Raw genomic sequence first — 56,470 nt, forward strand, 5'->3', positions numbered from 1 at the left:
CCTCGGCCAGCAGGGCCGGCGCGCCCTCCCCGCGCCCCTTCACCAGCCGTTCGAGCACCGGAAACACCTGGTGCTCCTCCATCAGCCGGCGGCGGTTTTCGCGCATCGCCGCTTGCACCTCGGGCCGCGACACCGGATCGTCTTCCACGACGGCGAGCAGCGTCTTCAGCGCCGTTTCCGGCCGGGTGATGTCCAGCGCGGTGAAACCGAGCGGATCGAAATAGCGCTCCAGCCCCGGCCCGCCGGCAACGATGGGATAGGCCCCGGCCAGCAGCGGATCGGCGAGTTTTTCCGTCCAGCAATGCGGATCGAGGTTGTTCTCCAGCACCAGGTGGTAGCGGTAGCCGTCGAGCCCTTCGGCCTTGTCGGCGACCTCGCGAAAACCGCGCCCGTAGATGTCGAGCCGCTCGCCCAGCGCCGCCTTGGCACGGCGCAGGAAACGGAGCCGGCGCACCTGGTTGCGGTTCAGCGCCTTGGTCGAGCAGACGGCCGAAATCAGTCCGCGCACCGGCTCGCAAGGAACAGGCCGCGCTGCAAGCTCGGCAAAGCCGAGCCGCGGCGGACCGCCGGCGGAGGCGCCGAGCCCCGTCCCGTAGAACCACGGCGAGGACGGCTGCATGTGCAAGGCCTCGCCGTCGAAACCGGGCAGCGGCGACGAGGTGACGGCAATCCCGAACTGCGAGATGAAGGCCGGATCGTAATGCTTGATCGACACCGGCTCGGGCAGGAAGACGATGCGGCGCTCACGCGGCAGAAGCGTCAGCAGCCCGCGCGGCGGCTGGTCGTAGACCACCAGCCAGTCCGCTCCCTCGCCCGTGCCGTTGCCGGGCACAAGGTGGATGTCGCCCCATCGCCCGTCGCCTTCCCGGCTTTGGCGCAGCAGAAAGTCGAAGGATTGGGCGGTGGCGAGCTGGATGACGGTCATGCCTGGAAGGCCCTGCGTTTGCTGTGTCCTGCCGGAAAGATCCGGCTTCCCGCAGCGATAGCGCATGGCGGCATCCCGGCAAAGACCGGAACGCAAAAAGGCCGCCGCCGAGAAGAACCCGGCGGCGGCCATGGATCATCGCACGATGTATCCGCCCTTAGCGGATATAGGGCGAGATGCAGAGGCGACGCGGCCCGTTATAGGGCTGGAAGCTGTTGTCGGACGCCCGGTAGGACCGGTAGCGCTGGTTGCACCAGGCATAGTGGGCCCGGGGCAGGCCGCGCGCACGCGGCGGGACACGGTAGCGCGGACGCGGCGCATAGACGGGCGGACCCCAGCGATAACGCGGGCGCCAGCGGTGGCGCGGACGCACCCGGTGCGGCCGGCCGCGATGCCAGGTCTTCTCGACCAGGCCGCCCTGACGGGCGTCGGGCGCCACATCGATGATCGGGGCAAGTGCCCTCGCCGCATTGCCGGCTGTTGCAGCCTCGGCCGGCGCGCCGGCTCCGAAGCCGATCATTGAGGCAACGGCAATCGCCGCCGCCGCGCAAGTGTGTCTGAAACGCATGGTCCTGTCTCCTCTCGGCCTTGCGGTCCGAACCGCCTGTCCGGCAGCACGCGCTGCCGGCGGGGGAAAGGCGGGGCGGACATTCTCGCGGCGCCTTGCAAGGGTCTTCCGCGATACGACCCGACGCCCTGGCGCCGCACACCATCGCGATCAGCGATCATGATGGAGAAAGCTTAGTCCTGTGAGCGGGGCAGGACTGTGACGCAGATCATCACGGCGACGTTCACACCCGAAAACGCGGCAGCGGGACGCGAAGTTCCCCTTATCTTGTCAATTGGCATAAAATTCATATATCATGACAAATGACAGGAGGTACACCATGCCCGCAATTCGTCCCGTATCGCCTGTAACGCCCGAACCGGTGCCGCAGTTCTCCGGAGCGGAAATCCGCGCCATGCAGCGCGCGGTGGTGAACCTCTTCGCGCGCTGGGGGCTTACCGACGAGCAGGCGAGCCGCCTCCTGGGAGATATCTCGGTGCGCACCTACCAGCGCTGGAAAGCGGGTTCGCCCGGCCGTGCCGGCATCGACCTTGCCGAGCGCATGTCCAACCTCCTGGGCATCCACAAGGCGCTGCGCCTGCTGTTTCGCGATGCAGAGCGCGGCTATGGCTGGGTAACGCGCGCCAATGCCGATTTCGCCGGCCGCTCGGCCCTCGAGGTGATGCTGGATGGGCGCATCACCGATCTCATGCGCGTGCGGCGCTATCTCGACGCCCGCCGCGGCCAGTGGTGACCATGTCCGCGTCCCGGACGGCCGGCCTTGCCACCACGCGGATCGCCTGGCCACGCTATCACCGCCTGATCAGCTCCGCCTATCCGCCCATCGACCTGTTCGAGGACATTGCCGACCCGGCCGACTGGGAGCTGCTTGCCGCCGCCGAGGCCAAGAGCAACCCGCGCGTTGCCGAGACGGTCGGCTCGCTGGATCTCGTGCCGGCGGGGCGCAGGGTCAGCGGCCCCGGAGCATCCTATGTGATGGCGCCGTTCACCCATGTCTCGCCGGAGCGCAAGGGCCGCTTCCACGACGGCAGCTTCGGCGCCTTCTATGCGGCACGGGTTTTCGATACGGCCCTGTTCGAGGTCGCCCATCACCAGGCGCGGTTCTTTGCGGCAACGGGCGAGGCGCCCGGCTGGATCGCCGACATGCGCGAATTGGTCGGGGACATCGACGCGGAGCTGATCGACCTGACCACCGGTGACCCGGCGCTCGCGGACCTGCTGAACCCGGACGACTACGGCCCCTCCCAGGCCTTTGCGGCCGAGATCCGGGCCGCGGGGCACAACGGCATTGCCTATCCCAGCGTTCGCCACGCCGGCGGCGCGTGTTTCGCAGCCTTCCATCCGGACGTGATGTCCGTGCCGGTACAGGCGAGCCACCTCACCTGCCACTGGGACGGCACCCGCATCGACATGGTCAAGATCCATGAGGCAACGGGCGAAGACCGGCGCGGCAGGATCTTCCGGATCGAGGCCTGACCCGCACCGCCGTTCCGGGTGCAGCGCCTTATGCGGTCGCGCCGCCGCCCGTCTCCACCCTGTTGCGACCCTTTTCCTTCGCCGCATACAGCAGCTTGTCGGCCTCGGGCAGAAGCTCGTCGATGCTGCGCCCATCTCCCGGCCGAATGGTGAGGAGACCGATGCTCGCCGTCACCACCAGCGAGGCGCCGTTCTCCATCGGGATCGGAGCGCTGATCACCGCGCGAAGCCGCTCTGCCAGGCCCGCCGCACCCTGCTGGTCGCAGCCGGGCACCAGAATGGCGAATTCCTCTCCCCCCATACGGCCCAGAATGTCGCCGGGCCGCAGACAACCCCTCGCATGCTCGCCGAACCAGGCCAGAGCCCTGTCACCTGCCGCATGGCCGAAGCGGTCGTTCACCGCCTTGAAGTGGTCGAGATCGACCATCATCAGGGCAAAGGTCCCGTCCCGATCCTTGTCGAGGGCGAGTTGGGCGGCCGCCCGGAAGGAATCGCGGTTGCGCGCGCCTGTCAGCGGATCGTGCATGGCCATGTAATGGAGACGGGCCAGCAACTCGTTGCGGCTTTGCATGACGCAGGCGAGCATGATCGGCGCGAGCGCGACCAGCGAAATCCCCAGCCGGATCGAGACCAGATCCACTTCGTTGTCCGGGACGAACTGGCTGCCGACCAAGCCCGTGGAAACGGCAGCGAGCGTCCACACACCGGAAATCAAGGTGAGAGCCGCTGTCGGGAAGATGGGGTAGACGATCGCGCACCAAAGCAGGGCGGGAACCGGAAAGGCGACGGAGCCGGCCCCTCCGATCAACGACGCAGCGCCTCCGGCTGCGATCACCGCCAGAACGGGCAAGATATCGGGGCCCCGGATGGAAAGCCGCGAGGTCTTCCAGCGTTCTGCAAGCGTTGCCAGAGGCGGGGCCGAGAGCAGGACGGGCAAGATGGTGACGTAGTTGACGAACTCCGTGGCGAACCAGAACGACCAGCCGGTCGCGATGCTGCGCTGAAACAGCAGCGGGTTCGCCAGCATGCCGAACAGACCGGCAGAGGCCGCCGCAGCCGCGGCAATGAAGGCCAGCCAGAGCACGGATACAGGTTCCTTGAGCGCGCGTATCCTGTCCGGGTGCCACAAATGCACGGCATACCCCACACCTACGCCGAAGAGGTTCGCGGCGGTGAGAACCAGGGTCATCACAGGCGAGGAGCCGGTCATCAGGTCGGCGGCCATGAAGCCGATCGCCGCGAAGACCCAGCCCGCAGGCCGCGCTGCTCCAGGAATGCGGATGAACATCGCGAGGAGGATCGCGTTGGCCGGCCAGAGTGTCGCAAGAAAATCGGCAGGCCGCGTATAGATGCCGAACAGGCAGGCAATCAGCACCACCGACCCGATCAACAAGGGAATGCCAATCGCAAACGTGCCCTGACGTCCGGCGGCCGTCCCTTCGGGCGAGGTATCAACACTCACGGACACGGAGCCCCTTACAGCACATTTTGCAACCCGCCTTCCCCTTGCGGCAATCCGCAAGAGGCTTATGCGATAATTTAAATCAAATCAACGACGACTTGCAGACCGCAAATTTCGAGAGACATAAAACAAGAACACAAAGCAAAAATTGAAAATCGGAAGAAAATCACCAGTTCAAAATCCTTATATCCATCATCTTTATTGAAAGGCGCCGCGATCACTCCTGCGCCATGTGCGGATCGGCAAGCGCGGCGCTGGGGCGGCTGACCGGGACAGAGGTCTTCGACGTGCGCCGGGACAGGGCTTCCTCGCCGTCGCGCTGCAGCAACTGGCGGAAGGCCGGATGCATGCCCCCGTCCGAATAGGACGGCGCGCTGAGGGCAAGGCCGCTGGAGATCAACGACTCCATGGCCACGCGGTCCGCTTCCGCCTTGCTCGCCACCGCTTCCGGCACCTTGCTGACCGCCGGCGGGCACGCGGCAAGAGGATTCTTCGGCTCGCCGCCGACGAACTCCTTGTCGAACACGTAGCGCCCGCCGCACATGGAGACCTTCGGCGGCTGGCGGGTCACCTCGAAAATGTCGTAGCCGGTCTTGAGATTGCTCCAGAACGCAAAATTCCCGTCATGCCGGTGCCTTGCCATGTTCTCCGGCGTCATGCGGAACGGGAAGACCTGGACCTGGAAGGCGGACTGCCCGCCCTTCAGCGCCTCGCGCACCACCGGGTAGATTTCCTCCACCCCCTCGTCGGTCAGCGCATAGCAGCCCGACGAGGAACAGGCGCCGTGCACCATCAGGGCGCTGCCCGAATAGCCGAGCGCGCGCTCCAGCTTGTTGGGAAAGCCGAGGTTGAAGGCGAGATGGTATTGCGAGCGCGGGTTCAGCAGGCCGGCATTGACGTGATAGAAGCCTTCCGGCGCCTGGCGGTCGCCCTGCTTGCGCTTCGGCCCCAGCTTTCCGGACCAGCGGCAGATCGGGTAGGTCTTGAGCAGGGCAAACCGGCCCGACCGGTCCTTCTTCCAGACCTCGAGCTCGCTCTCCTGCTTGAAGATGCGCACCACGACGGGCGCCGACGGCGACATCGACTTCTCCGACATCATCGACAGAAGTCTTGAGGGGATCGGCTTCGATCCCCGGCCGTCATCGGCATATTCGTTCGTGGCGCAACCGCTCAACAGGGCTGCGAGAACCAGGAAGGTCGCCGCTTTTGCTGCTTTAAACATCATTCGCTTGCCAGGATCTCGTGCGTGCCGCCCCGCCCGCCGACAGATGTCCAGTCTCGCCGGACACGGTTAATGCCAAGTTGCTCGCGCCGCAATTCGCGATTGCGTGAACTTGACGTCGCAGCGGGTACGGGCCCATATCTCCAGAAACTGGAGGTTTGCGATGTACTCTATCGGCGATCTTTCGCGGCAGACCGGCGTCAAGGTGCCGACGATCCGCTACTACGAGCAGATGGGCCTGCTGGAGGCGGCCGGCCGCACCGAAGGCAACCAGCGGCGCTACGACGCGGCGCACCGGGACCGTCTGGCCTTCATCAAGCATGCCCGCGACCTCGGCTTCACGCTCGAAGCCGTGCGCGAGCTTCTCGATCTCAGCGGCCATCCGGAGCGTCCCTGCACCCATGCCGACGAGATCGCCGCGCGCCAGCTCGACATCGTCCGCGACAAGATCACGCGGCTGCAGCGGTTGGAAAACGAACTGTCCCGTATGGTCGGCACCTGTCACGGCGATCATGTGAGGGATTGCTACGTCATCCGCTCGCTGGCGAACCACGAGATGTGCAGCACCGACCATTGACGCCCCCCCCCCCCTGCCCGTCGACGCAGGCCGGAAAAAAGAGCGACGCGCCCTCTTGATCCTCTAGTCGCTAGAGGTCCTATTGTCCTGCTCCTGAACAACAGGAGTTGACGATATGAGCGCATCGCAGCGCCTTACCCGCTTCCGGGTGGAAGGCATGGACTGTGCAAGTTGCGCGGCAAAGATCGACCGCGCGGTCCGCCGCCTGCCCGAGATCTCCGATGTCCGCGTCTCGGTCGTGGCCGGCACGATGACCGTAGCCCATGGCGAGGGCACCGATCTTGCCGACGTCGCCCGCAAGGTCGACAGCCTCGGCTACCGCACCTCGCTGCTCGCCCGCGAGCCTGCCTCCGGCAGGGATGGCGAAAGTACCAGCGATGGCGCGGCCTGCTGCAGCGGGCACGATCACGATCATGGCGGCCATGACCACGACCATGGGGACGATCATGGCCACCAGCACCATCACGCCCGGATCGACGGCCCGTGGTGGCGCAGTTCCAAGGCACGGCTGACGATCCTGTGCACCCTGGCTCTCGCCGCGGCCTTCGCCGTCGCTCACATTTTCCCGCAGACCGCGTTCTGGAGCTTCACCCTCGCCATGGCGGTGGGGCTCGTGCCGATCGCCCGCCGCGCACTTGCCGGCGCGATGAACGGCAGCCCCTTCTCAATCGAGACCTTGATGACGGTGGCCGCAGCCGGTGCCGTCGTCATCGACGCTGCCGAGGAAGCGGCCGTGGTCGTCGTGCTGTTCCTGATCGGCGAGCTGCTCGAGGGCATCGCCACCGGCCGTGCCCGCGCCTCGATCCGCGCCCTTGCCGAGCTGATGCCGAAAACCGCCCTGCTGGAGCGCGACGGCACGACCGAGACGGTTCCGGCCGACAGCCTCAAGGTCGGCGCTGTGGTGCTGGTGCGTCCCGGCGACCGGGTCCCGGCCGACGGCACCGTCCTGTCGGGCGAAAGCGCGGTCGACGAGGCCCCTGTGACCGGCGAATCCGTGCCCAAGCGCAAGGAGCCGGGCGACACGGTCTTTGCCGGAACGGTGAACCAGGAGGGCGTGCTGCGCGTCGAAGTCACTGCCACTGCGGCCGACAACACCATCTCCCGCGTCATCGCCCTCGTCGAGGAGGCGCAGGAGTCCAAGGCTCCGACCGAGCGCTTCATCGACCGCTTCTCGCGCTACTACACGCCCGCCGTCATGGTCGTCGCCGCGCTGATCGCCGTGCTGCCGCCGCTCCTCGGCGGGGCGGACTGGGCCACCTGGATCTATCGCGGCCTTGCCGTCCTGTTGATCGGCTGCCCCTGCGCCCTCGTCATCTCGACCCCGGCCGCCATCGCCGCCGCGCTTTCGGCCGGCGCCCGCCGCGGCCTCCTGATGAAGGGCGGCGCCGTACTCGAAGGGCTCGGCCGCATCGACCATGTCGCCTTCGACAAGACCGGCACGCTCACAGAAGGCAAGCCGCAGGTCACGGATATCGCCGGCATCGACATGGACGAACGCGAGGTGCTCCGCCTTGCCGCCGCCCTGGAGGCCGGATCCAGCCATCCGCTGGCCCGCGCGATCCTCGCCCGGGCGCAAGCCGACGGCATCGCCGTGACGCCCGCCTCCGATGCGGCCGCCCTTGGCGGCAAGGGCGTCACCGGCATGCTGGAGGGGCGCCGGCTGCTCCTCGCCTCCCCGCGTGCCGCCGCCGAGACCGTGCCGCTGGGCGGCGCGCTGGCGGCGCGCGTCGCCGCGCTCAACGACGACGGCAAGACGGTTTCCCTGCTTCTGGTCGACGGCAGGATCGCCGGCCTCGTCGCCCTGCGCGACGAGCCGCGCGAGGACGCCGTCGGGGGCCTCGCGGCCCTGCGAGGGCTGGGGGCAGAGGCCGTGATGCTGACCGGCGACAACGCCCGCACGGCGAGCGCCATTGCGGCTGCGCTCGGCATCGAGGCCCGGGCGGAACTGCTGCCGCAGGACAAGCAGCGGATCGTCATGGAGATGCGAGGCAAGGGTTACCGGGTCGCCAAGGTCGGCGACGGCATCAACGATGCCCCCGCGCTTGCCGCTGCCGATATCGGCATCGCCATGGGCGGCGGTACCGATGTCGCGCTGGAGACCGCGGATGCGGCGATCCTGCACGGCCGCGTCACCGATGTCGCCGACATGATCGTCCTGTCCCGTGCGACCATGCGCAACATCTGGCAGAACATCACCATCGCGCTCGGCCTGAAGGCCGTGTTCCTGGTGACCACCGTGCTCGGCATCACCGGCCTGTGGCCGGCCATCCTTGCCGACACCGGCGCCACCGTGCTGGTGACCGCCAACGCCATGCGCCTGCTCGCCTGGCGCGGAACGAAGTGAAGAGGTGCTCCCCGGGGCCTGGCGACAGGCCCCGGGGAGCGCGATGATCCCTCAGGCCGTGCGTTCAGCCTCCGGCGCGGCAGCGGCTGCCGCCTCCTTCCTCCGCGTCCACCAGTCGCCGAGCAGAAGCAGGATCGGCGCCGCTATGAAGATCGACGAGCTCGTCGCGATCACCACGCCGAACAGCATCGGCAGGGCGAAGTTCTCCACCGCATTGCCGCCCCATATCGCCATCGGCAACATGGCCAGGAACGTGGTGGCCGACGTGAAGAGACAGCGCGCCAGCACCTGGTTGATGCTGAGGTCGATGATCGACCTCAAGTCCCGCTTCTTCGACATGCGGATGTTCTCGCGCATGCGGTCGTAGACCACCACCTTGTCGTTCACCGAATAGCCGATGATGGTCAGCAGCGCGGCAATCGCCGTGAGGTTGAAGTCCAGCCCGAACAGAGCGAAGAAGCCGACCGTCTTTGTCGTGTCCAGCACCAGCGTCGCGATGGCGCCGATGGCGAAGTTCCATTCGAACCGCCACCAGATGTAGGCGAGCATGGCAAGGCTGGCGAGCACCACGGCGATGACGCCGTTGCGCGCCAGCTCGCCGCTGACCTTCGGCCCGACGACCTCCGTCCTCTCGATGCCGATGCCCGGATCGATCCGCTGCAGCGTGTTACGAACCTCGCTTACCGCGCGGGTCTGGGCGGTCTCTCCGCCCTCCTGCCGCTGGATGCGGATCAGCACGTTCTCGCCGATCTGCTGCAGCGACACCTCGCCGAGATCGAGCCGGCCGAGTTCGTCGCGCAGGCTCGCGAGGCTGACGCCGTCAGGCGTCGATGCCTCCACCTGGATGCCGCCCTTGAAGTCGATGCCGTAGTTGAGGCCCGGCTTGATGAACAGGCCGATGGAGGCGAGCGACAGCACGATGGAAAGCCCGATGCCGAAGAAGCGCGCCTTCATGAACGAGATCGAGGTCCCGTCCGGCACGATGCGGATCAGCGGCTCGACCGAGATCGTCTTGAGCTTGCGCCGGCGCACCCACTCGGTCATCAGGATGCGCACCACCGCAACGGCGGTGAACATCGACACGCAGATGCCGATCATCATGGTGATCGCGAAGCCGCGCACCGGCCCCGAGCCGAACAGGAACAACAGACCCGTTGCGATCAGCGAGGTCACATTCGCATCGACGATGGTGGAATAGGCCCGGCTGAAGCCACGGTCGAGGGCGGCGAAGGCGCTGGCACCGGCCCTCGCCTCCTCGCGTATGCGCTCGTTGATCAGGATGTTGGCATCCACGGCAAGGCCGATGCCGAGAATGATGCCGGCAATGCCCGGCAGGGTCAGCGTCGCCCCCAGGAGGCTGAGCAGGCCGACAGTCAGCGCCACGTTGAGGAACAGCGCGAAATTGGCGAAGAGGCCCCAGCCGCCGTAGAGCGCGACCATGAAGACCACCACCGCCGCAAAACCGGCAAGGCCGGTAACGATACCCATCTCGATGACGTCGCCGCCGAGATCCGGGCCGACCGTGCGCTCCTCGATGACGACCAGAGGCACCGGCAGCGCACCGGCACGCAGCAGCGCCGACAGGACCACCGTATCCTCGACGGTGAAGGAGCCGCTGATCTGGCCGGTGCCGCCGGTGATCGGTTCGCGGATCACCGGGGCACTCAGCACCTTGCCGTCGAGCACGATGGCGAAGGGCTTGCCGACATTCTGGCTGGTGATGCGGGCGAACTGCCGCGCACCGGAACTGTCGAAGCGGAAGCTGACGATGGGCTCGTTGGTGCGCTGGTCGAAGCCGGCGCGGGCATCGGTCAGATGATCGCCGCCGAGCGCGACCCGATCCTCGACCGCAACGCGCCGTCCGGTCTTTTCCTCCGGCAACAGGCTGACGCCCGCCGGCAGGCGGGCCCCGGGAACGGTGTCCGCCACCATGTGAAAGGACATCTGGGCGGTGGAGCCGAGCAGCTCGCGCAGCCGGGTCGGGTCGTTGAGGCCCGGCAGCTGGACGAGGATGCGGTCGGCGCCGACCCGCTGGATCGTCGGCTCGGCAACACCCACCTGGTCGACGCGCTGGCGGACGATCTCCAGGCTCTGGTCGATCGCCTGGTTCAGCCGGTCGCGAAAGCCCGCCTCGCTGAAGCCGAGCCGGATACGCTCGCCTTCGGTACTCATCTCGATGTCCGAGACGGCGGGGCCGAAGCCGCCATTGGCAACGGGCGTCGCCAGATCGCGCAGCTGCTTGACGATGCCGGCGCGGGCCGCCTCGTCGGGAACAGAGACCGCGACGCCGTCGCCGACCCGGCGCACGGTGCCTTCTACCTGCTCCTTGCGCAGCAGCGCCCGCGCCTCGGCAACGAGGCTCTTGAGCCGGTCGGCCTTGAGCGCATCCGCATCGACCTCGAGGACGAGATGCGACCCGCCGCGCAGGTCGAGGCCGAGCGTGACCTGCTGTTTGGGGAACCAGCCCGGCAGCCGTTCCAGCTGGGCAGGCGTGAACACGTTGGGCAATGCGGCGAGCAGCCCGAAGAGAATGATGAGAGTGTAGGTCACGAGGACCCATCGGGACGTTTTCATTGTCTGATCCGAAGCAAAGGATATCGGGCGGGCGCCCACGGGACGCCCGGCAAAACCGGCTCGGAAAGCCGGACGATCAGACAGGAAGAGGCGGTCCCCGCGCGCGGGCGCAGTGCGGGCCGGAAGCGCCCGCGGCATCTCGCCTCGACGCACCGACGGCGGCGATCCAGGTTGCGGGCAGCTCGACGGGATCTGCGGCCAGTTGGTCGCGCGGATCGGGACCGGTCGACGTGTTCAGGCCCTGGCGTCGGAGGCTCGTCTGGAGCTGGTGGCGTGCCCGGTCGCGGTCGATGACCGCGCGGGGCGTCGTCGCACCGCCGCCGAGGCGGCTTTCACCGCTGGCCTGCGAGGGTGCTGCCGGAGCGCCTCCAGGCATAGCTCCGCCACCTGCCGCCGCCAGCAGGAGCAGCAGCGCAGGCAGCAGGAGCCAAGGCAGGAAGCCACGGTCGGCGGCGCGGCTACGCCGCCCGACGACAGTCCGCAAGCGGTTCATGTGATGACGGCAGGTCTCGTGCGGGCCTCAGCCCGCGGCGGCCGGCAACACGACTTCGGCAACCCCGGAGACCGTCAGGATCACCCCGCCCATGAGGAGCGCGGTGATCGCCAGCGCCATGACCGAGGCCATGCCCGGCTGGGCGGCAAGAACGGCGAACATGCCCTTCTCGCGGGGGGTGCTGTAGACGATGGAAAAGATTGCGGCCAAGAAAATGGCCAGCCCTACGGTGATCTGCATGGGATGTCTCCGCGCCGGCACGCCCGCATCCTCTTGCGGCACGCGCCCTGAAATCGCTCGCCGCTCGAAGGCGGCATCGGCAGGTTTCAGGCGGAAACGGGAGGCGCGCGCGGCGCATGCGCGGCTCCGGCACGCCCCGGAACAGCCGCGCAGCAGGCAATCAGCCCAAGGTCGCCGCCCGCCACGATTTCGGCGGGCATGAGCGGAACCAGGGCCACCGCGTCGTCGTGGTCGCTGCCCGAGGGCGGCGACACAGGAAGGGACCGCTGGCGGATGTCGTGGTCCAGCTTCGGCAGCACGGCCGAGGCGGCGGAGCCGATGTCGTTGGCGACAACGGTCTGGACGAGCTTCGGCGTCGGATAGCGCGCGCCGTAGGGAACGGCGGCGGAAAACGCAAAGAGCACCGCCAGGAATGCGATGATCCATCGCTCCGGGCGGAGCGGGCGTCTGGCATCCGTTCCGTTCGTCGTCATCCCGCCAACCTACACCATCGGCCGGCGAAAAACGACGGGAATAGCGTGCAGGCAGCGCTCGGCCCCGCCGCGCCCTCCCCGCCACACCTTCCCCAGGGCGTCGTCCTATCGCTCGACGATCACGGCAATACCCTGCCCGCCGCCGATGCACATGGTGACGAGGCCGTAGCGCCCGCCGATCCGCTTCAGCTCGTGCACCAGCTTGACCATCAGGATGGCACCCGACGCGCCGATCGGATGGCCGAGCGCCACGGCCCCGCCATTCGGATTGGTCCTGTCCTCGGGCAGGCCGAGCTCGCGTGCAACCGCCAACGCCTGCACCGCGAAGGCCTCGTTGGATTCGATCACATCCATGTCGGAGACCTGGAGCCCCGCCCGCATCAACGCCTGGCGCACCGCGGGCACCGGTCCCATGCCCATGAGGCCGGGCGCAACGCCGCCGAGCCCGTAGGCAACGATCCGGCCCAGGCTTTCCAGCCCGCGCTCGGCGGCGCGGTCCGCCTCCATCAGCACCAGCGCCGCGGCCCCGTCGTTGATGCCGGAGGCGTTGCCGGCGGTCACCGAGCCGTCCCGGTCGAAGGCGGGGCGCAGCTTCGACAGGTCCTGCGGCGCAACATCGGTGCGCACATGCTCGTCCGTGTCGAACACGGCGTCCGCCCGTCCCTTGCGCACGGTCATCGGCAGGATCTGCTCGCGGAACCGTCCTTCCGCGATGGCCTGCGCCGCCCTGCGGTGGGACTTGAGAGCGAACGCATCCTGCGCCTCCCGGTCGATCCCCTTCTGCCGGGCGATGTTCTCGGCCGTATTGCCCATGTGACCGTTGCCGAACGGATCGGTCAGCGCGCCGACCATCATGTCGGTCGCGGAAACGTCGCCCATCTTCTGGCCGAAGCGGGCCTGGCTCATCAGGTGGCCGGCGCGGCTCATGGACTCCGCCCCTCCAGCCAGCGCCGTATCGGCATTGCCCAGCATGATCGCCTCTGCCGCCGTCACGATGGCCTGCAGGCCGGAGCCGCACAGCCGGTTCAAGGTGAGCGCCGGCGACATCTGCGGCACCCCCGCGCGCAAGGCGACGACGCGCGACAGATACATGTCCTCCGGCGCCGTGTGGATGACGTTGCCGAACACCGCCTGGCCGATCTCGTCCGCCGGCACGCCCGCCCGGGCGATGGCCTCGCGCGCAACGGCCGCCCCCAGCTCGCACGGGGCAAGCCCGGAGAGTGCGCCCGCGAAATCTCCGATGGCGGTGCGGACGGCGGAGGTGATGACGACGTTTCTGGTCATGGTGATGTCTTTCGAAAAGGAAGTGGGCGCGGCAAGCCGGGAGGTGATCCGCCACGCGGGAGGAACCGGACGCGAAAGCCCGGCCGACAGGTCAGGCGATGGCGAAGCCGCCATCGACCCTCAAGGTCACGCCGTTGATGTAGCTGGCGGCCGGCGACACCAGGAAGCCGACGGCCTCGGCCACTTCCGACGGTTCTCCCCAGCGAGCCATGGGAATGCGCGCGAGGATCGGTCCGGCCCGTTCCGGCGTGTTCATCGCGTTGATCGACATGCGCGTCTTCACCCAGCCGGGCGCCACCGCATTGGTGCGTACGCCGTCGGCAGACCAGGCGGCGGCAAGCGCACGGGTGAAGGAATCCACTGCCCCCTTGCTCGCCGAATAGGCCGGATTGCGCGAGGAGCCGAAGGTCGACCACATGGAGGCGAAGTTGACGATGGCCCCGCGCCGCGCCTTCAGCGCCCCTTCCAGCGCGAAGCAGATTTCCTGGGTACCGCGCAGGTTCACCTCCATCACCCGGGCAAAGCCCTCGTTGGTGAACTCCTGCCCCTCGTGGACGATGATGCCGGCCGCCGTGACCAGCGCATCGACCGCATCGAACTCGCGGGCGAGCGCCGCGATGGCCGCGCTGTCGGTGACATCGAACCTTCGTTCCTCGTGCAAGGGATGGTCGATCTTTTCCTCGACATCGAGGCCGAGCGACACCACCCGGTAGCCGTCATCCAGCAGCTTGCGCACGCAAGCCTGCCCCAGTCCCGTGCCGCCACCGGTCACGAGCGCGATCTTTCCTGGCTGTTCCATCGCCGTCAAAGTCCCAGATAGGTTGAACGTAGATGCGGATCGGCAAGCAGTTCCTGCCCTCCGCCCTGCTTGGCGATCTCGCCGTTCTCGAGCACGTAGGCGTGGTCCGCCATCTTCAGCACCTGGAAGATGTTCTGCTCGATGATCAGGATCGAAAGGTCGCGATGGCGGATCTGCTCGATGGATTCCATCAGCCGCGACACCATGATCGGGGCAAGGCCGAGCGAGGGCTCGTCCAGCGCCAGCACCTTCGGCAGCGCCATCAGCGCCCGGCCGACCGCGATCATCTGCTGCTGCCCGCCCGACATGGTGCCGGCCCGCTGCCGCGCCCGCTCGCGCAAGATCGGGAACAGCTCGAAGACCTCTTCCATGGTCTCCTCGCGCCGTGCACGTGCGCGTTTCGAATGCGCACCGACCATCAGGTTCTCGGCGATGGTCATCTCCGGGAACAGCTGCTTGCCCTCTGGCGACTGCACGAAGCCGGCCTCGACCACCTTGTGCGGCGCCAGGCCGCCGATCGGCTCTCCGTTGATGCGGACCTCGCCGCCCCTCAGGGGAAGAAGGCCGGAGATGGTCTTCAGCAGCGTCGTCTTTCCAGCCCCGTTGGCACCGATCAGCGCAACGACGGACTTCGGCGGCAGGGCGATGTCGATCCCGCGCAGGACCTCGACATCGCCATAGCCGGCCCTGATACCAACGCCCTCAAGCACCGGGGATGTCATGGTTCTCTCCGAAATAGGCTTTCAGGACTTCCGGCTTGGAAACGACGGCGGCCGGCTCGCCTTCCGCGATCAGCTCGCCGTGGTCGAACACGATCACCCGGTCGCTCAGCGACATGATCACCTTCATCACGTGCTCGACGATCAGGATCGAGACACCCCGGTCGCGAACCTTGCGGACCAGCTTGACCATCTCTTCGGCTTCCGAGGGCGTTGCCCCGGCCACCACCTCGTCCATCAGCAGAAGCTCGGGCTCGGTGCACAGCGCCCTGGCCAGTTCCAGGCGGCGCCGGTCGAAGGCGGTGAGGTTCTGCGCCTCCGTCTCAACCAGCGGCCCGAGCCCCAGGAAGTCGGCAACCTCGAGCGCCCTTTCCCGGTTGCGCGAACGGTCGGTGTGCCGGGCGAAGCCGCCCACCATCAGGTTGTCGATGACGGTCATGTCGCCGAAGGGCTTGGACAGCTGGAACGTGCGCGCCACGCCCGCCTTGCAGACATCCCAGGGCTTGCTCCCCGTCATGTCGCGTCCGTCGAAATGGACGCTGCCCGCGCTCGGCTTCAGGAAGCCGGCGATCATATTGAACGCCGTCGTCTTGCCGGCGCCGTTCGGTCCGATCAGGCCGAGGATCTCGCCCCGGCGCATCGAGAAGCTGACGTCCTTGACCGCCTGCAGGCCGCCGAACCACTTGCTCAGCCCTTCGACGCGAAGGATTTGCTCGCTCATTTCGCGCCTCCCGCGACAATCCTGCGGAAGAGCTTGCGGACGGGATCGATGGCGCCCTTGGGGAAGTAGAGCACGCAAGCCATCAACGCGAAGCCGTAGACGACCAGATGCAGGCCGAGCAGTCCGCCGCCGAAGGCGCCCCGTGCCAGCTCCGAAATGGGCGTCAGGATCGCCGCCCCCAGGAGCGGGCCGAGCACGGTGCCCTGGCCGCCGATGATCGCCATCACCGCCATGTCGATGGACAGTTCCAGCCCCATGCTCCGCTCCGGATTGATGTAGCGGAAGAACTGGGCATAGAAGCTGCCGCCGATCGCCGTCATGAAGGCGCTGAGCGCAAAGGCGATCGAGGTGTAGCGGGTCGGGTTGACGCCGAGCGCCTCGGCCGCATCCCGGTCGCCGCGGATCGCCTTCAGGCAGAAGCCGAGCTTGGAGCGCTCCATCCAGGCCGTGGCGGCGAGCGCCAGCGCCAGGAAGGTGAGGATGATGTAGTAGTAGGGCACCTTGCCGGAGAACTGGAACGCCCAGAAATCGTCGCCCCGGTTCGGGACGATCAGTCCTTCCGCGCCCTTCAGCGGAATGCCGGCGAAGTCGTTGGTGTTCTCCACCCAGATGCGGACGATCTCGGCGAAGGCGATCATCGTCAGCGTGAAATACGGCCCCTTCAGACGGAAGGTCGGCAGCCCGATCAGCACGGCGAGCACCATCGCCAGCACGCCGCCGAACAACATGCCGAGCCAGGGGCTGAGGCCGAGCTGGGTGAACATCAGCACGCTGACATAGCCGCCGACGCCGTTGAACATGGCGTGGCCGAGCGACAGCTGGCCGACATAGCCGCAGACCAGGTTCCAGGACGTCGCCATGTAGGCGAAGAACAGGATCATGATGATCGAGTGCAGCGTGAAGCTGTCGGTGACCACCAGCGGCACGAAGGCCAGCCCGGCCACGATCACGAGGAGCACATGCGTCTGCGTCAGGCGCAGGCCGCGTGCCTGTGGTGTCTTGTCGAGTGCAGCGAACCGGGTCATGCGCGCCCCATGATGCCCTGCGGGCGAAAAACCAGGATGAGGATGAACAGCACCAGCGAGCCGATGGACGCGGAGGTGGCCGTGACGAACTGCGAGGCGACGGCCTCGAACACGCCGATGACGATGCCGCCGACGATCGCGCCCGAGATGCTGCCGAGCCCGCCGAGCACCACCACCACGAAGGACTTGATGCCAAAGGCGAGGCCGATGGACGGGGAAATCGGCAGGAACGGCGAGATCAGGGCCCCGAACAGGCCCAGGATCGAGCAGCCGATGCCGAAGGTGACCGCGTAGACCGCCGGCACGTTGATGCCCGACATCGACGCCGCGTCGCGGTTCTGCGCGGTCGCGCGGATCGCCCGGCCCATGTCCGAATGGCGCAGCCAGTAGGAGATGCCGAGCGCCACGACGAAGGCCGCGAGCGCGCCGATCAGCCGCTGACCCGAGATCGGGATGCCGCCGATGAAGATCGTGGGAATGTAATAGGCGCCTTGCAGCGCCCTGACGTCCGGCCCGAAGGCCATCAGCGCCATGTTGTCCATGACGAGGAAGACGCCGGCCGTCAGCAGCAGGGCACTGAGCGGCTCCACCACCATCGCGCTCTCGCGCCGGATCAGCGGGGCGATGACCACAGACTGGACCATGTAGCCGAGGGCGAACATCACCGGCACGGTGATCAGCGCCGACAGGTAGGGGTCCATCCCGAGCAGGCTCCAGCACCAGAACGAGATGTAGAGCGAGAGCATCAGGAACGAGCCGTGCGCGAAGTTGACCACGCGCAGGACGCCGAAGATCAGGCTCAGTCCAAGGGCAACTCCACCGTATATGGCCCCCTGCAGGAGGCCGTTGACCACGGCGTAGGATAGAATGAAGGCGTCCATTTCGTTCGTCTTCCCGAGAATGCAGGCGCAAGGCGCGAAAGGCGGGACCGGAGGACGCGCCGACAGCAACGGCCGGCGCGCCCATCGGCGAGGGTCAGCGCTCGGACCAGCCCGGAACCGGCCACACGGGGGTCGTGCCGCCAGCGCGATTGGCCTTCGGCCAGATGGTCTGGCGCTCGCCATCGAGGTTCTGGGAGATCACGCCATGGGCGAAGGTGTTCTGCCCCTGCTCGTCGAACTTGATCCGCTGATAGCCGGTGATCAGCGCCGGCCCTTCCTGGATGTCCGTCCCGACAAGCGCCTCGCGCAGCTTCTCGCGGTCGGCAGACCCGGCCCGCTCCAGCGCATCCGCGATCACGTAGATCGCCGAAAAGCCCTGGGCGGAATAGGCCGACAGGCCATAGCCGAGCGCCTCGACAGAGGCCTCGTTCGCCGCCTGGATCACCGGATCGTCGGTCACCTTGAGCTTGTCGATCTGCCAGTCTTCCTGGACGAAGGCGTAGGAAACAGCTTCAGCCGGCAGCGCCTTGTAGAAGGAGGGATCCTCCATGCCGCCGCCGACCGAATGCACGCCGAACGGCAGGTCGAGGCGCTGCTCCATCATCTGGCGGGTGAACAGCAGATGGTCGGGCGTGTAGAGCGCGACGATCACCGCATCGGGCCGTGCCGCGCGGATCTTCAGCAGCTGGTTGCCGAAGTCGGTCTGGTTCGGCGGGGCCGCCTCGTCGAGGACGATCTCGTAGCCGCGCTCGGCGGCGATCTTCTTGACGTTGGCCGCATGCGAACGACCCCAGTCGGAGCCCTCGTAGAGCATGGCGATGGTCTTCGGGCCCGTGCCGGTCTCCTCCTTCAGCAGGTCGATGGCGTCGATCTGCTCGCGGGCGTCGTAGGTCGCCTTGTTGTTGATGCGGAAGACATACTTGAAGTCGCGCTCGGTGATCTCGTCCTTGACCGAACCGACCACCACCCAGGGCGTCTTCATCCGCTCGGCGACCTCGGTCGCCGGGAAGGTCACCGCGCTGTTGAACGCGCCGCACAGGACCGAGACATTCTCACGCGAGATGACGCGCTCGGTCTCGGTCACGCCGACATCCGGCTTGGACTGGGAATCGGCGAACACCACCTCCAGCGGCGCACCGTCGAGCGCCTTGATGCCGCCGGCCTCGTTGATCAGGCGGGTGGCGATCTCGGCGCCCACCCGCGTCTGGTTGCCGACCGCCGCCGAGCCGCCGGACAGCGGCAGCACGCAGCCGACCTTCACCGGATCGGCAGCCTGCGCCACCGAGCCCAGCGCAGCGACAGCCGCGCCTGCCAAGAGAACGCGCTGCAGCGCCTTTCCCAGGTTTCCAGAAAGCATGTTCACTCCTCCCATTTGCCGCCCGGGCAGTTTCCCGGGACGTGGAAATTTCTTCCCGCGGCCAGTATTTCGGCCTTTGAAAACGGGGCAACGCAGTCACTGGCTTCCACCACGTACCAATTCGCCCGCCCGCTCGGCGCCGCCAGGAAAAATCCATCAGATTCAATGCATTGAAAGATCAGGAGAGATGGCTCCACTCGCCGCACGGCCGCTCGGGCGCACGTTCGCGGTCACCCGCTCCGGTGACGGAGCAGGTACGGGAACGGCAGTTGCCGGACGCGAAGGATCGGGCGCGCGGAACGGTGTTCCGAGCGGGTGCTTTGTCCGCTGGCGTGCGGGGCTCCCTGTCGCCTTCAGGGCCGCTTTCAGGCGGCCAGCGTCTCGATCCGGCGGATCGCGGCGGCCAGCATCTGCGGGGTCACCAGGCGGTCCAGATTGGCCAGATGCGGGGCGACCATCGTCCACTCCGCCATCTGGTCGATCTCGGCGCCGGACGGCGCCTTCATGCCCAACTCGGGCAGCGAGGCCGGCAGGCCGATCTGGCGATAGAACGCCATCAGGTCGAGGATCTCCTCGTCGCCCCGATCCTCCGCCGCCCACTGCACCAGGAGCGCCCAGGCGATCTGGTAGCCGTGGATCGCCTCCATCGCGTCGCGCGTCCTCACCAGCCCCCGCGTCAGCGAATGGGCAAGCGACAGCCCGCCATTCTCGAAGCCGAGACCGCTCATCAGGACGGTAGCCTCCACCACCGCCTCCAGATCCGCATCCGCCTCGCCCCGCCCGCAGGCAGCAACAGCCGCCGCGCCGTGCCGGCGGATGGTCGTGTAGCAGCGGTCGGCGATGGCGATGGCGGTCAGCAGCGGGCGCGTGCCGAACGGCGTCACGCCGGTTCCCGCCAGGCAGCCGTCGGCCTCGAACTTCTTGGAGATGGCATCGCCGATGCCGGCCAGCAGGAAGCGGACCGGTGCCTTGGCGATCAGGTCCGTATCGACCAGCACCAGGTCGGGGTTGCGCGCCATCCTGTCGACGGCGACCATCACGTGGTGCTCGTCGTAGATGGCGATGGAGGCGCTGGTTGGGGAATCGTTGGAGGCGATGGTCGGCACGGTGAAGACCGGCTTGCCGAGCAGTTGCGCAACGCCCTTGGCCGCGTCCAGCGACTTGCCGCCGCCCAGACCGATGACGAGGCTGACCTCCTCGCCCCGGACCTGATCGCCAAGCCCGGCGATGGCTGCGCGGGTGATCTCGCCCTCCAGCACCAGCAGCCGCGGCCGCAAGCCCGCGCCCATCATGGCGGAGGTCACGCGCTCGCCGAGCATCGCCACCACATGCGCATCGCCGATCAGCACCGGCACCGCGCCATAGGGCGCGGCATGTTCGGCCAATACGTCGATGGCACCCGGCCCCTGCAGATAGCGCGAGGGCGCGCCGAAGAGGCGCAAGGCGGAGGGCGCGGTCATCGCACCAGCCTCATGGCATGGTCGGCGCCCAGGCCGCAGCTCTCGTAGTGCCGGCGCGTCGCCTCCAGCTTGGTGAAGACGTCCTCGTAGCCCATCGCCCGCCCTTCCGGGTCGACATAGACGTAGCCACCGGTGACGTGGAACAGGGTGATCATCTCCTCCACATCGTCGGGCACGATCAGCGTATGGGTTTCGCCGGCCGGCTCGAACGCATAGCTCGACGGCACCGCCTCCCAGTCGTGCTCCAGATAGCGCCAGCGGCCACGCAGCGTGATCGCATGGACCGGACCGGCATGGCGATGCCGGGAGAGAACGCCGGAGCTGCGCACGCGCAGCAGATTGACGAAATAGCCCTGGCTCACGCACAGGAGCAGCGGCTTGAAGGCGACGCCGTTGGCCTGCGGCACCCACTCGCGCTCGTCCCCGTCGAGATCGAGAGCGCCGGGCACGAAGGCGTCGTCGATCATCCCGAACGGCGGCGGCCCCATATAGGCCTGCTTCGCCGGATCCATCCCTGCCGAAACGTTGCGGCTGTCCATGTCTTCTCCCTCCCTTTTTGCTGTCCCGCTTGCCGGCATCCTCGGGCCGGCGCGGAGGCTGCCTCCTATCCCCCTCGGATGACCTCCAGAAAGCGCGGCAGGTCGACCTGGTACTTGGCCTCCAGGTATTCCTGCGAGCCGCATTCGAAGAAGCCGTCGGCAAGGCCGATGCGCGACAGCGGCTTGCAGATGCCGGCGTCGTAGAGCGCCTCGATGACGAGGGTGCCGAGGCCGCCCGTCGTCTTGTGGTTCTCCGCGACGATCAGGCGCTTGTGACGGCGGGCGAACTCCAGCACCCCGGCACTGTCGAAAGGCTTGATCGTGCCCACATGCAGCAGGCCGACATCGCGCCCCTCCCCGGCGACGATCCTCGCCGCGTCCAGCGCGCGGGCGCTCATGTAGCCGGTGGCGATGATGCCGGTCTCGCCGTCGCCTTCCCTCAGAACCTTCGCCTTGCCCACCTCGAAGCGGTAGTCGGCAGGCAGTTCCACCGGCACCTTGCCGCGCAGGTTGCGCACGTAGACCGTGCCCGGAATGTCGGCGACGGCCCGCACCACCTGCTTCAGCTCGGTCGCGTCGCACGGATCGATGATCGTCAGGTCGGCGATGCCGCGCATCATGTTGAGGTCTTCGGTCGCCTGGTGGGTGGCGCCATAGCCGTTCACCAGGCCGGGCATGCCGGCGAAGATCTTCACATTCGCCCGCGAATGGGCACAGGCGATCGCGACGAAGTCGTAGGCTCGCCGCGTGATGAAGACCGAATACGTGGTGCAATAGGCGATCTTGCCGACCTTGGAGAGACCGGCGGCGATCATGATCAGGTTCTGCTCCGCCATGCCGACATTGAAGAACCGGTCGGCATGGGCATCGCGGAACGGCAGGATGTCGCTGTAGCGGCCCATGTCGGCGGTCAGGCCGACGATCTCCGGCCGGCTCGATGCCATCTCGGCCAGCGTGTTGCCGAACGGGGCGAGCTCGGTCGCCTTGCCGGCGACCTCGACGATCTCGCCCATGCCGCGCGTGCGGTCACCGAGGGTCTTGCTCTCAGGCATTTTCTCTCTCCAGTTCCTCGATCAGCGAGTCCCACTCGTCGTTGCCGACACGCACGAAATGCGCCCGCTCGCGGGCCATGATCGTGGGAATTCCGAAGCCCGGCGTGGTGCGCAGCACGATGGCCTTCGGCTTGCCGTTGGCCTCGCGGCAGGCCGCCAGCGCCTCGACCAGCGCCGCCATGTCGTTGCCGTTGATCTCGTAGGTCTCGAAGCCGAAGGCCCGCATCTTGTCGGCGACCGGCTCGATGGCGACCGTTACCGGTCCGTCCGCCTGAATGCCGTTGCAGTCGATCAGCGCCACCAGCCTGTCGCACTTGAAGGTCGCCGCACCCATGGCGGCCTCCCAGGTCGAGCCCTCGTCCAGCTCGCCGTCGGAGAATTCGCAAAAGACGCGGGCGGACGAGTTGTCCAGCCGCAGGCCCATCGCCATTCCGACCGCCTGCCCCAGCCCGTGGCCGAGCGAACCGCCGACGATCTCCACGCCGACGGTCTCGTCGAACGTGCTCATCGGCAGGGCCGAGCCGTTGAGGCCGTAGGTCGGCAGCTCGCCGTCTTCCAGATAGCCGGCCTCGGCCAACACCGCGTACATCGCGATGGAATAGTGCCCGGTGGACAGCAGGAAGCGGTCGCGGTCGTGCCAGTCAGGATTGGCCGGATCGTGCCGCATCTCGTGGAAATACAGGGCGGCGAGGCAGTCGGCGATACCGAGCCCCTGGGCGATGTATCCCTCGCCCTTGCCGGATGCCATGCCCATCATCTTGCGTCGCAGGTTGAGCGCGCGCGCCTTCAGCGCCGGCACGTCCGGTCCGCTCGGCGGGTGATTGCGGAGTTCCATCGCCACTGGATCCTTGCCTTTGGGAACTGTCGGATCCGGAAACCGGCCGCACCTGTGGGGACACGCGCGAAGGCCGATGCCGGGACGGGTCGGGACGGCGGGGAAAGTCTGGCCTCCCGAAAGACAAGGGCACTATACGAACCGTCTCCGGCCTTGCGCCGGCCCTGCTGGCCTTCGCGGCAGACCACAGGCGTTCCCCGGAAGGCCTTCGGCCGGCCGGCGCGCATTGGTCCTCTCCCGTGGCCAGCCGCGAGATTGCGGCAAGGCCCTTGCCCGTGACGCAGTAGGGCGCTCATCCGCAACGGGAGAACAAGATGCCGATTGTCGACATGAAGATGCTGGAAGGGTTTTCGCAGGATCAGAAGGAGGCGATGTACGCGGAAGTCACGGACGCGCTCTGCCGCACCCTGGGCTGCCGGCCGGACCAGGTCCGCATCATGGTGAGCGACCTTGCCACCGGCGACTTCGCGATTGCCGGCAAGAGCGTTGCCGCGATGCGTAAGGCGCCGCCTTCCTCCTGATCGGGGAAGACACGAGACCGGGCCGGATCGCTCCGGCCCGGCGATCCCGGCCTTACGCCGGGCTTTCGAACAGCTTGCGCAGCTCCGCCTTCAGCACCTTGCCCATCGGGTTCTTCGGCAGCTCGTCGAGGATGCGCCAGTGGCGCGGGCATTCGTAGTCGGCGAGCTTTTCCCCGCATAGTGCCCGCAGCGCCTCGACATCGACCTCGCTCCCTTCCGCCGGCACGATGCAGGCGGCGACGTCCTCGCCGAGCGAGCGGTGCGGCACGGCAACCACCGCCGCCTCCTTCACTGACGGGCTGGAATAGAGCACCTCCTCGACCGCGATCGAGGCGATCTTCAGCCCGCCGCGATTGATGATGTCCTTCAAACGGTCGGTGAAGAACAGGAAGCCGTCCGCGTCGAGATAGCCGACGTCGCCGGTGCGGATGCCGCCGAGGTCGAAGGCCTTCGCGGTGCCGTCCGGATTGCGGAAATATCCCGCGGCGACCGCCGGCCCGCGAATGACGATCTCTCCCCGCTCGCCGCTCGCCAGTTCCCTGCCAGCCTCGTCGACAATGGCGATGCCGCAATGGGGCATCGCCCGGCCGACCGAGCCGAACTTCGCGAAGGTCTCGTCCGGCAAAAGCACCGTTCCGTTCGGCCCGCTTTCGGTCATGCCGTAGATCTGCACCTGCTCCACATGCGGCCAGCGGCGCGCCAGCTTCTCCGCCACCTCGCGCGGCATCGCCGAGCCGCCATAGCCGATGCGCCGCAGCGAGGAGACGTCGTAGTCTCCCTTGGCGACCTCCTCGATCATGAAATGCACGACCGACGGGACCCCGTGATAGAAGCTCGAGCGCTCCCGAGCGATCAGGTTGAGCCGGCCCGCATTGTCCAGCACTCCCTCGAAGACGAGCCCCGCACCGCTGACCCAGGCCGACGAGCAGCCGAGATTGAGCCCGGACGAGGTGAAGAACGGCCAGCCGCCCTGGTAGAGATCGCCCGGCCTCAGGCCCAGCGCTTCGGAGCTGCATATGCCGGAAGCGATGGTCGTGCGATGCGTGTGCATCACCGCCTTCGACTTTGCCGTCGTACCGGAGGTGAACAGCAGCGAGGCGAGCGTATCCGGGTCTTGCGGGGCCGCCGGCGCCTTCTCCTGCAGATGGTCCTCGGGCCGCGGCCAGGGCGCGGCGTTCCCCTCGCCCGCACCGTCTCCGTCGACGACGAGCAGCAGCGCCCGCCCGTGGGCGGCCCGCATCCGCGGCATGTCGCCCGCGCGGCAGACGATGGCGACCGGATCGACCAGCTCCATCGCATGCTCGATCTCGCCGGCCGAATAGCGGGTGTTCAGCGGAGCGATGGTCGCGCCCAGGCGAAACAGGCCGAGCGCCGTCAGGATCGCCTCAAGCCCGGCATCGTTGTCGAGGAAGACGGCGACCCGCTCGCCGGCGGCGATGCCGCGCGCGCTCAGGCCGGCCGCGACGGCCTCCATGTGCCCGACCAGCTGGGCATAGCCCAGCCGCTCGCGATGGCCCGCGACCGAGCGCGCCGATAGCGCGATAGCCGTCGGCCGTTCGCGGGCGTGCCACTCCAGGAGGGCCGGCACCGTCATTTCGAGAAGCTTGTCTGGTTTGCGCATTCCTGCCTCGTCTGCGGCGACGTTTACGTCGGTGATTTGGCCGCACTCTGCCAAATCGATCAGGCGGTTGGAGGCGGGTTTTGGTCTCTTCTGCGGACCAATGGTCAGGTTGCCCGCACTGGGGGCGATGGCCAGAAATTGCCGCAAAAGGAGCAACCCATGACAATTTCCAGACAGATGCGGATCCATGCCTATGGCGGGCCGGAAATGTTCCGCGCCGACCAGGTGGAGCTGCCCGAGCCGCAAGCCGACGAGGTGCTGGTCCGCCAGCATGCGGCCGGCGTCAATTTCATCGACGTCTACCACCGCAAGGGCGTCTTTCCGCTGCCCGCCCTGCCCGGCGCCATCGGCGTCGAGGCGGCCGGCGAGGTTCTCGCCTGCGGCTCCGGCGTTACCGCCTTTGCCCCCGGCGACCGCATCGCCTATGCCGGCCCGCCGATCGGTTCCTATGCCGACATGCGCATCATGAAGGCGAAAGGCCTCGTGCGCCTGCCGGACGGGATCGGCTACGAGGAAGCCGCCGCGATCATGCTCAAGGGCATGACGGTGCACATGCTGATGACCCGGGTGCGCAGGCTCTCGGCCGGCGACACCATCCTCATCCACTCGGCCGCCGGGGGCCTCGGACAGTTGCTCGGCCAGTGGGCCGCCTCGCTCGGCGTGCGGGTGATCGGCACCGTCGGTTCGCCCGACAAGGCCGAGATCGCCCGCCAGTCGGGATGCGCTGAGACCATTCTCTACAAGGAGGCCGACTTCGTTGCCGCGGTCGACGAGCTGACCGGCGGCGAGGGTGTCGACGCGGTCTACGAGGGCTTGGGCGGCGACATCCTCACCCGCTCGCTCGGCTGCCTGAAGCCGTTCGGCCACGCGGTCAATCTCGGCCAGGTCGGCAAGCCGCTCGACAGCGTGGCCCTGGCGGACCTCGGGCCGCAGCGCTCGCTCACCGTTTCGGTTCCCGGCGTCTTCGCGCATCTGCGCACCTGCAAGGACCTGCAGGGCGCCGCCGACGAGATGTTCGCGCAGGTTCTCAGCGGCAACATGCGCCCGCGCATCGGCGAGCGCTTCGCCCTGTCCAACGTCGCCTCCGCCCATGCCAAGCTCGAGGCGGGCCGCACCGCCGGCGCCATCGTGCTCGTGCCATGAGCAGCACGCCGCTTCCCGACTATCCCATGTGGCAAGGCGCCATCGTCCGCCATGCGGACCTCGACCCCAACGACCACGTCACCAATTCGGTGATCTGCTCGTGGTTCGACGACGGGCGCTACGTCCTGCTGCGCCGCCACCTGCGGCCCGTGGTGGAGGCGAGCGACTATTTCGCGCTGGTCATGCTGGAGATGCACTTCCTACAGGAGGTGCGCATGTTCGACGAGCCGCGCGTCGGCACCGCGATCACCCGGATCGGCCGCAGCTCCATCGCCATGCAGCAGCACCTTTTCGTCGGGGAGCGGATCGCCGCAACCGCCACCTCCGTCACGGTGCTCGGCGACGGCGTCGCCCGGCGGGCGCGCCCGCTCTCCGAAGCGCATCGCCAGGCGCTCGCCCCCTTCATGCTGGCCGAGGCCCCGTAGGCGCGCCGCGCGATTGGTCCGCGTCCCACACCAGCGCCGAGCTTGTGCCCAGACGCGCCGATGGCATCCAGTGCCCCCGACGAACACTCACAGGACATCACGCCGATGGATGACTTCTTCACCGCCGAGGAACGCGCCTTTCGCGAGATCGTGCGCGCCGAAATCGCCGCGATGTTGCCGGAGCATCTGGCCCGGCACACCCGCTCCCACCTGCACATGCCCCGCGAGGTGATGGCCGAGTGGAACCGGATCCTGCATTCGCGCGGCTGGTCGGCCCATCACTGGCCCAAGGAATTCGGCGGACCAGGCTGGACGCCGATCCAGCGCTTCATCTTCGAGTCCGAGCTTGCCCGCGCCGACGCGCCGCCGCTCAGCGTCTTCGGCATCTATCTCGTCGGTCCGACGATCTTCAGCTTCGGTTCGCCGGAGCAGAAGGCGCGCTACCTGCCGGGCATCCTGTCGGGCGAGGAGTTCTGGTGCCAGGGCTATTCGGAGCCGGACGCCGGGTCCGATCTCGCCCGGCTGCGCACCACCGCCCGCAGGTCCGGCGACAAGTGGATCGTCAACGGCCAGAAGGCCTGGACCAGCGAAGGCCACTTCGCCGACCACATGATCCTGCTGGCGCGCACCAACATGGAGGTGAAGCCGCAGGCAGGCCTTTCCCTGTTCGTCGTGCCGATGGATGCGCCCGGCATCACCATCCAGCCGGTCATCACCATCGACGGCGCCCATTCGGTCAACTCCGTCTTCCTCGACGACGTGACGCTGGATGCCTCCGCCCTGATCGGCGAGGTCGACCAGGGCTGGACCTACGCCAAGTTCCTGCTGAACAACGAGCGCACCAACAACGCCCAGATCCACAAGTCGCGCCGCGAGTTCGACCTTTTGCGCGCCCGCATCGAGACGGAGAAGGGCGAGATCCCGGCAGCCTGGCGCGAGCGGGTCGCCCGGATCGAGACAGACCTTGCCGCTCTCGAGATCACCGTGCTGCGCGTGCTCGCCGACGAGACGGACGGGCGCGAGCCCGGCGCCAAGGCCGCCATTCTCAAGGTCATCGGCTCGCAGCTCCAGCAGGCGATCAGCGAGCTCGCGATGGAAGTGCTCGGCGAGGAGGCGGTCGCCACCGGCCTGCCGCTCGCCAACGACAATGACGGCTACGGCGCCTATTGGGCCGAGAAGCATCTCTTCCGCCGGGTCGTGACCATCTACGCGGGCACCAACGAGATCCAGAAGACCATCATCGCCAAGACCGTTTTCAAAGGATGACGACCATGCGCCGCTCCCACGACCAGAGCGAGACCGACAGCCTGCTGCGTGCCAGCGCCCGCGAGTTCGCCCGCGAACGCGAAGACGCACGACCGGACACCGCCGGCAACTGGCGCGCCTTCGTCGAGGCCGGCTGGCCCGGCATGGGCCTCGACGAGGCGAGCGGCGGGCTCGGCGCCGACCTGCACCAGTGCTGCCTGGTCCTGCAGGAGGCCGGCCGGGCGCTTCTGACCGAAAGCGCCGCCGCCGACATTCTCCTCGCGCCGCGCCTGGCGCAGCGCGCCCCCGCCATTGCCGCCCTGATGCCGGCCCTGCTGGACGGCAAGGCCCGTTTTGCCCTCGCCGGTGCGGCCGAGACCGGCTTCTCGCTCAGTGCCGACGGCAGGGTCACGGGCCGCTCGGCCCTCGTGCCGGGCGCCGACCGGGCAACCCATCTCCTGTTCCTTGCCGAAGCCGGCGAGGGTGCCCGCTTCTGCCTTGCCGAGCGCGGCACGGGCGGCCTCCACATCCATCCGGCCCCGCTGCTGGATGGGCGCACCGCCGCCCGCATCGACCTCGATGCGGCCGATACCGACGAGATGACGGTCCTGTGCACCGGCAAGGAGGCTTGCGGCATCGCCGCGGAGCTTGAGGCGCTTCTCCTGTGCGGTGCGGCGAGCGAGGGGCTCGGCGCCTTCGAGGCCGCCTTCGAGATGACCGCCGACTACGTGCAGACGCGCCAGCAGTTCAAGCAGCCGCTCGCCTCCTTCCAGGCGGTCGAGCACACCATCGCGGACGTCTATTGCGAGCTGGAGAAGTTCCGCTCGCTGCACATGGCGATGGTCAGCGCCCTGTCGGAGGGCGGCACGTCCAGCTCCATGGCTGTGGCCCATGCCCGCCTCTTCCACGCGAGCAACGTCGTCCAGGCGGTCGGCCGGCTCATCCAGATCACCGGCGGCATCGCCGTCACCGAGGAATACAAGCTCGGCCGCATCTATCGCCGCCTGCAGAGCGACGCAGCCCTGTTCGGCGGCGTGCGCCGTCCCATCGAGATCCTTGCCGGCACGCCCATGGCAAAGCCGGCCCCCCTTCACTGAAACGGGACCACCAGCATGAAGACCTACCCCCTCGAGGAACGCTACGAAACGCTGAAGATCAGCCGCGACGGGCGCAAGCTGACCATCACCATGAACCGCCCCGACTTCCTCAATGCGGCCGACACCGTGCTGCACGAGGAACTGGCGCATGTGTTCTACGACGTGGCCGTCGACCCCGACAGCGACATCATCATCCTGACCGGCGCCGGCCGCGCCTTCTCCGCCGGCGGCGACATTCCCTGGATGCGCGATGCCATCGCCAGGCCGGAAATGTTCGAGCAGACCGCCCGCGAGGCCAAGCGCATCGCCTTCTCCATGCTGGAGCTGGAAAAGCCGCTGATCGCCAAGGTCAACGGCCACGCGACCGGGCTCGGCGCCACGCTGGCGCTGCTGTGCGACGTCGTCTTCGCCTCGTCCCGGGCCAAGATCGGCGACCCGCACGTCTCCATCGGCTTCGTTGCCGGCGACGGCGGCCCCGCCCTGTGGCCGCAGCTGATCGGCTACGCCCGCGCCAAGGAGTATCTGATGACCGGCGACCTGATGCCGGCGGCGGAGGCCGAGCGCATCGGCCTGATCAACCACGTGGTCGAGCCGGAAGAGCTGGACGCCCGCGTCGACGCCTTCGCCGACAAGCTGGCGAACGGCGCCACCAAGGCCATCCGCTGGACCAAGACCCTGGCCAACCTGGAGCTGCGGCGCATCGTCGGCGCGGTGATGGATCCGGGCGTCGCCTACGAGGCCCTGTCCAACAACACCGCCGACCACCGCGAGGCCGTCGAGGCCTTCCTCGCCAAGCGCCAGCCGGTCTTCACCGGCAAGTAGGCAGCGGGCGGCCCCCTCAGGGCCGCCTCCCCACCTCCGGCAGAAATGCAAAAACCGGACCTTCTCAGGTCCGGTTTTCGTTTTCGGCTGCGGTCGAAGCCTGCCTCAGGCCGCCGACGAACGCACCATGTAGGCATCGTAGTTGTTCTGGAAGAAGCGCACATGGCGCTCCATCGCATCGCGCGCGCCGTCCTCGTCGCCGGCGAGGATCGCCGAGACGATGGCCTCGTGCTGCTTCAGCAGCACCTCGCGCGGACCGCGCAGGTCCGGATGCTTCAGCGTGTAGACGAAATAGTTCGTCACCGTGCCGCGCAGCACCTCGTTGACGAAGAAATGCAGCGCGCTGCCGGCCGAGCGGGCGATGGTGAGGTGCAGGTTGAGGTCGAGATCGATGGAGCGGTCGAGCGAGTCGATGGGCCGGCGCATCTCGGCAAGGATCCGCCGCAGGTCCGCCTTGTCCTTCTCGCTCGCATGCCGCGCCGCACGCCGGGCCGCCCACACCTCCTGGAAGTGGCGCAGGTTGCACAGCAGCTTGAACTCGCGGACGCTGGCGTCAAAACAGTCGCGCGCTTCCCTCACCGCCTCCTCGTCGCCCTTGGCCGCGCGGGTCCAGAAGCGCTCGCGCGAGGTGACGATGCCGTCTTCCTTCAGCTTCTGCAGCGCATGGCGGATCGACACGCGGCTGACGCCGAAGACGTCCGCCAGCCGACGCTCGCCGATCAGCACGTCCTCCTCGCGCCCTTCGGCGCGCGCCAGCATGCCTGCGATCTCGCGGGCGATGATGTCGCTGAGCTTTTCCGGCTGGTGGGCGCTCAGCTCCCGCAGCACGAGATCCGTGTCGGCCGCCCGCCGGGCCGGACCGCCCGCACCGGCGATCACCGCCGTGCGGATGATGCGGTTGTAGTCGCGCATGGCGAGGACCAGCGCCGCCTTGTCGCCCGCGCGGGCGGCCACGACCATGGCGCCGGCCGCCTCCGCCAGCTGGTCGGCGATGCGGTCGATGGGCGGGACAGAGTTGTAGTAGCAGCGATAGCCCCGCGCCATTCGCCGCAGCAGCAGTTCAAGGCCGGGGCTGCGCGAGGCGCGCGCCAACTGGCAGCGCACCCGGTATTCGGTTTCGGGATCGAACCGGCGCGAGGAGCGCGCGACCCCCAGCAACGGCTGCAGGATGGCGGCGACCTCAGCCGCCTGTTCCGACAGATCCACCCACTCGGCCAGGAACTCGTCGAGATAGGCGCAGAAATTGCCGAGATCGTTGACGTTTTCCAGGTTCGCCGCATAGAGCTGGTCGAGCTTTTCCGACGAGCGCACGACCCGCGTCCCCGCCCCTTGCACGGATTCGATGTAGCCGTTCTCCTTCAGCCGGTCGAGCGCCGAGCGCACGCAGATGCGGCTGACGGACAGGGTTTCGGCGATCTGTCGCTCGGGGGGAATGCGCGCACCGGGGGCAAGGCGTCCGTCGGCGATCAGCCCGAGCAGGTTGACGGCCAGCCGGTCCGAGAGTTCGGACTTCTTCTGCAGCTGCATGCGCAACCGGCTGGAGCGGCCGAGCCCGTCCATCTCGATGGGACCCTGGCTTTCTCCGCGCAGGAGAACCAGCTTCAGATCCAGCATTTCGTTCATGCCAAACTCCTCCCCACAAGTCTGACCGGCCCTGCCCCCGCCGGGGTCCGGACTTGCCCTAAGGTTCCTCCCCCGGCCGCTTTTTCCACACGGCGACCGGGCCCGTCGGGCCGTTAGAACCCTGTCAAATTACCCCCCGCGAATCAAACCGCGGGCTACAACCTGGCCATGCTGAACGCGTTCTGCTCGCGCCGTCTTTTTCTTTGCCTCTTCAGGCACTTGCGGCAGATGGCGCGCTCCGCTCCGGCGCCCGCCGGCGGATTGGTCATCTCGTGTGACCAGCCTTGCCGTCCTTTGCCGGCGCACCGCCATCCCGTCTCACCCCAGCAGGCTCGGCAGGAATCCGACGATGGAGGGAAAGGCGATCAGCAGCGCCATGGTGCAAAGATCCGCCAGGATGAACCAGACCAGCACCTTGGCGATCCGGTCGATGGACGCTTCCCGCCCGACGATGGCCTGCATCACGAAGAGGTTCAGCCCGACCGGCGGCGTAATCAGCCCGATCTCCAGGAACTTCACCACCAGGATGCCCATCCAGATCAGGTCGATCCCGACCGCATTGAACGCCGGCAGCAACAAGGGCAGCGTCAGCAGCATGATCCCGAGCGGGTCGAGGAACATGCCGAGCAGCAGGTAGACCAGCGCAACGCCGATCACCAGCACCAGCGGGCTGGTGGCATACAGGATCGCAAGCTCGGAGAAATGCGTCGCCACCCCCGACAGCGCCAGGAAGCGGGTGAACAGGGCCGCGCCGATGGCGATGATCAGGATCGTCGCCGTCATGCGCGCCGTCTCGATCATCGCGGTCGTCAGGATCGCGCCGGTCAGGTTGCCGCGCACCAGGGCGATGACGATGGCGAAGAACGCGCCGACCGCGCCCGCCTCGGTCGCGCTGAACGTGCCGGTGAAGATGCCGCCCAGAACGCCGGCGATCAGCAGGACCACCGGCCACGTGTCGCCCAGCGCCCGGAACCGGTCGCCCCAGGTGATCGTGCTGTTGCTCGGCGGGCAGATGTCAGGCCGCAGCCAGGAAATCAGGATGATGACGAGCGAGAACATCGCCGCACTGAGCAGACCCGGCACGATGCCGGCGATGAACAGCTGGCCGATGGGCACTTCGGCGAAGGTGCCGTAGATGATCATGACGATGCTGGGCGGGATCATCGAGCCCAGCGTTCCGCCGACCGCGCAGATCGAGGCGGCAAAGCCCGGATTGTAGCGCTCCTTGATCATCTCCGGCACGGCGATGCGCCCCATCGCGGCAGCGCAGGCGGTTGTCGAGCCGGACACGGCGGAGAAGACGGCAGCGCCCGCGATGGTCGAGATGCCGAGCCCGCCCGGCAACGCGCTCAGCCAGGCGCGCGAGGCCTTGAACAACCCGTCGGTCAGGCGGGCGTGGTAGCAGACATAGCCCATCAGCAGGAACATCGGGATCGAGCTGAGCGACCAGTTCCCGCCGATCTCGTAAGGGGTCGAGCGCAGCAGGCCCCACGATGCCCTCGAGCCGATGATCGCCCACACGCCGACGATGGACGGCAGGATCAGGGCGATGGCAACGGGCACGCGAAGGAAAATCAGCAGGACGAGCGCCAGCACGCCTGCATAACCGATCTCGAGAGGGCTCATCTTGCGTCGTTCTTGCGGGAGCGAAAGAGGATCGCGAGCTTGACGGCGATCACCGCGGCGATGGCGAAGCACCCGATGGGAACGAGGAAGCGGCCCGGCCACAGCGGCACCGCCACCTCGCCCATCAGGAACTCGCGGATGCGGAACTTGGCCATGGCCTCCTGCAGGCCGACCCATCCCATGGCCCCGTAGACGAGGCCGCAGGCAGTGAGCGAGGCGACCTCCGTCACCCGCCGCACGGGTGCGGGAAAGGCCTCCTGCACGAAGCTGACATCGATATGCCCGGACATCTTCTCGACGCTGGCCAGCGGCAGGAAGATCAGCGCCGGCATGTAGTAGAGCGAGACGATCTCCAGCGTCGCCGGAAGCGTGATGCCGAGCACGTTGCGGCAGAAGATCTCCGCCACCACGTGCAGCATCATGAGGGCGGCGGCAGCCGCACCGATGGCTGCAAGCACGGTATCCAGTCTTTGCACCATCGGCACGGTTCCGTTCGCCTCATTCGGTCATTGCCGGCGTTCAGAAGCCGTAGCTGTCCACGTCGACCTTGTCGTAGATTTCCTGCTTCACGATGGCGAGCATCGCCGGCAGGTCGTCCTGCTTGCCCTCGAACAGCCCGTCATACTTGTCGAGCAACTCGTTGAAGGTCTTGATCAACCCTTCCGGGTCCTCGACCTTGTAGCGCTCGCGGGCAAGCTGGAGCACGGTCTCCATGTCCGTCTCGCGGAAGTCGTTCATCTGCGCCACCAGCGCCTCGGAAGGCTCGACGAACTGCACGCCCGCTTCCCGCGCGGTGGCTTCCGCCTCCACATCCGCCTTGACGTAGTCGTCCGCGACGCCGACCACCGCAAGGGCGGCATTGTCGAGGATCGTCCGGCGCTGCTGCGGGCTCAGCCCGCCCCAGAAGTCGGGATTGAGCGCCATCGTGATGTTCGAATAGAACGTGCCGACGCTCATCATCGTCGCGTGGGTCGCCACGTCGAACAGGTTGTAGGACTTGAAGTCGCCGATCGGCAGCAGGCCGACATCGACGATGTTGCGCGAAATCGCCTCGTAGACCTCGCTCGCCGGCACGTTGACCGGCACGCCGCCGACCGCCGACACCCAGCGGTCCCAGGCGCCGCCCGGCGTGCGCATGCGCAGGCCCTTCAGGTCCTCCGGCGTCGTCAGCTCCTGCTTTGCGATGATGTAATAGGGCGTGGTCGAGTAGCTGCCCGTGTAGACGACGCCATTGCGCTTGAACTCTTCCTGGCACGGCGCACAGTGCAGCATGGTCAGTTCGGTGACGGCGGCTGCCGTCGTGTAGGGACCGCGGGCGCGCATGGCGAGATCGCCGAACAGCGCCCCGTGCGGAAACTCCGCCGGGTGATAGGACATGACCACGAAGCCGATATCGGCTACCCCGTCGCGCACGCCGGACAGCGTCGCCTTCGGGCCGAGCAGCGAGCCGCCCAGCAGCAGGTTGAAGTCGAGCCCGGCCTCGGCATTGTCGCCGACCGCCTCGACGAAGGGCTGGTAGCCGCCCGACACGACGGGATGCTGCGGGCCGAGCCAAACGCTCGTGGTGACGGTCTGGTCCGCTGCAGCCGGGCCGGCGACAGCGGCCGCGGCCAGTGCGAGAGATACTGCCAGCTTCTTCATATGGTCCTCCCAACGAATTCGCGATCCGGGGTTTCCGGCTTCATTGTATGCAATTAAACGCATGCTTTGTCATCAACTGACATACAAGGGAGGCTCTGGCCAGAGAAGAAGACCAATTGCATGCAATAATGGCAAAACGCGTTATACTCCCGCCAAACGGGGACAGCGAGATGCGCCAGATTGACCAGAACCTGCCGACCTTGTCCGACGCGGTCGTCGCCAAGCTGCGCGATCTCATCGTGTCGCGGGAGATCGAGCCGGGCGCCCGGCTGACCGAGACGAGCGTCGCCCGCTTGATGTCGGTCTCGCGCACGCCGGCCGCCACCGCCCTGCGCACGCTCACCAAGCTGGGCCTGGTCAAGTACGAGCAGAACCGCGGCTACTGGGTGCGGGAGATCCGGGTCGAGGACGTGCTGGCCGGCTACGAGATCCGCGCCACGCTGGAGGGGCTCGCCTGCCGGCTGGCTGCCGAATACGGCGTCTCGCCGGAGGTGCGCGACGTGCTCGTCGAGTGCGTGGAAACCGGCCGCGCCCTCACCGATGCGGAGCAGCTGGACCCGGCCGACCATGCCCCCTACCAGGACATGAACGCCACCTTCCATGCGGCCATCCTGGAGGCGTCGGGCAATCCCAAGCTTCCCGATTTCGTCGCCTCCTGCCACGAGATGCCCTTCACCTCGAACCGCATCGTCTACTGGGGCTCGCGCGACGTGGTGCGCCGGTCCCAGTTCGACCACGAGCGCATCGTCGAGGCGATCCTCGCGCGCCAGGGAACGCGGGCGGAAATGCTGATGCGCGAGCATGTGCTGGAGGCGGGCGCCATCGTCGGGCAGAAGTGGCCGGAGATCATCCAGGCCTCGCGCCAGCCCGCCCTCGCCGCGTCGGGAGCCTGACGGGCTGAAGGGCGGGCCGGATCTGCCTGGTCTTGTTATGACGGCACGAGGCCGTCGTCGATGGGGCCGGCATAGGCGTCCGAGGCAGCGCCCCAGGACATGTAGCCTCCGTCGACCTGCAGCGTGACGCCGGCGACATACGAGGCATTGTCGGAACACAGGTACAGCATCGCGTCGACCAGCTCCGATGCGCGGCCGAGCCGGCCCATCGGCGTGCGCCGCACGATCCGCTCCGCGTCGAGCTTTCCTTCCGCCACCAGCCGCTCGAAGAACGGCGTGACGATATAGCCCGGCGCGATGCAGTTGACCCGCACGCCCTGCGAGGCCCATTCGCAGGCGAGCGTGCGCGTCAGCATCGAGATGCCCGCCTTGGCGGCGCTATAGGCATTGCGCGGCGACAGGCCCATCACCCCGCCGATGGAGCTGATGTTCAGCACCGCGCCGCGCCCGCGCGCCAGCATGCCGCGTCCCGCCGTCTTGGTGACCAGATAAGTTCCGCCGAGATGGATCTCGACCAGCTTGCGGAACTGCGCATAGTCCTGCTCGACCGTCGGCTTGAAGACGTCCGGAATGCCGGCGCAGTTCACCAGGATGTCGATGCCTCCGAGGCCGCTCTCGGCGCCCTCCACCATCGCCGCGACATCGGTCTCGTCCGAGACGTCGCCGCAAAGCGCCAGGTGCCCCTCGCCCAGCGTCTCTGCGGCCTGCGCGGCCGCGTCACGGTTGAGGTCGGCGATGGCAACACGCGCCCCTGCCCTTGCAAAGGCCCGCGCCCCGGCAAGTCCGAGCCCGCTCGCCCCGCCCGTCACCAGCACCCTGCGGCCGCTGAAATCCCAGATGGCGCTCACGATGCGGCTCCCTCGTTCAGCTCACGAGGCACTGTCGCGCACGCCGCCGAAGGTGTGCCAGGATCCGGCCGCCAGCCAGCCGGCATCCACCGGCAGGTTGATGCCGGTGATCATCGACGCCTTCTCCGACAGCAGGAACACCACCGCCGAGGCGATATCGCCGGGCCGGATGATCTCGCCGAGGCACGAGTTGTCGGCCAGGCGCTTGGGGTCGCGATTGCCGAGATCGATCTGCGACTGCAGCGCCGCCGTCAGCGTGTAGCCGGGGGAGATCGTGTTGACGCGCACGCCCGCACGGCCCCATTCGGCGGCAAGGCATTCGGTCAGCGAAATGACACCCGCCTTGGCCGGCGAATAGGAATGCAGCGGCATCGAGCGCATGCCGGCCACCGAGGCGATGTTGACGATGGCGCCGGTCCTGCGCTCCGCCATCCGCGTGCCGAACACCGCGCAGGCGTTGAACGTGCCTTCCAGGTCGACCGCGAGCACCCGACGGAACATTTCGCTGGTCAGCTCCGCCGGCCGGTGCGGCGACTGCACGATACCGGCGCAATTGACCAGAAAGTCGACCTCGAGCCCCTCGCCGGCCAGCGTTCCGGCCAGCTCGTCCATCGCCGCGCGATCGCACACGTCGATCTCGGCGAAGCGGGTCCGCTTCGGCAGCGCAGCCGCATCCGGCAGGCTCTTGTCGAGGCAGACGACGTGCGCCCCCTCCTCCGCCAGCACCTGCAGGCAGGCAAGCCCGATCCCGCTCGCACCGCCGGTTACGATTGCGGTCTTTCCGTCAAATGAAGCGTACATTCCTGTGTCCTGCCAAAGGGGTCTTCACATCATCGGCGAGAAGCGCGTGGGCTGCAGAAACCGGTTTTCCATGGCCGTGATCAGCGGCAGCACGCCGTCCGCATAGGCGATCCACTCCGGATCGCTCCACAGCTGCGCGCGGCGGCGCGCCCGGTCCTCGAAACTCTCGAACCGCCAGATATGGACGACCTGGTTGAGCGCCCCGGATTCGGTGGTGAAATAGCCCTTCAGGTCGCCCAGAAAGCGCGTCTGGATGGCAAGGCCGTCCCGTTCGAACCGCTCCAGGTAGTCGCCGACCTTGCCCGGCACCAGCGAATAGGTGCGTTCCTCGTAGATCATCCTCGCCCTCGTCGTTCGCGCTGGCCGCCCGCGATCCGGCAGGCGCGCGCAACGCCGAGCCGGCCGGAACGGAAATGCCGGACCGCAGCCTGCAGGCGCACCTGCTTGCCGAAGGGCAGTGTTACTCGGGGCGTTCGGATACGGCGACCGGGGGCTTGGTCTGTCCATCGGACCACTCGGCGGCTGCCGGAGCGCCCTTTGCGAAGGGTTCAGGTGCCTGTCGCTGCTGGGATTTCTGCTGGCGCACCGCGCAATCGCCCGGCCGCAAGAAACCGATCAGGGAGCAGCGGACATGACGCGTCGCGAGGCGCGCCGCGAGGCGCGGGCATCACTGTCGGCCATGCGATGTTTGCCGCCCCCCCCGCTCGCAGGCCTGCCCGATACGCAACGGCATCCAAGCAACGGCAACGCCACCGCCTCGAACCTGTCGTTCGGGGCGGTGGCGGAAGTTCGGCTCATGCTGCTTTCGGGCCGGAACCGGACGGCCGGCCCGGTTCGCGGATCAGAACGTCACGCGCCAGTTGGCGGCGACCCACGCGCTGGCGGTCTCGCCCTTGGTGGTGGCGTTGCCCATCAACGACAGCGTCGAGCCCGAGACGTCGACCTCGAAGCCGGCGCCGGCGCGCAGCCAGTCCTGCTGGTACTTCGCCGCACCCAGGTTGAACGCCCCCAGACCGACCACCTGTCCGGTGACGTTGGACCCGCTGCTCTCGAAGCGGTGGACGCCCTCCAGCGTGCCGATCAGGCGGAACTGCTCCATGAGCGGATAGCGCGCATCGAAGCCGTAGCGGATTTCGGTGCTGGCATCGCACAGGCTGTTGAACGCCGCCGGGAAGGCGCCGCCCGTCTCCGTATAGGCATCGAGGCAGGTGCGGGCGTAGGACAGCTCGCCGTAGGGAGAAATATGCGGGATCAGGTTCTCCCACTGCAGGCGGGCGCGAACGCCGTAGCCTTCCACATCCGTCGAGCCGGTGGAGGTGTCGACCAGGCCGCCGGACAGGTAGTTGCGGGCGATGTCGGCATTGCCCCACAGGCCCGTGCCGGTCATGACGCCCCACAGGCCGCTGTTCTCGTCGCCGGTGATCTGGCCGATCGCCTCCAGCTTGACATAGCCGGCCTGCACCTCGCTCGAACCGCCCAGCACCGTCGTCTGCTCGGCGCCGGTATAGCCGGCAACGCCGTTCAGCTGCACGGGGCCGAAATTGTAGCCGACGCCGATCTCGCCGAGCCCGAGGCTGCCGTCTCGGCTGCCGTGGTCGTCGCGGCCCCAGTCGCCGCCCGTCCACATGGTGAACTTGCCGTCCGGCGCACGGCGGTCGAGCGGACGCGATCCCGCGCCGTTGACGATCACGCCCATGGACTTGACGGCCATGGTGTTGGTGGCGCCGGCCGAGCCGAGGCTGCTTCCCAGAGCCTGCAGCGTGATGATGCCGGTACCTCCGGTACCGCCCGTACCGCCTGTGCCGCCTGTGCCGCCCGTACCTCCGGTGCCGCCCGTGCCGCCGGTACCGCCAGTCCCACCCGTTCCGCCAGTGCCTCCGGTTCCGCCGGTGCCGCCTGTGCCTCCGGTTCCGCCAGTGCCTCCGGTGGTAATGGTGCCGGTGGGACCTGTGCCATTGCCGCGGGCGATATAAAGCTCGTCATCGCGCGTCAGGCCGATGACGATCGAGCCGTCCTCGTTGGTGGCTTCGGCGGTCCGGGTGATATCCGAACGGTTCGGCTCGCTGGGGAGACTGCTCACGATCGTCGCGCCGCTGTTGCGCAGCCAGTCCTCGACGGTCAACATCCCGTCGTCGTCGGTCCAGCGGAAGCCATGGCCGGTGCTGCCGCTGGAGACATTGCCCACGATGACCTCGCCGTTGCCGGAGACCGCCTGCGCCCAGGACAGGACGCTGGACGCGCCGTCCAGGCCGCCCAGCGAGAAGATCTCGCCATCGACCCAGCGAACCGCCTGGGCTGCAAAACCGTTCAGCGAATGGCCGACGATGACACTGCCGTCCCAGGAGACGTCGGTCGCGCTCGCGGTGTTGTTGGGCGCCGAGTAGGCCGCAAGCGTCGGCAGCGCCACCATGCCGGTGTCCTCGGTCCAGCGGAAGGCCTGGAACCGGTCGCTGCTCGACAGCGCCGAGCCGACGATCACCGAGCCGTCATAGGAGGCGGCCGTCGCCTGATCGTTGCCGTACGTGTCGCGGCCGTCGAGCCAGCCGAGGCTCTGCATCCCGCCGCCCTCGGTCCAGCGGAAGGCCTCGCCGCCGTTCACCCCGACATAGCCGACGATGACACTGCCGTCGCCGGAGACCGCCGTCGCCTCGGAGAACGGGTTGGTGTTGCCCGCGATGGACCCGAGCGGCTGGAAGCCGCCTGCAGACGTCCAGCGATAGGCGCGCAGGCCGAACTCGCCGCCGGATACGCCCGGTGCCGCCCGGCCGACGATGACGCCGCCATCTGCGGAAATGTCGTTGGCGTTGTAGTTCTGGCTCCCGTTCAGCGGCCGGGCGATCGACGGGTCACCGACCGGCATCACGCCCTCGTCGTCGGTCCAGACGAAGCCGCTGGCGATGCTGTCTCCGTAGCTGCGATACACCGTGCCGACGAACATTGCGCCATCGGCCGTCATGCCGCCGATGCGGGCCGGATCGGTCAATCCGGTGCTGTAGCCGGGCTCGTCCGGGTCGCCGTAGAACAGGCGGATCACATGCGCCGGGCTCAGCATGTTGATGTCGGCAACGTCCTGCGCGGAAACCGGAGCGGCTGCCGCAAGCGACAGGGACGCCAGCGCGGTCGACTGAAAAAGTCCCTTGTATTTCCCAACCCTCATTGCCAACGTACCCTCTTACACACATGCCATTGAAAAATTCCCTGTCAAACTAATGGAGTACGCGGCGTCGCGGCATCACCTGAACAGGTGAGCGACATGCGGGACAGGCGTGATAAACCGTTGCCTGGAGACGCACATCAGGTGATCAAGAGACTGACCCCCTTCACGGTGCTGGCCGTTACGGCGACGGCCGGGCTGCTTGCCGCCGCCCTCGTGCTGGTCGCGGCGCTGAACCAGCCCTGGCTCGGCATCGGGCTTTCCGCCGATGCGCCGGCCGGCCTGGTGATGATCGAGACCGTCGCCTCGCACGGCCCGGCGGCCGGCGCGCTGCAACCGGGCATGCCGCTGGCGGCGGTCGGCGGCATCGGGCTCGAGGCGGGCGACCTGGTCGAGGAGCCGGATGTCGCGGAAAGCTACGCAGCCCTGCAGCGCTTTTTCGGCCGGCAAGCCGACCTTTACGCAGCCCTTGCCGGCGCAAGCGTGACGATCGAGACCGGCGGGACCGCTCCCTTGCGCATCGAGGTGACGGCCGCGACCGGGCGGCCGCTGTCCAGCCTTCCCCCCGCCTTCTGGGTGCAGATCGTCACCGGCCTCGTCAGCGTCATCGTCGGGGCCTGGGTCTGGAGCCTGCGCCGCGGCGAACTCTCGGCACGGCTGCTGGCGCTCGCAGGGCTCGGCATCCTCGTCTCCGCGTTTCCGGCCGCGCTCTACTCCTCCCGCGAGCTCGCCCTGCCGGGCGGGCTGTTCCGCGCCCTGTCGGCCACCAACCATTTCGGCGCGCTGGCCTTCGGCGTCGCCATGGTGGCGCTGTTCCTGTCCTATCCGCGCCGTCTCGTTCCCGTCTCCGCCCTCTGGCTGCTGCCGGCCGTCTACGGCGCGATATGGGCGCTGGACACGGCCTGGATCGGGTTTCCGGGGCCTGCCGAAGGGCACCATCTGCCCACCGTGACCCTGATGACGGGCATCCTGCTCGGCGCGCTGCTGCAATACCGGGCGAGCCGCGACGACCCGGCGGCGCGCGCGGCGATCCGCTGGTTCGCCCTGTCCGTCGGGCTTTGCGCCGGCACCTTCGTCACCGTCGTGCTGATGCCGAACCTGTTCGGCATGCAGCCGTCGATCTCGCAGGGCTATGCCTTCATCCTGTTCGGCATGCTGTTCCTCGGCGTTGCTGCCGGCGTTGCCCGCTACCGCCTGTTCGAGCTGGAAGGCTGGGCCTTCTCGATCCTGTCCTATTTCGGCGCGGTCCTGCTGCTCGTCCTCGTCGATGCGGCGCTGATCTCCGTCGTGGCGATGGATCGTCCCGAGGCCTTCGCCCTGTCGCTGCTGGCCGTGGCGATCCTCTACCTGCCGTTTCGCGACTGGCTGGCCCGGCGGCTGCTGCCGAGGCGGGAGATCGACCGGGAGGAGCTGTTCGCGCGGATCATCGACGTGGCCCTGACGACGGACGCCTCCCGCGAAGGCCGCTGGCAGGACGTCCTGCGCGACGCCTTCAGCCCGCTGCACATGTCCGCCGCAGTGGCCCCCGCCGATGAGAAGCCGGCCATCGCCGAGGACGGCCTGTCGCTGCTGCTTCCCGGCCTGCCGGGCCTTGTCCCCCTGAAGCTGTCGCATGCGCATTCGGGCCGGCGCCTGTTCAGCCCGCAGGACCGCCGCTTTGCCGGCGAGCTCTACGCCATGCTCGCCCATGCCATCGCCAGCCGCGACGCGCACGAGAAGGGCGCCGCCGAGGAGCGGATCCGCATCGCCCGCGACATGCACGACAACATGGGCGCGCAACTGCTGTCCGCGCTGCACAGCGAGCGGCGCGAGCGCAAGGACACCTTGATCCGCGAGACGATCTCGGACCTGCGGGACATCGTCAACAACGCGGCGCGCGGCGGGCGGGCCATCGGCGACCTGCTGGCAGACCTCAAGGTCGAGGCGCTGGAGCGGCTGGCCGCCGCCGACATCCGGCTCGACTGGCAGGACGCATGCGAGGATGGCGAGCGCACGCTCGCCCCCAATGTCGCCTATTCCCTGCGCTCGGTGCTGCGCGAGATCGTCAGCAACACGATCCGCCATTCGGGCGCGGACACGATGCGCCTGCGGATCGGGATGCGCGGCGGCATCGTCCATCTCGAGGCGAGCGACAATGGCAGCGGCCTTGCCCCCGGCGTCCGGGGAAAGGGCAACGGCCTGTCCAACCTGGAGGCGCGGCTGCTGGCGCTGAAGGGCACGCTTGTGCTGGAGGACGCCAATCCCGGCCTCACCGTCCGCGCCCGGTTTCCGCTCTGCGAAGGGGAGACGCGATGACCCGGATCCTGATCGTCGAGGATCTCGCCGAAGCCCGAAAATGGCTCCAGGACGTCGCCCGGGAGGCCTTCCCCGGCCCGCATGAGATCGACGCCAAGGCCACCTTGCAGGACGGCCTGGCGGCCGCGGCACGGCACGACTACGACGTCGCGCTCATCGACCTGCGCCTGCCGGACGGGTCGGGCATCGAGGTGCTGCGCGCCCTGCGCCAGCGCAATTCCAGCACGCTGTGCGTCGTCACAACCGCCATGGCGGACGACGTCCATATCGTCGCCGCCCTTTCGGCCGGAGCCAACGGCTACCTGCTCAAGGAGCAGCCCTCGGCCATGATCGTCCGGCAGCTGTCGCAACTCGCCGACGGCATCCCGGCCCTGTCGCCGGCCATCGCCCGCCGCATCATGGAGCATTTCCAGCTGACCGGCCCGGCGGCCGAGCCGGAGGAAAGCCTGACCGAGCGCGAGAAGGAGGTCCTTGCCCTGATCGGCCGCGGCATGCGCAATGTCGACGTGTCCGAGCAGCTGTCGCTTTCGGGAAACACGGTCGCGACGCATATCAAGTCGATCTACCGCAAGCTCGGCATTTCCTCGCGCGCCGAAGCCTCCTGGCACGCGGCGATGCTGGGCCTGTCGCCCGGCCGCAGCGAGGCGGACGACACGGATTCCGCCTGAGCGAAAAGGTGCTGGAAACGCGCGGCGAGCCCGTTCGACAGCCTGGCGACGTGCGCCGGGGAACCGCGCCGGCACGCTTGGTTAAAGGTTCGGAAACCCGCGAAGTCGTAATCCTTGATCAGCACGCCTGAACAAGGGTTCCCCCCAGATGCCGCTCTTCCCCAGCAAAAATCGCGACCTGATCGAGGCGCTCGGCCGGTCCCAGGCCATGATTCATTTCATGCCGGACGGAACTATTCTTGAAGCCAACGCAAATTTCCTGTCGGTCATGGGGTATTCTCTCGAAGAAATCGAGAAAAAACATCATCGCATGTTTTTGGACCCGGCTTATGCTGCGAGCGAGGCGTATCGATCCTTCTGGAAAGACCTCGCCCGCGGTGAATTCAAGTCCGGCGAATTCATGCGCGTGACCAAGAGCGGCGCCGAGGTCTGGATACAGGCGACATACAACCCGGTTCGCGACAGCAACGGCAATGTCTACCGCATCGTCAAGTTTGCGACAGATATTACCAAGGAGAAGATGAAGAGCGCAGATGCGCAGGGGCAACTGACAGCAATTCACCGCTCTCAAGCCGTGATTCACTTCGACCTCGACGGAAATATTCTGGAAGCCAACGACAACTTTCTGAAGGCGGTCGGCTACACGCTCGACGAGATCAAGGGCAGGCACCACTCGATTTTCGTCGCGTCCGACGAGCGCGAAACGCAGGACTACAAGGCGTTCTGGAAGCAACTCGGCGCCGGGCACTTCATGGCCGGCGACTTCAAGCGGATCGCCAAGGGCGGCGACGAGATCTGGATCCACGCCACCTACAACCCGATCCTCGACGCAGCCGGCCGGCCCTTCAAGGTGGTGAAATTCGCCTCCGACATCACGGCCGAAAAGCGCAAGAATGCCGAACATGAAGGCCTGATCGCGGCCATCGACCGCAGCCAGGCGGTGATCTCATTCAGCAAGGACGGCATCATCCTGGATGCCAACGACAACTTCCTGAAGGCGGTCGGCTATCGTCTCGACGAGATCAAGGGCAAGCATCACCGGATGTTCGTCGAGGAAAAGTACGCCCAGTCCGATCAGTATACCGAGTTCTGGCAGACCCTTGCCGGAGGCAAGCACTTGTCGGCGATCTATCAACGCTTCAACAAGGCGGGGAACCCGATCTGGTTGCAGGCGAACTACAATCCGATCTTCGACGCCTCCGGAAACATCGTGAAGGTGACGAAGTTCGCGACGGACATCAGCGAGAACATGGCAGCGCGGCAGGAGGCCATCGAAGCTGCCGAGGCGACACTGAGCACCGTGGACCAGTCGGCGCATTCCGCGCAGCACGTGAATTCCTCCGCACAGGGCATCTCTCAAGGGATGGAGAAAGCACGCTCTGCTGTCGAGGCCATGCAGGTGCGCTCCGAAACTGCCGAGCAGTCGACCGAGAAGCTCCGCCTGGCCGCTGCGTCCATGGATGGCGTGGTCCAGCTCATTTCCAAGGTCGCGGACCAGATCAACCTGCTGTCGCTGAACGCGACCATCGAGGCCGCCCGCGCCGGCGAAGCCGGCCGCGGCTTTGCGGTTGTCGCCAACGAGGTCAAGACGCTCGCAAACCAGACCTCCCAGGCGACCACGCGGATCTTCTCCGAAATCGCCGAGATGCAGTCGGTGGCAGGCTCTGTGGACGAGGCCTTGAAGGCCATCCGCAGATCGATCTCCGACGTGCAGGACCTCGTCCTGTCGACCACCAACGCGACCGAAGAGCAATGCGTGTCCACGGACGAGATCAACGTCCGTCTCCAGTCCGCGTCCTCCAGCGTCGCCTCCGTGTGCGAAAGCCTGGACAAGTGGGTGATCGGCATGGAGAACCGCCGCCGCGACGAGCGCAAGCGCGTCCACCGGGACTGCCTGATCGGCGGCATCGATGGCGCGAAGATCCGTGGCTCCCTGCGCGACATCTCGGACTCCGGCGCGAGGATCTACGTCGCCGATGGCTCGGCGATCCCCGATCATGTCGTCGTGGAACTGGACGACAAGAGCGTGAAGCGCGGCACGGTCGTGCGCCGCAACGGGCGGGAGCTCGGCGTGGAATTCCGCTCCGAAGCGACCTCCTTCGCGGCATAGTCTGCCGCCGAAGCCCGGCGACAGACCAGGAGGCGCTGGCCCGGGCTTTCACCCGCCCCTCGCGGAGCAAGCGAGCGAAGCGGGTTTTGCGTGAGCGAGAAGATGGTGGGCCCGGCAGGACTCGAACCTGCAACCAATCCGTTATGAGCGGACGGCTCTAACCATTGAGCTACAGGCCCCCCGACAGGCTGGACGCCGGTCGCGCCGAACGGGGCGGAAACGGCAATGCCCCGCACGGCGTGCGATCCTTCCTACAACACCTTTTCGAGGGGTTGCAAGGCAGGGCGCGACGGGTGACAAGCACAAGATGTGCAAGGCCCGGCGCAGCGCCCGGACCGCAGGCGAGATACTGGGAGCCCCATGCCGCAATTTCCGCTGCTGGTCGCCACGACCCTCCTCTCCATCACCCTGTTCGGCTGGCTGCTCGTGCTCGGCCGCTCGCTGCTCATTCCCTTCGTCATCGCCCTGCTGGTCTGGTACCTGATCGTCGCGCTGGCCGAGGCGATCCGCGCCATCCCGCTCGGCCCGCTGCGCCTGCCGCGGCTCGTCGCGGTGACGGCAGCGCTGGCGGTCATCTTCGTCGTCTTCAGCATGGCGGTCGACATTCTTGCGGCCAACCTCACCGCGCTTGCCCGCGATGCGCCGGTCTACCAGGCCCGGCTCGACCAGATCCTCAAGAGCGGCTCGGTCTGGGTCGGCCTTGCCGATCCGGTCCAGATGCGCGACCTGGTGCCCGACAATGCCCTCAACCGGGCGCTCAGCGCCGGCGCCAATGCGATCACCCAGATCGCCGGCTCCGCCTCGCTGGTCTTCATCTATGTGCTGTTCCTGCTGCTCGAGCAGTCGACCTTCGACCGCAAGATGGCGCGGCTGTTCTCCTCGCCCGAGCGCATGGAGATCGCCTTCCTGATGCGCGAGCGCATCACCGGGGCGCTGCGCCACTATCTCGGCATCAAGACCGCCGTCAGCGTGCTTACCGGCTCGCTCACCGCCGGCCTGCTGACGCTGCTCGACCTTCCCTATGCCGCGCTCTTCGGCTTCATCGCCTTCGCGCTCAACTTCATCCCCACCATCGGCTCGCTGATCGCGGTGATCTTCCCCAGCCTGCTGGCCCTGGTGCATTTCGAGACGCTGACGCCCTTCCTGGTGATCAGCCTCGGCCTCGGCACCATCCAGTTCCTGATCGGCAACCTTCTCGAGCCGCGGCTGATGGGCAACAGCCTCAATCTGTCGGGACTGGTGATCATGCTGTCCCTGTCCTTCTGGGGGGCGGTGTGGGGCATCACCGGCATGCTGCTTTGCGTGCCGCTCACGGTGATGGTGCTGATCATCTGCGCCCAGTTCCCCGCCTCCCGGCCCGTCGCCGTGCTGCTGTCCGCCGATGGCGAGGTCGGCGCCCCGATGGTGGCCCGCGGCCCCGCACCACCGGAATAGGCGGAGCCTCCTGCATTCCCGCAAGGGGCAGACCCGCCCCTTGCAAATCTGCGCAAGAATCCTGCGCAATTATCCGGTTTTCGTGCCGAAAATTGCCCCTTGCCAAGCAGTTTCCGGCCTGGGATCGCACAACCAATCGTTATAACTACCTAAAACACCATCCTTGACGCGAAACGCTTGGCCAGTTTATGAAATGATGTGACCCTGACATCGACGAAAGACTAATTCGGGAATGTCAGCCCCATCATTCACAGAACAAAGACACGCTTGCGAGTGTGGATTGACTTTGCGTCCTTCGCACACTCTTTAAATAATTTAGGAGGAAACAGGATGAATATCTTCAAGGCAGCGGCCGCTGCCGTGATCGCGCTCGGCATCGGCGCCGTGCCGGCCCTCGCCGAAATCGACACCGTGAACCTTCGCCTCGCCCATGTGGTGAACGAGCAGGACGGCTTCCACGCCGCCGCGACCAAGTTCAAGGAGCTGGTTGCCGAGCGCTCCGACGGCAAGATCACCGTCGAGATCTTCCCCAATGCCACGCTGGGCGACGAGCGCACCCTGCTCGAGGGCATGCAGATCGGCACCGTGGACATGGGCGTCATCACCAACGGCCCGGTGTCCAACTTCCTGGAAGAGATGGCCGTGTTCGAGCTGCCCTTCCTCTTCCCCTCGCCCGAGGCCGCCTACAAGGTGCTCGACGGCGAGATCGGCCAGGAGCTGCTCGACCGCCTGTCGGAGGTCAATCTCAAGGGCCTCGCCTATGCCGAGCGCGGCTTCCGCAACCTGACCAACTCCAAGCGCCCGATCAACACCCCGGCCGATCTCAGCGGCCTGCGCGTGCGCGTCATGGAGAACCCGGTCTACATCGACAGCTTCCGCGAGCTGGGCGCCGACGCCATCCCGATGGCCTGGACCGAGGCGCTCACGGCCATGCAGCAGGGCACGATCGACGGCCAGGAAAACCCGGTCGGCGTCGTCTACTCGTTCAAGCTGAACGAGACCCAGACCAACATGACCATGACCCGCCACACCTATGCCCCGGCGCTCTTCGTCATGGGCATGCCCAAGTGGAACGAGCTGTCGGAGGAGACCCAGCAGATCGTCCGCCAGGCGGCGCAGGAAGCGGCCGAATATGAGCGCGCGCTCAACGCCCGTCTCGAGGGCGAGCAGCTCCAGGCGCTCAAGGATGCCGGCATGACCGTGATCGAGAATGCCGACCTGTCCGCCTTCTCCGCGGCCGTTCAGCCGGTCTACGAGAAGTACGGCGAGAAGTTCGGCGACTACCTGCCCCGCATCCAGGAGGCGCTGAAGTAAGATGCTGGCAGGGTTGGCGTGGATTGACCGTCTTCTGGGCGAGACGCTCAAGCCCGTGGTCTTCGTGGGGATGGCCGCGCTCGTCGCCGTCATCACGCTCCAGATCGTCTCGCGGGTGTTCTTCACATCCGTGAGCTGGACGGAGGAAGTCGCCCGCTTCCTCCTGATCTGGATCACCTTCCTCGGCGCCACGCTGGCCTACCAGCAGGGGCGGCATATCGCGGTGACGCTCATGCGCGACAACCTGCCGCCCGCCTTCAAACGGATCGTGACGGGGGCAGCGCTCCTCGTCACGATCGCCTTCCTGGTCGCCCTGGCCTGGGTCGGCTGGCGCTACACGATGCTGCAGAGCTTCCAGAAGTCGCCCTCGCTGCGCCTGCCGATGAACTACGTCTATGTCGTCATGCCGATCACCGCCGCGTTGATCGCCCTCCTGTCGTCCATCGACCTGATCCGGCTGCTCGCCGGCGGCAGCGCGCGGAAGACCCCTTCGGAGATCGACGTGGAGCTCGAAACGCAGATCCACGGGGAAGATCGTCGGGTATGAGCCTCCTCCTTTTCGGACTGTTCGTCCTGTTCCTGCTCATGGGTCTGCCGGTCGCCATCGTCATCGGCGCGGCCACCATGACGGCCCTCCACATGGACGGCACCTCGCTGATGGCCGTGCCGCAGCAGATGTTTTCCGGCATCAACTCCTTCGCCCTCGTCGCCGTGCCGATGTTCATCCTGGCCGGCGACGTGATGGCGCAGGGCGAGATTTCCAAGCGTCTCGTGGCGTTCGCCGACAGCCTTTTCGGCTTCATCAAGGGCGGATTGTCCATCGTCTCCGTCTTTGCCGGCATGTTCTTCGCCGCGATTTCCGGCTCGGGCGCCGCCACCACCGCCGCCGTCGGCGCGAGCCTCGTTCCCGAGCTGAAGCGCAAGGGCTACGACCCGGCCTCCGCCGCCTCGCTGATCGCCGCCTCCGGCACCATCGGCGTCGTCATCCCGCCCTCCGTGCCGATGATCATCTACGCGGTGATCGCGCAGGAATCGGTCGCCAAGCTCTTCCTCAACGGCTTCATTCCCGGCGTCGCCATGGGCATCGGTCTCATCATCATCGCCGTCATCCAGGGCCACCGCCGCTCCTATCCCCGCGGCACGGCGCTGAACCTGCGGACCATCTGGCGCACCTTCGTCGCCGCCAGCTGGGGCCTGATGGCGCCGCTGATCATCCTCGGCGGCATCTTCTCCGGCATCTTCACCCCGTCGGAGGCCGCCGTCATCGCGGTGAACTACGCGATCCTGATCTCCTTCGTCGTCCATCGCGACATGTCCTTGAGGCAGCTCTACGACATCGTGCTGCGCGCCGGCGTGACCACGGCGGTGATCATGTTCGTCATCGCCGCCTCCTCGGTGCTCAGCTGGACCCTGTCGAGCTGGCAGGTGCCGAACCAGATCGCCAGCGCCGCCCTGTCGCTCTCCTCCAATCCTTACGTCCTGCTCTTGCTGATCATGGCGGTGATCCTGGTGGCGGGCGTCTTCCTGGAGACCGCCTCGGCGCTGATCATCCTGACCCCGATGCTGCTGCCGCTCGCGGCCCAGCTCGGCCTCGACACGGTGCATTTCGGCATCATCATCGTGGTCGGCCTTGCCATCGGCATGGTCACCCCGCCGGTGGCGATCAACCTGTTCGTCGCCTCGACCATCGCCGGGCTGCCGATCGAGCGGATCGCCAGGGCCGTGATGCCCTATCTCGCAACGCTGCTCGTGGTCTACCTGCTGATCGCCTTCGTGCCCTTCGTCTTCTGACGGGGGCCCGCGCATCGACGTTCCGACAACGGCCGCCGCGACCCTGTCCCGGCGGCCGTTTTCGCATGCGGCCCCTCGCCGTCCGGCCGGGCCATGTGGATTGACCAGAAACGACCCGAAAACCACCGGGCGAGCGCCTTCCGTCCGCCGCAATTGCTCGCGATGGTCGCGCCATTCCGCCTCATGCGCCCGAGGGCTGCGGCGGACAGCTTCCGTTTTTCAAGGAGATATTCGATGACCTCGCTCCAGACCGCTGCCCGCTTCGCCTTCGTCGGCGCGCTGGCCGTTGCCGCCGCCACCCTGCCCGCCAGGGCCGAGGAAACCCCGCGCATCGCCACCATCGACATGGTCGGCACTGGCGTCGTCAGCGCCGCCCCCGACATGGCGATGATCACCAGCGGCGTCGTCAGCGATGCCGACACCGCAGCCGAGGCGCTTGCCGCCAACACCGAGGCGATGTCCGCCGTGATCGCCCGCATCAAGGAGGCCGGCATCGAGCAGCGCGACATCCAGACCTCGGGCTTTTCCGTGCAGCCGCGCTACCGCCAGGTGAAGAGCTCCGCCCCGGAGGAATATCGCAGCGAGGTCTTCGGCTACCGCGTCACCAACAATGTCGGCGTGCGCGTGCGCGACCTTGCCAAGCTCGGCGGGCTGATCGACGTGATGGTGCGCGACGGCGCCAACCAGGTCGGCGGCGTCACCTTCATCGTCAGCGAGGAAGGCAAGCTGAAGGACAGCGCCCGCAAGGAGGCCATGGCCGACGCGATCCGCAAGGCGGAGATCTATGCCGAGGCGGCCGGCGTCAAGCTCGGCCGGGTGCTCTCGATCAACGAGCAGGACTTCGGCGGCCCGCGCCCGGTGATGATGATGGCCCGCGCCGAGATGAAGATGGACGGCGCCCCGGCCCCGATGGAGGCCGGCGAGAGCTCGCTCGAGGTGCGCATCAACGTCACCTGGGAACTGGTCCGGCCGTAACGGCTGCCCTTCCCCCCCGGCAACACCTGCCGGCGCGGATCGCTCCGCGCCGGCCAGTTTGCGCCAGTCAGTCCGCGCCAATCACTCTGCGCCAATCACTCTGCGCCAGTCACTCTGCACCGGTCAGGCCGTCGCGCATCCACACCTGCATCCGCTTGCGGCTGGAGGCCGCCTCCCCGACATCCGGCCAGTCGAAGCCGACCGTCAGCCCCTCGAGCGGCAGATAGCCGCGCTTGCGCCAGAACGGGTCGAGCGGGCTGTAGCCGGCAGGCCGCGCCGGGTGGTCCGCCGGGCGGATCACCGCGCAGAACGCCGCGCGGTCGAAGCCAAGCCTGCGCGCATGCGCCTCGCGGGCATCGAAGAAACCGTGCCCCAGCCCCTGCCCCCGCCACTGCGGATCGAGCACGGATTCCGCGAAATAGAAGATCGTCGCCGGATCGAAGCCGGCCTCCTCGAAGGGATCGCGGAAATCCGCCACCTCGCCTTCGAGCGGCTGTCCGGTCGCAGCCCCGACAAGTCGTTTGCCGGCTAATGCACCGACGACGACGGCCCCCTCGCTTTCGGCGTATCGACGCAGGTAGCCCCGCTCGTAGTCCAGCGACCCCTCGTAGAGATACGGCCATTCCCGGAACACCTTGACCCGCAATGCCGCTAGGTCATCCAGCGCCTCGCCGATTTCCTTACCCGTCAAAGTAAAAAGCTCTGCCTTCATTGCCTCTCGCCGGTTTTCGGGGGCTTGCGGAAAAACGTCCATTGCATCGCAGCACGAACCACCCTATAGCACCCCCGTTCGGGACTGAACCCGGGTTTCATCTGCTGGTTGGGGAGACCGCCATGTCTGACGACGGCCTCTTCCAATTGGGGATGGACTTGGAAGCACGTCACCATGAAGGCGCCGACGCATCGTTTGCGGACGCATATGCCTTCGACGTGCCGAGAAGCACCACCCATACGGAAGACAACGACATTACCGCGCCTGCGGCCAACACGCAGGACGACCGGCTCGATCACTTCATCGAGCGTGAGGGCGTCCGCTGTGCCGGCTCGCATCTGATCATCGATCTCTACGACGCTTCGCGTCTCGACGATCTTCCCTTTATCGAGGAGACGTTGAAGACCTGCGTCGAGGAGGCCGGTGCAACGCTGCTGCACATCCACCTGCACCCGTTCGAGCCCACCGGCGTGAGCGGCGTCGCGGTGCTGGCCGAAAGCCATATCTCGGTCCACACCTGGCCCGAGGCCGGCTATGCGGCCTTCGATGTGTTCATGTGCGGCGATGCCCGGCCGGAAAAATGCGTCGAGGTGCTGGAAGCAGCCTTCCGCCCCGGACGCACCAGCGTCAGCGAATTGCTGCGCGGCAAGGAGGTCGCATGAGCGACGGGCTGGTCTTTCGCGAGACGCTCTATCCGGGCGTCCAGGTGCAGTATTCCTGCGACGACATCCTGTACCAGGATCGCTCCGAGCATCAGGATCTCGTGCTGTTCGCCAATCCGGTGTTCGGCAAGGTCCTGATGCTCGACGGCATCACCCAGGTCACCACCGCCGACGAGTTCATCTATCACGAGATGATGGCGCATGTGCCGATCCTCGCCCATGGCGAGGCGCGCGAGGTGCTGATCATCGGCGGCGGCGACTGCGGCATGGCCGAGGAAGCCTTGAAGCACAAGGGCATCGAGCGGCTGACCCAGGTGGAGATCGACGATGCCGTCGTCGAATTCTCCAAGGAGCACTTCGCCGATTTCAACGCCTCCGTCTTCCGCGATGACCGGTTCGACCTGGTCATTGCCGACGGCGCGCGCTTCGTCGCCGAAACGGACCGCCGCTTCGACGTGGTGATGGTGGATTCCACCGACCCGATGGGCCCCGGCGCCGTGCTGTTCACGCCCGAGTTCTATCGCGGCGTCCACCACTGCCTGAAGCCGGGCGGCGTGCTGGTCACCCAGAACGGCGTCCCCTTCCTGCAGAAGGGCGAGCTGGTCTCCTCCATCGGACACTTCTCGAAGATCTACCGCGACGCCTATGCCTATGTCGCGGCGATCCCGACCTATTTCGGCGGCCACATGGCGCTCGGCTGGGCAAGCGACAATCCGGCGCTGCGCCGCCAGCCGCTCGACGTGCTGGAGCAGCGTTTCGACGCAGCCAACCTCGACACCCGCTACTACACGCCGGAAGTGCACCAGGCCGCCTTCGCGCTGCCGCGCTTCATCCGCGATGCGGTGGAGGAAGGCCGCAAGGGCGCCTGACGCCTTTGTCCGCTTTCCGCAAAAACGACAAGGCCGCCGCCCCTCGGGACGGCGGCTTTTTTTTGCGGCGCCTGTCGCCGGGGGCATCGTGCCTTCACGCCATCTTCTTCGTCTTTCCGGCGGGTCCTCTCTTCGGCGTCTTCCCGGGCAAGGCGAAGCCGCGACCCGGGACCGGAGAGCCACGGTGCCCGAGGCAGGCGTGAAGCGGTTCCACGAACACCCTCGGCGCTCCGATCCCGCATCTCCGCTCCGCTGCGTGCAGGATGACGAGGAGAGGGTTTCCGGTATCCTCGCTGCCGCTCTGGCAACCAATAGGCCCCGGCTCGCGCTTCGCTTGGCCGGGGTGACGGCAGAGAAGGGGCAAGGCCGTGCCTCCCCCTCGGAGGTCATCAACTCATATCGTTGAGGTGGTCTCTCATTCTTGCGTTGAGGATGACGACGATCTTTCTCATGAGCGCGGTTAGGGCGACGATGGGCTTCTTTCCGTTTGCGATGAGCCTCTGGAAGACGGGTCGCAGCGGCCCTTTGCAGCGTGCGGCGCTGAGGGCGGCCATGAAGAGGATGGAACGGATCTGCGGGCGTCCGCCGCGGGTCTTGCGGTAGCCCTTCAAGGTTCCGCTGTCGTTGGGGTGTGGGGCAAGGCCCGCCAGGGATGCGGCCTGCTTTCCGGTCATGGTGCCGAGCTCGGGCATGGCGGCGGCCAGGGAGATGGCGGTCCTTGGCCCCACGCCCGGCAGCGAGCGGTAGAGGGCGATACGCCTTGCGAGCAGGGTGCATTGCGCGCAAAGGCCTGCGATGGCCGTGTCGATGGTCTCGATCTGGCGGTCGAGCGTTCTGACGAGGCTCCTGCAGGAGGCCGAGACCAGGGTGCATCCGGGCGACTTGGCGCGGTTGAGTTCGGCGCCGCGAATGGCCATGAGATCGTGCCTGCGGGCGACGAGCGCGGCGAGTTGCGCCTGGGTGCGATCGGCCGGGCGGTGGAGCGGAAGGTGGCGCCATCGCTCCTGGCCATAGGCGGCCAGCAGTGCGGCATCGATGGCATCGGTCTTGGCCAGTCGCCCGAAGGAACGGGCGAAGGCCCTGGCCTTGAGGGTGTCGGCGCGGTGGCAGGCGATGCCTGCGGCCGCGAGCTCTGCCAGCAGCAGGGCTTCGTGGCCGCCGGTCGGCTCGCAGACGATGAGCGTCCCGGAGGGCAGGCCGGCGACCAGCTTGCGGATCGCCCGGGCCGTGTTGGCCACGGTGCTGGCCACGGTGCGGGCCACGGTGCAGGCGGCGGTGCCCGGCGCCGAACAGACGGCAAGGGTCAGCTTCGACACGTCGATGCCGACGACGTGGGACGGGGCATGTTCCAGAAAGGCCATGGCGGTGGTATCCTGATCGTGCTTCGGATTGTTCGCGGGCGTGGTGTCAGCCAGAGGCCCAATCAACTCTCCAAGCGGGAAAAGGAAGCGGCAGGGACCATGATGACGACGGGCGAAAGCCCAATCCCGGTCCGGTCGCCTGCCACTGGTCTCCCGGCGGTTCAGGCCGGGAGACCACCCAAACTCTACCATCTCTCCAGACGAACAATCCCGGCCGCAGGCAAAGCCGGAGAGCCGGCAACCCATTGGCACCCTCAGCGGACGTGAGACGGGAGCGCATCGCCACCTCCACGGCTGTCATACCTGCGAAGGCAGGTATCCAGTATCCACCGGGGCGGACGGTGCCGCGAAGCCAGCCGCCACGGGCGTTCCCGCGGCAACGCCCCCCTCAGTCCCGCGCCTCAAGCCAGGCGGCAAGCCCGGCCCGGTCGCCGGACAGAACCCCCTCGGCCACCCGCCGGCCGACGGCGGCGCCGAACTTGTAGCCATGGCCCGAGCAAGCCGAGACGATGGTCAGCCGGTCTTCACCGGCGACCAGGAAATGCTCGTCCGCGGTGAACGTGTAGGCGCAGGTGACGACTTCGCTCACCCGGTACTCGGTGATGCGCGCAAACGGCGGGGCGAAATGATCGCGCAGCCGCTCGCCCTCGCCGGGCTCCGCCACACGCCGCTCGTCGGCACCGGCGCGCATCTTGTGGATGCCCGCCCCCACCTTCAGCCCCGTGCCGCGCACCGGCGGCAGCACATAGCCGTCGACCGTGCCGCCGACATCGAGGATCACCGGCGAGGCCTCCCAGGCGGCAACGAGATCCGCCGGCGGGGCGAGATAGGCAACCGCCGTGCGATAGGAGGTCAGCCGGTCGGCAAGCTGCGGGAACAGCTGCAGCACCCAGGCGCCGGCCGTCACCACCACATGATCGCCGGCAAGCTCCTCGCCGCCGGCAAGCCGCACCTTGCCCGCTGCCGCGTCCACCGCCTCCACCCGCGCTTGCGCGCGGATCGTCACGCCGGCGCGCCGAAGGAAGGCCAGCAGGTCGCGGCCGATATGCCGGCACAGCAGCACGCCGCCTTCCGGGCTGAAGGCGGCCGAATGCACCCCGCCGGGATCGAGGAACGGGTGCCGGCGCACCGCCTCCTCGCAGCTCAGGTCCTCCACCGGATAGCCGCCGGCGACCAGGCTGTCGCGATAGTCCACGGCCGCGTCCCGCCCGGTCTGCGACACCAGCAGAAAGCCGGTATCGGCCAGGTGCTTGTCGCCGAGATCCGCCCACATCTCGTCCCAGGCCGCATAGGCCTCGTCGATGCGCCGCTGGTAGCCGCCCTGCGCCCCATAGGCGCGGCGGATGATCCGGTGATGGTCGCCCGAGGCCGACAGCGGATTGGGGATCGGCCCCTGTTCCACCAGCACCACCTCGACGCCGCGCTTGGCGAGCGACCAGGCAGTGGAGAGCCCGGCAATGCCGGCACCGACGACGATGACCTTCATGGGAACTGCCTCCTTGCCGGCGCGGGCTGCTTTGGCCGCGGGCGGGATCAGGCGCCGACCTGGGCGATCCATTCCTGCAGATTGTAATAGGTGGTGATGCGGGCGATCCGCCCCTCGCGAATGTCGAAGAACGTGCCCGCCGGCAGGCGATAGGTCTGGCCCTCCGCCGGCGGCAGGCCCTCGTCGGTGACGAGATAGGTGCCCGAGACGATGAACTCCGCCGCTGCGCGGCGGCCGTCCTCGCTGGCGAAGAGCACGATTTCCGACAGTTCTTCCTTGTAGCAGCGCGTCATGTGGCCGTTGAACG

Annotated in this window: 51 protein-coding genes, 1 tRNA gene and 1 pseudogene (2 of these 53 only partly in view); 21 read left to right on the forward strand and 32 right to left on the reverse strand. The window is 67.3% G+C overall.

The features are described 5' to 3' along the window. Positions 1–925, reverse strand: partial view of a glycosyltransferase family 10 fucosyltransferase gene (locus GH266_RS06920; protein ID WP_158193239.1) — the 5' portion only. The gene continues 113 nt to the left of window position 1, outside the view; only the first 925 of its 1,038 coding nucleotides appear in the window; it begins with the start codon at positions 923–925; the stop codon falls past the left edge of the window. A 157-nt stretch (positions 926–1,082) separates the two neighbouring features. After that, entirely contained in the window at positions 1,083–1,493 is a 411-nt protein-coding gene (locus GH266_RS23340; protein WP_158193240.1) for a BA14K family protein, read from the reverse strand. Positions 1,494–1,812: 319 nt separating this feature from the next. Between GH266_RS23340 and GH266_RS06930 the strand changes: the two genes are divergently transcribed. After that, entirely contained in the window at positions 1,813–2,226 is a 414-nt protein-coding gene (locus GH266_RS06930) for an MbcA/ParS/Xre antitoxin family protein (RefSeq protein WP_199270466.1), read from the forward strand. A 2-nt stretch (positions 2,227–2,228) separates the two neighbouring features. Then, positions 2,229–2,969 (forward strand): RES family NAD+ phosphorylase, encoded by a 741-nt coding sequence (locus GH266_RS06935; RefSeq protein ID WP_158193241.1) that lies wholly within the window; start codon positions 2,229–2,231, stop codon positions 2,967–2,969. 28 nt (positions 2,970–2,997) lie between these two features. Here the strand turns inward: GH266_RS06935 and GH266_RS06940 are convergent, their stop codons facing one another. Further along, a complete protein-coding gene (locus GH266_RS06940) occupies positions 2,998–4,431 on the reverse strand; it encodes a GGDEF domain-containing protein (RefSeq protein WP_158193242.1) in 1,434 nt (477 codons plus the stop codon). Between the two features lie 217 nt (positions 4,432–4,648). After that, positions 4,649–5,656 carry a L,D-transpeptidase family protein gene (locus tag GH266_RS06945; RefSeq protein ID WP_158193243.1) on the reverse strand — a complete coding sequence of 336 codons (1,008 nt, stop codon included), beginning with the start codon at positions 5,654–5,656 and terminating at the stop codon, positions 4,649–4,651. 160 nt (positions 5,657–5,816) lie between these two features. Between GH266_RS06945 and GH266_RS06950 the strand changes: the two genes are divergently transcribed. Together GH266_RS06950 and GH266_RS06955 are read left to right on the forward strand one after the other, a co-directional pair. After that, positions 5,817–6,230 carry a MerR family transcriptional regulator gene (locus tag GH266_RS06950; protein WP_158193244.1) on the forward strand — a complete coding sequence of 138 codons (414 nt, stop codon included), beginning with the start codon at positions 5,817–5,819 and terminating at the stop codon, positions 6,228–6,230. Positions 6,231–6,345: 115 nt separating this feature from the next. Next, complete coding sequence (locus GH266_RS06955; RefSeq protein ID WP_158193245.1) at positions 6,346–8,574, forward strand: heavy metal translocating P-type ATPase; 2,229 nt, start codon at positions 6,346–6,348, stop codon at positions 8,572–8,574. Between the two features lie 51 nt (positions 8,575–8,625). Here the strand turns inward: GH266_RS06955 and secD are convergent, their stop codons facing one another. The 14 genes from secD to GH266_RS07025 form a co-directional block, all read right to left on the reverse strand. After that, entirely contained in the window at positions 8,626–11,148 is a 2,523-nt protein-coding gene (gene secD / locus GH266_RS06960) for a protein translocase subunit SecD (RefSeq protein ID WP_158193246.1), read from the reverse strand. Between the two features lie 520 nt (positions 11,149–11,668). Then, positions 11,669–11,881, reverse strand: coding sequence for a hypothetical protein (locus GH266_RS06965; RefSeq protein ID WP_158193247.1), 213 nt, complete (start codon positions 11,879–11,881; stop codon positions 11,669–11,671). 86 nt (positions 11,882–11,967) lie between these two features. Continuing rightward, complete coding sequence (locus GH266_RS06970; protein ID WP_158193248.1) at positions 11,968–12,354, reverse strand: hypothetical protein; 387 nt, start codon at positions 12,352–12,354, stop codon at positions 11,968–11,970. A 105-nt stretch (positions 12,355–12,459) separates the two neighbouring features. After that, positions 12,460–13,638, reverse strand: a complete 1,179-nt coding sequence (gene bktB / locus GH266_RS06975) for a beta-ketothiolase BktB (RefSeq protein WP_158193249.1) — start codon at positions 13,636–13,638, stop codon at positions 12,460–12,462. A 91-nt stretch (positions 13,639–13,729) separates the two neighbouring features. Further along, positions 13,730–14,437: an SDR family NAD(P)-dependent oxidoreductase gene (locus GH266_RS06980; protein ID WP_158193250.1), complete on the reverse strand. Its 708-nt coding sequence runs from the start codon at positions 14,435–14,437 to the stop codon at positions 13,730–13,732. Between the two features lie 5 nt (positions 14,438–14,442). Beyond that, positions 14,443–15,159 (reverse strand): ABC transporter ATP-binding protein, encoded by a 717-nt coding sequence (locus GH266_RS06985; RefSeq protein ID WP_083206048.1) that lies wholly within the window; start codon positions 15,157–15,159, stop codon positions 14,443–14,445. After that, complete coding sequence (locus GH266_RS06990; RefSeq protein WP_158193251.1) at positions 15,140–15,877, reverse strand: ABC transporter ATP-binding protein; 738 nt, start codon at positions 15,875–15,877, stop codon at positions 15,140–15,142. The genes GH266_RS06985 and GH266_RS06990 overlap by 20 nt, the downstream gene beginning before the upstream one ends. Then, positions 15,874–16,902: a branched-chain amino acid ABC transporter permease gene (locus tag GH266_RS06995; protein WP_158193252.1), complete on the reverse strand. Its 1,029-nt coding sequence runs from the start codon at positions 16,900–16,902 to the stop codon at positions 15,874–15,876. Before GH266_RS06995 ends, GH266_RS06990 begins: the two co-directional genes overlap by 4 nt. After that, positions 16,899–17,783 (reverse strand): branched-chain amino acid ABC transporter permease, encoded by an 885-nt coding sequence (locus GH266_RS07000; protein ID WP_097173676.1) that lies wholly within the window; start codon positions 17,781–17,783, stop codon positions 16,899–16,901. Before GH266_RS07000 ends, GH266_RS06995 begins: the two co-directional genes overlap by 4 nt. Positions 17,784–17,877: 94 nt before the next feature. After that, positions 17,878–19,140: an ABC transporter substrate-binding protein gene (locus GH266_RS07005; RefSeq protein WP_158193253.1), complete on the reverse strand. Its 1,263-nt coding sequence runs from the start codon at positions 19,138–19,140 to the stop codon at positions 17,878–17,880. 365 nt (positions 19,141–19,505) lie between these two features. Next, on the reverse strand, positions 19,506–20,600 hold the full coding sequence (locus GH266_RS07010; RefSeq protein WP_158193254.1) for a glycerol dehydrogenase: 1,095 nt from the start codon (positions 20,598–20,600) through the stop codon (positions 19,506–19,508). Next, on the reverse strand, positions 20,597–21,139 hold the full coding sequence (locus GH266_RS07015; RefSeq protein WP_342354290.1) for a 2,4'-dihydroxyacetophenone dioxygenase family protein: 543 nt from the start codon (positions 21,137–21,139) through the stop codon (positions 20,597–20,599). Before GH266_RS07015 ends, GH266_RS07010 begins: the two co-directional genes overlap by 4 nt. Before the next feature lie 65 nt (positions 21,140–21,204). Next, positions 21,205–22,191, reverse strand: a complete 987-nt coding sequence (locus tag GH266_RS07020) for a transketolase family protein (protein WP_158193255.1) — start codon at positions 22,189–22,191, stop codon at positions 21,205–21,207. Beyond that, positions 22,184–23,026, reverse strand: coding sequence for a transketolase (locus GH266_RS07025; RefSeq protein ID WP_158193256.1), 843 nt, complete (start codon positions 23,024–23,026; stop codon positions 22,184–22,186). The genes GH266_RS07020 and GH266_RS07025 overlap by 8 nt, the downstream gene beginning before the upstream one ends. Before the next feature lie 311 nt (positions 23,027–23,337). Between GH266_RS07025 and GH266_RS07030 the strand changes: the two are divergent. Continuing rightward, positions 23,338–23,547: pseudogene (locus tag GH266_RS07030) on the forward strand (tautomerase family protein); the annotation flags it as partial. 52 nt (positions 23,548–23,599) lie between these two features. On the opposite strand, the gene GH266_RS07035 reads toward GH266_RS07030, so the two are convergent. Beyond that, positions 23,600–25,168, reverse strand: coding sequence for a class I adenylate-forming enzyme family protein (locus GH266_RS07035; RefSeq protein ID WP_158193258.1), 1,569 nt, complete (start codon positions 25,166–25,168; stop codon positions 23,600–23,602). A gap of 159 nt (positions 25,169–25,327) precedes the next feature. Between GH266_RS07035 and GH266_RS07040 the strand changes: the two genes are divergently transcribed. The 5 genes from GH266_RS07040 to GH266_RS07060 are packed head-to-tail and all read left to right on the forward strand — an operon-like array spanning position 25,328 to position 29,900. Beyond that, positions 25,328–26,311, forward strand: a complete 984-nt coding sequence (locus tag GH266_RS07040; protein WP_158193259.1) for a quinone oxidoreductase family protein — start codon at positions 25,328–25,330, stop codon at positions 26,309–26,311. Further along, on the forward strand, positions 26,308–26,736 hold the full coding sequence (locus tag GH266_RS07045) for an acyl-CoA thioesterase (RefSeq protein WP_158193260.1): 429 nt from the start codon (positions 26,308–26,310) through the stop codon (positions 26,734–26,736). Before GH266_RS07040 ends, GH266_RS07045 begins: the two co-directional genes overlap by 4 nt. Positions 26,737–26,796: 60 nt before the next feature. After that, the gene (locus GH266_RS07050) at positions 26,797–28,002 is read left to right on the forward strand and encodes an acyl-CoA dehydrogenase family protein (RefSeq protein ID WP_158193261.1); all 1,206 of its coding nucleotides are present in this window, start codon (positions 26,797–26,799) and stop codon (positions 28,000–28,002) included. Between the two features lie 5 nt (positions 28,003–28,007). Further along, on the forward strand, positions 28,008–29,078 hold the full coding sequence (locus tag GH266_RS07055) for an acyl-CoA dehydrogenase family protein (protein WP_158193262.1): 1,071 nt from the start codon (positions 28,008–28,010) through the stop codon (positions 29,076–29,078). 15 nt (positions 29,079–29,093) lie between these two features. Continuing rightward, positions 29,094–29,900 carry an enoyl-CoA hydratase/isomerase family protein gene (locus tag GH266_RS07060; RefSeq protein WP_158193263.1) on the forward strand — a complete coding sequence of 269 codons (807 nt, stop codon included), beginning with the start codon at positions 29,094–29,096 and terminating at the stop codon, positions 29,898–29,900. Positions 29,901–30,005: 105 nt separating this feature from the next. Here the strand turns inward: GH266_RS07060 and GH266_RS07065 are convergent, their stop codons facing one another. From GH266_RS07065 to GH266_RS07080, 4 genes are all read right to left on the reverse strand, one after another. Then, positions 30,006–31,523 (reverse strand): FadR/GntR family transcriptional regulator, encoded by a 1,518-nt coding sequence (locus tag GH266_RS07065; RefSeq protein ID WP_158193264.1) that lies wholly within the window; start codon positions 31,521–31,523, stop codon positions 30,006–30,008. A 318-nt stretch (positions 31,524–31,841) separates the two neighbouring features. Continuing rightward, positions 31,842–33,149 carry a TRAP transporter large permease gene (locus GH266_RS07070; RefSeq protein ID WP_158193265.1) on the reverse strand — a complete coding sequence of 436 codons (1,308 nt, stop codon included), beginning with the start codon at positions 33,147–33,149 and terminating at the stop codon, positions 31,842–31,844. Beyond that, entirely contained in the window at positions 33,146–33,628 is a 483-nt protein-coding gene (locus GH266_RS07075; RefSeq protein ID WP_158193266.1) for a TRAP transporter small permease, read from the reverse strand. Before GH266_RS07075 ends, GH266_RS07070 begins: the two co-directional genes overlap by 4 nt. Positions 33,629–33,668: 40 nt before the next feature. Beyond that, on the reverse strand, positions 33,669–34,790 hold the full coding sequence (locus tag GH266_RS07080) for a C4-dicarboxylate TRAP transporter substrate-binding protein (protein ID WP_158193267.1): 1,122 nt from the start codon (positions 34,788–34,790) through the stop codon (positions 33,669–33,671). 170 nt (positions 34,791–34,960) lie between these two features. Here GH266_RS07080 and GH266_RS07085 point away from each other — a divergent pair, with 170 nt between their 5' ends. Next, positions 34,961–35,683: a GntR family transcriptional regulator gene (locus GH266_RS07085; protein ID WP_158193268.1), complete on the forward strand. Its 723-nt coding sequence runs from the start codon at positions 34,961–34,963 to the stop codon at positions 35,681–35,683. A gap of 35 nt (positions 35,684–35,718) precedes the next feature. Here GH266_RS07085 and GH266_RS07090 read toward each other — a convergent pair whose 3' ends face one another. The 4 genes from GH266_RS07090 to GH266_RS07105 form a co-directional block, all read right to left on the reverse strand. Further along, complete coding sequence (locus tag GH266_RS07090; protein ID WP_199270468.1) at positions 35,719–36,531, reverse strand: SDR family NAD(P)-dependent oxidoreductase; 813 nt, start codon at positions 36,529–36,531, stop codon at positions 35,719–35,721. Between the two features lie 21 nt (positions 36,532–36,552). Next, positions 36,553–37,332, reverse strand: a complete 780-nt coding sequence (locus GH266_RS07095) for an SDR family NAD(P)-dependent oxidoreductase (protein WP_158193269.1) — start codon at positions 37,330–37,332, stop codon at positions 36,553–36,555. A gap of 24 nt (positions 37,333–37,356) precedes the next feature. Then, positions 37,357–37,671, reverse strand: coding sequence for an NIPSNAP family protein (locus GH266_RS07100; protein ID WP_158193270.1), 315 nt, complete (start codon positions 37,669–37,671; stop codon positions 37,357–37,359). A gap of 502 nt (positions 37,672–38,173) precedes the next feature. Next, entirely contained in the window at positions 38,174–40,489 is a 2,316-nt protein-coding gene (locus GH266_RS07105; protein ID WP_158193271.1) for an autotransporter domain-containing protein, read from the reverse strand. Between the two features lie 141 nt (positions 40,490–40,630). Here GH266_RS07105 and GH266_RS07110 point away from each other — a divergent pair, with 141 nt between their 5' ends. The 3 genes from GH266_RS07110 (at position 40,631) to GH266_RS07120 (ending at position 45,559) form a co-directional block, all read left to right on the forward strand. Then, positions 40,631–42,781 (forward strand): sensor histidine kinase, encoded by a 2,151-nt coding sequence (locus GH266_RS07110; RefSeq protein WP_158193272.1) that lies wholly within the window; start codon positions 40,631–40,633, stop codon positions 42,779–42,781. Continuing rightward, positions 42,778–43,449, forward strand: a complete 672-nt coding sequence (locus tag GH266_RS07115; RefSeq protein WP_158193273.1) for a response regulator — start codon at positions 42,778–42,780, stop codon at positions 43,447–43,449. Before GH266_RS07110 ends, GH266_RS07115 begins: the two co-directional genes overlap by 4 nt. Before the next feature lie 148 nt (positions 43,450–43,597). Beyond that, on the forward strand, positions 43,598–45,559 hold the full coding sequence (locus GH266_RS07120) for a methyl-accepting chemotaxis protein (RefSeq protein ID WP_158193274.1): 1,962 nt from the start codon (positions 43,598–43,600) through the stop codon (positions 45,557–45,559). Between the two features lie 103 nt (positions 45,560–45,662). Here GH266_RS07120 and GH266_RS07125 read toward each other — a convergent pair. Beyond that, positions 45,663–45,738 (reverse strand) — tRNA-Ile (locus GH266_RS07125). A gap of 181 nt (positions 45,739–45,919) precedes the next feature. Here GH266_RS07125 and GH266_RS07130 point away from each other — a divergent pair. The 5 genes from GH266_RS07130 to GH266_RS07150 all read left to right on the forward strand — a co-directional run bounded on the left by GH266_RS07130 (position 45,920) and on the right by GH266_RS07150 (position 51,073). Beyond that, positions 45,920–46,993: an AI-2E family transporter gene (locus GH266_RS07130; RefSeq protein ID WP_158193275.1), complete on the forward strand. Its 1,074-nt coding sequence runs from the start codon at positions 45,920–45,922 to the stop codon at positions 46,991–46,993. A 330-nt stretch (positions 46,994–47,323) separates the two neighbouring features. Beyond that, complete coding sequence (locus GH266_RS07135) at positions 47,324–48,307, forward strand: TRAP transporter substrate-binding protein (RefSeq protein WP_158193276.1); 984 nt, start codon at positions 47,324–47,326, stop codon at positions 48,305–48,307. A 1-nt stretch (position 48,308) separates the two neighbouring features. Next, a complete protein-coding gene (locus GH266_RS07140) occupies positions 48,309–48,854 on the forward strand; it encodes a TRAP transporter small permease (RefSeq protein WP_158193277.1) in 546 nt (181 codons plus the stop codon). Next, a complete protein-coding gene (locus GH266_RS07145; RefSeq protein ID WP_158193278.1) occupies positions 48,851–50,098 on the forward strand; it encodes a TRAP transporter large permease in 1,248 nt (415 codons plus the stop codon). The genes GH266_RS07140 and GH266_RS07145 overlap by 4 nt, the downstream gene beginning before the upstream one ends. 234 nt (positions 50,099–50,332) lie before the next feature. Beyond that, positions 50,333–51,073 carry an SIMPL domain-containing protein gene (locus tag GH266_RS07150; protein WP_158193279.1) on the forward strand — a complete coding sequence of 247 codons (741 nt, stop codon included), beginning with the start codon at positions 50,333–50,335 and terminating at the stop codon, positions 51,071–51,073. 109 nt (positions 51,074–51,182) lie between these two features. Here GH266_RS07150 and GH266_RS07155 read toward each other — a convergent pair whose 3' ends face one another. Beyond that, positions 51,183–51,785, reverse strand: coding sequence for a GNAT family N-acetyltransferase (locus tag GH266_RS07155; protein ID WP_158193280.1), 603 nt, complete (start codon positions 51,783–51,785; stop codon positions 51,183–51,185). A gap of 122 nt (positions 51,786–51,907) precedes the next feature. On the opposite strand from GH266_RS07155, the gene speD reads away from it, so the two are divergent. After that, a complete protein-coding gene (gene speD, locus GH266_RS07160; RefSeq protein WP_158193281.1) occupies positions 51,908–52,447 on the forward strand; it encodes an adenosylmethionine decarboxylase in 540 nt (179 codons plus the stop codon). Beyond that, positions 52,444–53,316 carry a polyamine aminopropyltransferase gene (gene speE, locus GH266_RS07165; protein ID WP_158193282.1) on the forward strand — a complete coding sequence of 291 codons (873 nt, stop codon included), beginning with the start codon at positions 52,444–52,446 and terminating at the stop codon, positions 53,314–53,316. Before speD ends, speE begins: the two co-directional genes overlap by 4 nt. Before the next feature lie 389 nt (positions 53,317–53,705). Here the strand turns inward: speE and GH266_RS07170 are convergent, their stop codons facing one another. The 3 genes from GH266_RS07170 to GH266_RS07180 all read right to left on the reverse strand — a co-directional run. Then, a complete protein-coding gene (locus tag GH266_RS07170; RefSeq protein WP_158193283.1) occupies positions 53,706–54,677 on the reverse strand; it encodes an IS110 family RNA-guided transposase in 972 nt (323 codons plus the stop codon). Positions 54,678–55,065: 388 nt separating this feature from the next. Then, complete coding sequence (locus GH266_RS07175; protein WP_158193284.1) at positions 55,066–56,163, reverse strand: NAD(P)/FAD-dependent oxidoreductase; 1,098 nt, start codon at positions 56,161–56,163, stop codon at positions 55,066–55,068. A gap of 47 nt (positions 56,164–56,210) precedes the next feature. Next, a protein-coding gene (locus GH266_RS07180; RefSeq protein ID WP_158193285.1) for a ketosteroid isomerase-related protein crosses the window boundary here: on the reverse strand, positions 56,211–56,470 show its 3' portion. Its footprint extends 151 nt past the window's final position; only the last 260 of its 411 coding nucleotides appear in the window; its start codon lies beyond the right edge, outside the window — the gene reads right to left on this strand; the stop codon is at positions 56,211–56,213.

It is taken from the genome of Stappia indica (genome assembly GCF_009789575.1).
Taxonomy (GTDB): domain Bacteria; phylum Pseudomonadota; class Alphaproteobacteria; order Rhizobiales; family Stappiaceae; genus Stappia; species Stappia indica_A.

Bases quoted from the DNA above. Each gene is read 5' to 3' on its own strand.
- GH266_RS06965 (WP_158193247.1), bottom strand. From the start codon at position 11,881: ATGCAGATCACCGTAGGGCTGGCCATTTTCTTGGCCGCAATCTTTTCC.
- GH266_RS07065 (WP_158193264.1), bottom strand. From the start codon at position 31,523: ATGAACGAAATGCTGGATCTGAAGCTGGTTCTCCTGCGCGGAGAAAGC.
- GH266_RS07120 (WP_158193274.1), top strand. From the start codon at position 43,598: ATGCCGCTCTTCCCCAGCAAAAATCGCGACCTGATCGAGGCGCTCGGC.
- GH266_RS06935 (WP_158193241.1), top strand. From the start codon at position 2,229: ATGTCCGCGTCCCGGACGGCCGGCCTTGCCACCACGCGGATCGCCTGG.
- GH266_RS07115 (WP_158193273.1), top strand. From the start codon at position 42,778: ATGACCCGGATCCTGATCGTCGAGGATCTCGCCGAAGCCCGAAAATGG.
- GH266_RS06970 (WP_158193248.1), bottom strand. From the start codon at position 12,354: ATGACGACGAACGGAACGGATGCCAGACGCCCGCTCCGCCCGGAGCGA.
- GH266_RS07155 (WP_158193280.1), bottom strand. From the start codon at position 51,785: ATGAAGGCAGAGCTTTTTACTTTGACGGGTAAGGAAATCGGCGAGGCG.
- GH266_RS07040 (WP_158193259.1), top strand. From the start codon at position 25,328: ATGACAATTTCCAGACAGATGCGGATCCATGCCTATGGCGGGCCGGAA.
- GH266_RS06985 (WP_083206048.1), bottom strand. From the start codon at position 15,159: ATGACATCCCCGGTGCTTGAGGGCGTTGGTATCAGGGCCGGCTATGGC.
- secD (WP_158193246.1), bottom strand. From the start codon at position 11,148: ATGAAAACGTCCCGATGGGTCCTCGTGACCTACACTCTCATCATTCTC.
- GH266_RS07005 (WP_158193253.1), bottom strand. From the start codon at position 19,140: ATGCTTTCTGGAAACCTGGGAAAGGCGCTGCAGCGCGTTCTCTTGGCA.
- GH266_RS07105 (WP_158193271.1), bottom strand. From the start codon at position 40,489: ATGAGGGTTGGGAAATACAAGGGACTTTTTCAGTCGACCGCGCTGGCG.
- GH266_RS06945 (WP_158193243.1), bottom strand. From the start codon at position 5,656: ATGATGTTTAAAGCAGCAAAAGCGGCGACCTTCCTGGTTCTCGCAGCC.
- GH266_RS06995 (WP_158193252.1), bottom strand. From the start codon at position 16,902: ATGACCCGGTTCGCTGCACTCGACAAGACACCACAGGCACGCGGCCTG.
- GH266_RS07025 (WP_158193256.1), bottom strand. From the start codon at position 23,026: ATGGAACTCCGCAATCACCCGCCGAGCGGACCGGACGTGCCGGCGCTG.
- GH266_RS07135 (WP_158193276.1), top strand. From the start codon at position 47,324: ATGAATATCTTCAAGGCAGCGGCCGCTGCCGTGATCGCGCTCGGCATC.
- GH266_RS07010 (WP_158193254.1), bottom strand. From the start codon at position 20,600: ATGACCGCGCCCTCCGCCTTGCGCCTCTTCGGCGCGCCCTCGCGCTAT.
- GH266_RS07070 (WP_158193265.1), bottom strand. From the start codon at position 33,149: ATGAGCCCTCTCGAGATCGGTTATGCAGGCGTGCTGGCGCTCGTCCTG.
- GH266_RS06955 (WP_158193245.1), top strand. From the start codon at position 6,346: ATGAGCGCATCGCAGCGCCTTACCCGCTTCCGGGTGGAAGGCATGGAC.
- GH266_RS06990 (WP_158193251.1), bottom strand. From the start codon at position 15,877: ATGAGCGAGCAAATCCTTCGCGTCGAAGGGCTGAGCAAGTGGTTCGGC.
- GH266_RS06930 (WP_199270466.1), top strand. From the start codon at position 1,813: ATGCCCGCAATTCGTCCCGTATCGCCTGTAACGCCCGAACCGGTGCCG.
- GH266_RS07060 (WP_158193263.1), top strand. From the start codon at position 29,094: ATGAAGACCTACCCCCTCGAGGAACGCTACGAAACGCTGAAGATCAGC.
- GH266_RS06980 (WP_158193250.1), bottom strand. From the start codon at position 14,437: ATGGAACAGCCAGGAAAGATCGCGCTCGTGACCGGTGGCGGCACGGGA.
- GH266_RS07095 (WP_158193269.1), bottom strand. From the start codon at position 37,332: ATGTACGCTTCATTTGACGGAAAGACCGCAATCGTAACCGGCGGTGCG.
- GH266_RS06950 (WP_158193244.1), top strand. From the start codon at position 5,817: ATGTACTCTATCGGCGATCTTTCGCGGCAGACCGGCGTCAAGGTGCCG.
- GH266_RS07085 (WP_158193268.1), top strand. From the start codon at position 34,961: ATGCGCCAGATTGACCAGAACCTGCCGACCTTGTCCGACGCGGTCGTC.
- bktB (WP_158193249.1), bottom strand. From the start codon at position 13,638: ATGACCAGAAACGTCGTCATCACCTCCGCCGTCCGCACCGCCATCGGA.
- GH266_RS07140 (WP_158193277.1), top strand. From the start codon at position 48,309: ATGCTGGCAGGGTTGGCGTGGATTGACCGTCTTCTGGGCGAGACGCTC.
- GH266_RS07130 (WP_158193275.1), top strand. From the start codon at position 45,920: ATGCCGCAATTTCCGCTGCTGGTCGCCACGACCCTCCTCTCCATCACC.
- GH266_RS07050 (WP_158193261.1), top strand. From the start codon at position 26,797: ATGGCATCCAGTGCCCCCGACGAACACTCACAGGACATCACGCCGATG.
- GH266_RS07100 (WP_158193270.1), bottom strand. From the start codon at position 37,671: ATGATCTACGAGGAACGCACCTATTCGCTGGTGCCGGGCAAGGTCGGC.
- GH266_RS07145 (WP_158193278.1), top strand. From the start codon at position 48,851: ATGAGCCTCCTCCTTTTCGGACTGTTCGTCCTGTTCCTGCTCATGGGT.
- speE (WP_158193282.1), top strand. From the start codon at position 52,444: ATGAGCGACGGGCTGGTCTTTCGCGAGACGCTCTATCCGGGCGTCCAG.
- GH266_RS07055 (WP_158193262.1), top strand. From the start codon at position 28,008: ATGCGCCGCTCCCACGACCAGAGCGAGACCGACAGCCTGCTGCGTGCC.
- GH266_RS23340 (WP_158193240.1), bottom strand. From the start codon at position 1,493: ATGCGTTTCAGACACACTTGCGCGGCGGCGGCGATTGCCGTTGCCTCA.
- GH266_RS07020 (WP_158193255.1), bottom strand. From the start codon at position 22,191: ATGCCTGAGAGCAAGACCCTCGGTGACCGCACGCGCGGCATGGGCGAG.
- GH266_RS07075 (WP_158193266.1), bottom strand. From the start codon at position 33,628: ATGGTGCAAAGACTGGATACCGTGCTTGCAGCCATCGGTGCGGCTGCC.
- GH266_RS07000 (WP_097173676.1), bottom strand. From the start codon at position 17,783: ATGGACGCCTTCATTCTATCCTACGCCGTGGTCAACGGCCTCCTGCAG.
- GH266_RS07170 (WP_158193283.1), bottom strand. From the start codon at position 54,677: ATGGCCTTTCTGGAACATGCCCCGTCCCACGTCGTCGGCATCGACGTG.
- GH266_RS07080 (WP_158193267.1), bottom strand. From the start codon at position 34,790: ATGAAGAAGCTGGCAGTATCTCTCGCACTGGCCGCGGCCGCTGTCGCC.
- GH266_RS07175 (WP_158193284.1), bottom strand. From the start codon at position 56,163: ATGAAGGTCATCGTCGTCGGTGCCGGCATTGCCGGGCTCTCCACTGCC.
- GH266_RS07015 (WP_342354290.1), bottom strand. From the start codon at position 21,139: ATGGACAGCCGCAACGTTTCGGCAGGGATGGATCCGGCGAAGCAGGCC.
- GH266_RS07150 (WP_158193279.1), top strand. From the start codon at position 50,333: ATGACCTCGCTCCAGACCGCTGCCCGCTTCGCCTTCGTCGGCGCGCTG.
- GH266_RS07035 (WP_158193258.1), bottom strand. From the start codon at position 25,168: ATGCGCAAACCAGACAAGCTTCTCGAAATGACGGTGCCGGCCCTCCTG.
- speD (WP_158193281.1), top strand. From the start codon at position 51,908: ATGTCTGACGACGGCCTCTTCCAATTGGGGATGGACTTGGAAGCACGT.
- GH266_RS07045 (WP_158193260.1), top strand. From the start codon at position 26,308: ATGAGCAGCACGCCGCTTCCCGACTATCCCATGTGGCAAGGCGCCATC.